Origin of the sequence: Tritonibacter scottomollicae (assembly GCF_003003215.1) — a bacterium.
Classification (GTDB): domain Bacteria; phylum Pseudomonadota; class Alphaproteobacteria; order Rhodobacterales; family Rhodobacteraceae; genus Epibacterium; species Epibacterium scottomollicae.
Genome location: NZ_PVUF01000013.1, coordinates 57,672 through 114,056, shown reverse-complemented (window position 1 = coordinate 114,056; position 56,385 = coordinate 57,672). Strand labels below are relative to the sequence as shown.

56 protein-coding genes (2 of these 56 running past the window's edge) are annotated in these 56,385 nt (G+C 60.8%); 27 read left to right on the top strand and 29 right to left on the bottom strand.

Features of this window, described 5'->3' with window-relative positions:
• The 11 genes from rpoC to secE form a co-directional block, all read right to left on the bottom strand.
• Positions 1-634: the start of a DNA-directed RNA polymerase subunit beta' gene (rpoC, locus tag CLV89_RS17505; protein WP_106164966.1), read on the bottom strand. 3,602 nt of this gene lie to the left of the window's left edge; the window shows 634 of its 4,236 coding nt (coding positions 1-634); the start codon lies at positions 632-634; its stop codon lies beyond the left edge, outside the window.
• A 53-nt stretch (positions 635-687) separates the two neighbouring features.
• Positions 688-4,827: a DNA-directed RNA polymerase subunit beta gene (gene rpoB / locus CLV89_RS17500; protein WP_106164965.1), complete on the bottom strand. Its 4,140-nt coding sequence runs from the start codon at positions 4,825-4,827 to the stop codon at positions 688-690.
• Between the two features lie 306 nt (positions 4,828-5,133).
• Entirely contained in the window at positions 5,134-5,508 is a 375-nt protein-coding gene (gene rplL / locus CLV89_RS17495) for a 50S ribosomal protein L7/L12 (protein ID WP_106164964.1), read from the bottom strand.
• Positions 5,509-5,589: 81 nt separating this feature from the next.
• A complete protein-coding gene (gene rplJ, locus CLV89_RS17490; RefSeq protein ID WP_106164963.1) occupies positions 5,590-6,108 on the bottom strand; it encodes a 50S ribosomal protein L10 in 519 nt (172 codons plus the stop codon).
• A 276-nt stretch (positions 6,109-6,384) separates the two neighbouring features.
• The gene (locus CLV89_RS17485; RefSeq protein ID WP_106164962.1) at positions 6,385-7,326 is read right to left on the bottom strand and encodes a glycosyltransferase family 2 protein; all 942 of its coding nucleotides are present in this window, start codon (positions 7,324-7,326) and stop codon (positions 6,385-6,387) included.
• A gap of 32 nt (positions 7,327-7,358) precedes the next feature.
• The gene (locus tag CLV89_RS17480; protein ID WP_243395051.1) at positions 7,359-8,279 is read right to left on the bottom strand and encodes a glycosyltransferase family 2 protein; all 921 of its coding nucleotides are present in this window, start codon (positions 8,277-8,279) and stop codon (positions 7,359-7,361) included.
• Positions 8,280-8,485: 206 nt separating this feature from the next.
• A complete protein-coding gene (gene rplA, locus CLV89_RS17475; RefSeq protein WP_106164960.1) occupies positions 8,486-9,184 on the bottom strand; it encodes a 50S ribosomal protein L1 in 699 nt (232 codons plus the stop codon).
• Between the two features lies 1 nt (position 9,185).
• Positions 9,186-9,611, bottom strand: a complete 426-nt coding sequence (rplK, locus tag CLV89_RS17470) for a 50S ribosomal protein L11 (protein ID WP_106164959.1) — start codon at positions 9,609-9,611, stop codon at positions 9,186-9,188.
• A 138-nt stretch (positions 9,612-9,749) separates the two neighbouring features.
• A complete protein-coding gene (locus CLV89_RS17465) occupies positions 9,750-11,018 on the bottom strand; it encodes a glycosyltransferase family 4 protein (RefSeq protein WP_106164976.1) in 1,269 nt (422 codons plus the stop codon).
• A 105-nt stretch (positions 11,019-11,123) separates the two neighbouring features.
• Positions 11,124-11,657 (bottom strand): transcription termination/antitermination protein NusG, encoded by a 534-nt coding sequence (nusG, locus tag CLV89_RS17460; RefSeq protein ID WP_106164958.1) that lies wholly within the window; start codon positions 11,655-11,657, stop codon positions 11,124-11,126.
• Positions 11,658-11,853: 196 nt separating this feature from the next.
• The gene (secE, locus tag CLV89_RS17455) at positions 11,854-12,051 is read right to left on the bottom strand and encodes a preprotein translocase subunit SecE (protein WP_106164957.1); all 198 of its coding nucleotides are present in this window, start codon (positions 12,049-12,051) and stop codon (positions 11,854-11,856) included.
• A gap of 214 nt (positions 12,052-12,265) precedes the next feature.
• Between secE and CLV89_RS17450 the strand changes: the two genes are divergently transcribed.
• The 5 genes from CLV89_RS17450 (at position 12,266) to CLV89_RS17430 (ending at position 18,413) form a co-directional block, all read left to right on the top strand.
• Positions 12,266-14,419 (top strand): O-linked N-acetylglucosamine transferase, SPINDLY family protein, encoded by a 2,154-nt coding sequence (locus tag CLV89_RS17450; RefSeq protein WP_243395052.1) that lies wholly within the window; start codon positions 12,266-12,268, stop codon positions 14,417-14,419.
• A 749-nt stretch (positions 14,420-15,168) separates the two neighbouring features.
• Positions 15,169-15,876, top strand: coding sequence for an ABC transporter permease (locus tag CLV89_RS17445; protein ID WP_106164955.1), 708 nt, complete (start codon positions 15,169-15,171; stop codon positions 15,874-15,876).
• Positions 15,869-16,627 (top strand): ATP-binding cassette domain-containing protein, encoded by a 759-nt coding sequence (locus CLV89_RS17440; protein ID WP_106164954.1) that lies wholly within the window; start codon positions 15,869-15,871, stop codon positions 16,625-16,627. Before CLV89_RS17445 ends, CLV89_RS17440 begins: the two co-directional genes overlap by 8 nt.
• Before the next feature lie 24 nt (positions 16,628-16,651).
• Positions 16,652-17,473: an ABC transporter substrate-binding protein gene (locus CLV89_RS17435; protein ID WP_106164953.1), complete on the top strand. Its 822-nt coding sequence runs from the start codon at positions 16,652-16,654 to the stop codon at positions 17,471-17,473.
• Positions 17,474-17,519: 46 nt separating this feature from the next.
• Complete coding sequence (locus tag CLV89_RS17430) at positions 17,520-18,413, top strand: helix-turn-helix transcriptional regulator (RefSeq protein WP_106164952.1); 894 nt, start codon at positions 17,520-17,522, stop codon at positions 18,411-18,413.
• A gap of 22 nt (positions 18,414-18,435) precedes the next feature.
• Here the strand turns inward: CLV89_RS17430 and CLV89_RS17425 are convergent, their stop codons facing one another.
• Genes CLV89_RS17425 through CLV89_RS17410 form a run of 4 tightly spaced genes read right to left on the bottom strand, consistent with a single transcriptional unit; the run spans position 18,436 to position 21,786 of the window.
• Positions 18,436-19,245, bottom strand: coding sequence for an ABC transporter permease (locus CLV89_RS17425; RefSeq protein ID WP_106164951.1), 810 nt, complete (start codon positions 19,243-19,245; stop codon positions 18,436-18,438).
• A complete protein-coding gene (locus CLV89_RS17420) occupies positions 19,238-20,005 on the bottom strand; it encodes an ABC transporter ATP-binding protein (RefSeq protein ID WP_106164950.1) in 768 nt (255 codons plus the stop codon). Before CLV89_RS17420 ends, CLV89_RS17425 begins: the two co-directional genes overlap by 8 nt.
• A 54-nt stretch (positions 20,006-20,059) precedes the next feature.
• Entirely contained in the window at positions 20,060-21,076 is a 1,017-nt protein-coding gene (locus tag CLV89_RS17415) for an ABC transporter substrate-binding protein (RefSeq protein ID WP_106164949.1), read from the bottom strand.
• A gap of 44 nt (positions 21,077-21,120) precedes the next feature.
• Positions 21,121-21,786, bottom strand: a complete 666-nt coding sequence (locus CLV89_RS17410) for a GntR family transcriptional regulator (RefSeq protein WP_106164948.1) — start codon at positions 21,784-21,786, stop codon at positions 21,121-21,123.
• Between the two features lie 268 nt (positions 21,787-22,054).
• Between CLV89_RS17410 and CLV89_RS17405 the strand changes: the two genes are divergently transcribed.
• The 12 genes from CLV89_RS17405 (at position 22,055) to CLV89_RS17350 (ending at position 32,842) form a co-directional block, all read left to right on the top strand.
• Complete coding sequence (locus tag CLV89_RS17405; RefSeq protein WP_106164947.1) at positions 22,055-24,154, top strand: TonB-dependent siderophore receptor; 2,100 nt, start codon at positions 22,055-22,057, stop codon at positions 24,152-24,154.
• A 76-nt stretch (positions 24,155-24,230) separates the two neighbouring features.
• On the top strand, positions 24,231-25,226 hold the full coding sequence (locus CLV89_RS17400; protein ID WP_106164946.1) for an ABC transporter substrate-binding protein: 996 nt from the start codon (positions 24,231-24,233) through the stop codon (positions 25,224-25,226).
• Complete coding sequence (locus CLV89_RS17395; protein ID WP_106164945.1) at positions 25,216-26,247, top strand: FecCD family ABC transporter permease; 1,032 nt, start codon at positions 25,216-25,218, stop codon at positions 26,245-26,247. Before CLV89_RS17400 ends, CLV89_RS17395 begins: the two co-directional genes overlap by 11 nt.
• On the top strand, positions 26,244-27,278 hold the full coding sequence (locus CLV89_RS17390; RefSeq protein WP_106164944.1) for a FecCD family ABC transporter permease: 1,035 nt from the start codon (positions 26,244-26,246) through the stop codon (positions 27,276-27,278). Before CLV89_RS17395 ends, CLV89_RS17390 begins: the two co-directional genes overlap by 4 nt.
• 3 nt (positions 27,279-27,281) lie before the next feature.
• Positions 27,282-28,064, top strand: a complete 783-nt coding sequence (locus CLV89_RS17385; RefSeq protein ID WP_106164943.1) for an ABC transporter ATP-binding protein — start codon at positions 27,282-27,284, stop codon at positions 28,062-28,064.
• Between the two features lie 12 nt (positions 28,065-28,076).
• Positions 28,077-29,147, top strand: coding sequence for a siderophore-interacting protein (locus CLV89_RS17380; RefSeq protein WP_106164942.1), 1,071 nt, complete (start codon positions 28,077-28,079; stop codon positions 29,145-29,147).
• Positions 29,148-29,312: 165 nt separating this feature from the next.
• Positions 29,313-30,293 carry a MotA/TolQ/ExbB proton channel family protein gene (locus tag CLV89_RS17375; RefSeq protein WP_106164941.1) on the top strand — a complete coding sequence of 327 codons (981 nt, stop codon included), beginning with the start codon at positions 29,313-29,315 and terminating at the stop codon, positions 30,291-30,293.
• 6 nt (positions 30,294-30,299) lie between these two features.
• Positions 30,300-30,677: an ExbD/TolR family protein gene (locus tag CLV89_RS17370; RefSeq protein WP_106164940.1), complete on the top strand. Its 378-nt coding sequence runs from the start codon at positions 30,300-30,302 to the stop codon at positions 30,675-30,677.
• 6 nt (positions 30,678-30,683) lie between these two features.
• Positions 30,684-31,067 carry an ExbD/TolR family protein gene (locus CLV89_RS17365; RefSeq protein ID WP_106164939.1) on the top strand — a complete coding sequence of 128 codons (384 nt, stop codon included), beginning with the start codon at positions 30,684-30,686 and terminating at the stop codon, positions 31,065-31,067.
• Positions 31,064-31,879 (top strand): energy transducer TonB, encoded by an 816-nt coding sequence (locus CLV89_RS17360; RefSeq protein ID WP_106164938.1) that lies wholly within the window; start codon positions 31,064-31,066, stop codon positions 31,877-31,879. Before CLV89_RS17365 ends, CLV89_RS17360 begins: the two co-directional genes overlap by 4 nt.
• 253 nt (positions 31,880-32,132) lie before the next feature.
• Positions 32,133-32,294, top strand: a complete 162-nt coding sequence (locus CLV89_RS17355; RefSeq protein WP_106164937.1) for a DUF1328 domain-containing protein — start codon at positions 32,133-32,135, stop codon at positions 32,292-32,294.
• 50 nt (positions 32,295-32,344) lie between these two features.
• Entirely contained in the window at positions 32,345-32,842 is a 498-nt protein-coding gene (locus CLV89_RS17350) for a Dps family protein (protein WP_106164936.1), read from the top strand.
• 152 nt (positions 32,843-32,994) lie between these two features.
• On the opposite strand, the gene CLV89_RS17345 is transcribed toward CLV89_RS17350, so the two are convergent.
• A complete protein-coding gene (locus CLV89_RS17345) occupies positions 32,995-33,816 on the bottom strand; it encodes a response regulator (RefSeq protein ID WP_106164935.1) in 822 nt (273 codons plus the stop codon).
• 116 nt (positions 33,817-33,932) lie between these two features.
• Here CLV89_RS17345 and CLV89_RS17340 point away from each other — a divergent pair, with 116 nt between their 5' ends.
• The 4 genes from CLV89_RS17340 (at position 33,933) to CLV89_RS17325 (ending at position 37,544) form a co-directional block, all read left to right on the top strand.
• The gene (locus CLV89_RS17340; protein WP_106164934.1) at positions 33,933-34,130 is read left to right on the top strand and encodes a hypothetical protein; all 198 of its coding nucleotides are present in this window, start codon (positions 33,933-33,935) and stop codon (positions 34,128-34,130) included.
• The gene (locus CLV89_RS17335; RefSeq protein WP_106164933.1) at positions 34,130-34,687 is read left to right on the top strand and encodes an RNA polymerase sigma factor; all 558 of its coding nucleotides are present in this window, start codon (positions 34,130-34,132) and stop codon (positions 34,685-34,687) included. The genes CLV89_RS17340 and CLV89_RS17335 overlap by 1 nt, the downstream gene beginning before the upstream one ends.
• Positions 34,688-34,836: 149 nt before the next feature.
• Positions 34,837-36,534, top strand: a complete 1,698-nt coding sequence (locus CLV89_RS17330; protein WP_243395049.1) for a sensor histidine kinase — start codon at positions 34,837-34,839, stop codon at positions 36,532-36,534.
• Positions 36,535-36,755: 221 nt separating this feature from the next.
• Positions 36,756-37,544, top strand: coding sequence for a PRC-barrel domain-containing protein (locus CLV89_RS17325; protein WP_106164931.1), 789 nt, complete (start codon positions 36,756-36,758; stop codon positions 37,542-37,544).
• A gap of 141 nt (positions 37,545-37,685) precedes the next feature.
• On the opposite strand, the gene CLV89_RS17320 is transcribed toward CLV89_RS17325, so the two are convergent.
• Entirely contained in the window at positions 37,686-38,273 is a 588-nt protein-coding gene (locus CLV89_RS17320; RefSeq protein ID WP_106164930.1) for an exopolysaccharide biosynthesis protein, read from the bottom strand.
• Between the two features lie 216 nt (positions 38,274-38,489).
• On the opposite strand from CLV89_RS17320, the gene CLV89_RS17315 reads away from it, so the two are divergent.
• Entirely contained in the window at positions 38,490-38,978 is a 489-nt protein-coding gene (locus CLV89_RS17315) for a hypothetical protein (RefSeq protein WP_106164929.1), read from the top strand.
• Between the two features lie 12 nt (positions 38,979-38,990).
• The gene (locus CLV89_RS17310) at positions 38,991-39,119 is read left to right on the top strand and encodes an entericidin A/B family lipoprotein (protein WP_106164928.1); all 129 of its coding nucleotides are present in this window, start codon (positions 38,991-38,993) and stop codon (positions 39,117-39,119) included.
• Between the two features lie 58 nt (positions 39,120-39,177).
• On the opposite strand, the gene CLV89_RS17305 is transcribed toward CLV89_RS17310, so the two are convergent.
• From CLV89_RS17305 to CLV89_RS17280, 6 genes are all read right to left on the bottom strand, one after another.
• Positions 39,178-40,206: an AbrB family transcriptional regulator gene (locus CLV89_RS17305; protein ID WP_106164927.1), complete on the bottom strand. Its 1,029-nt coding sequence runs from the start codon at positions 40,204-40,206 to the stop codon at positions 39,178-39,180.
• Positions 40,193-40,960, bottom strand: coding sequence for a citryl-CoA lyase (locus tag CLV89_RS17300; protein WP_106164926.1), 768 nt, complete (start codon positions 40,958-40,960; stop codon positions 40,193-40,195). The genes CLV89_RS17305 and CLV89_RS17300 overlap by 14 nt, the downstream gene beginning before the upstream one ends.
• The gene (locus CLV89_RS17295) at positions 40,957-42,144 is read right to left on the bottom strand and encodes a CaiB/BaiF CoA transferase family protein (RefSeq protein WP_106164975.1); all 1,188 of its coding nucleotides are present in this window, start codon (positions 42,142-42,144) and stop codon (positions 40,957-40,959) included. The genes CLV89_RS17300 and CLV89_RS17295 overlap by 4 nt, the downstream gene beginning before the upstream one ends.
• Positions 42,134-43,654, bottom strand: coding sequence for a tripartite tricarboxylate transporter permease (locus tag CLV89_RS17290; protein WP_106164925.1), 1,521 nt, complete (start codon positions 43,652-43,654; stop codon positions 42,134-42,136). Before CLV89_RS17290 ends, CLV89_RS17295 begins: the two co-directional genes overlap by 11 nt.
• Before the next feature lie 12 nt (positions 43,655-43,666).
• On the bottom strand, positions 43,667-44,152 hold the full coding sequence (locus tag CLV89_RS17285) for a tripartite tricarboxylate transporter TctB family protein (RefSeq protein ID WP_106164924.1): 486 nt from the start codon (positions 44,150-44,152) through the stop codon (positions 43,667-43,669).
• Positions 44,153-44,239: 87 nt separating this feature from the next.
• On the bottom strand, positions 44,240-45,220 hold the full coding sequence (locus tag CLV89_RS17280) for a tripartite tricarboxylate transporter substrate binding protein (RefSeq protein WP_106164923.1): 981 nt from the start codon (positions 45,218-45,220) through the stop codon (positions 44,240-44,242).
• Between the two features lie 102 nt (positions 45,221-45,322).
• On the opposite strand from CLV89_RS17280, the gene CLV89_RS17275 reads away from it, so the two are divergent.
• From CLV89_RS17275 to CLV89_RS17265, 3 genes are read left to right on the top strand one after another with little or no spacing between them, the layout of a single operon-like run.
• Positions 45,323-45,988, top strand: coding sequence for a response regulator transcription factor (locus CLV89_RS17275; protein WP_106164922.1), 666 nt, complete (start codon positions 45,323-45,325; stop codon positions 45,986-45,988).
• A complete protein-coding gene (locus tag CLV89_RS17270; RefSeq protein ID WP_106164921.1) occupies positions 45,985-47,370 on the top strand; it encodes a sensor histidine kinase in 1,386 nt (461 codons plus the stop codon). The genes CLV89_RS17275 and CLV89_RS17270 overlap by 4 nt, the downstream gene beginning before the upstream one ends.
• A complete protein-coding gene (locus CLV89_RS17265) occupies positions 47,340-48,362 on the top strand; it encodes an ABC transporter substrate-binding protein (protein ID WP_106164920.1) in 1,023 nt (340 codons plus the stop codon). The genes CLV89_RS17270 and CLV89_RS17265 overlap by 31 nt, the downstream gene beginning before the upstream one ends.
• An 8-nt stretch (positions 48,363-48,370) precedes the next feature.
• On the opposite strand, the gene CLV89_RS17260 is transcribed toward CLV89_RS17265, so the two are convergent.
• The gene (locus CLV89_RS17260) at positions 48,371-50,755 is read right to left on the bottom strand and encodes a transketolase (RefSeq protein WP_106164919.1); all 2,385 of its coding nucleotides are present in this window, start codon (positions 50,753-50,755) and stop codon (positions 48,371-48,373) included.
• A 9-nt stretch (positions 50,756-50,764) separates the two neighbouring features.
• On the bottom strand, positions 50,765-51,967 hold the full coding sequence (locus tag CLV89_RS17255) for a methionine gamma-lyase (RefSeq protein WP_106164918.1): 1,203 nt from the start codon (positions 51,965-51,967) through the stop codon (positions 50,765-50,767).
• A gap of 115 nt (positions 51,968-52,082) precedes the next feature.
• Here CLV89_RS17255 and CLV89_RS17250 point away from each other — a divergent pair, with 115 nt between their 5' ends.
• The gene (locus tag CLV89_RS17250; protein WP_106164974.1) at positions 52,083-52,541 is read left to right on the top strand and encodes an Lrp/AsnC family transcriptional regulator; all 459 of its coding nucleotides are present in this window, start codon (positions 52,083-52,085) and stop codon (positions 52,539-52,541) included.
• A gap of 45 nt (positions 52,542-52,586) precedes the next feature.
• Here the strand turns inward: CLV89_RS17250 and CLV89_RS17245 are convergent, their stop codons facing one another.
• The 4 genes in view from CLV89_RS17245 to CLV89_RS17230 are tightly spaced (at most 37 nt apart) and all read right to left on the bottom strand, a layout consistent with a single transcriptional unit that may run on beyond the window.
• Complete coding sequence (locus CLV89_RS17245; RefSeq protein WP_106164917.1) at positions 52,587-54,470, bottom strand: beta-N-acetylhexosaminidase; 1,884 nt, start codon at positions 54,468-54,470, stop codon at positions 52,587-52,589.
• A gap of 37 nt (positions 54,471-54,507) precedes the next feature.
• Positions 54,508-54,963: a GNAT family N-acetyltransferase gene (locus tag CLV89_RS17240; protein ID WP_106164916.1), complete on the bottom strand. Its 456-nt coding sequence runs from the start codon at positions 54,961-54,963 to the stop codon at positions 54,508-54,510.
• Entirely contained in the window at positions 54,956-55,885 is a 930-nt protein-coding gene (locus CLV89_RS17235) for an ABC transporter ATP-binding protein (RefSeq protein ID WP_106164915.1), read from the bottom strand. Before CLV89_RS17235 ends, CLV89_RS17240 begins: the two co-directional genes overlap by 8 nt.
• Positions 55,875-56,385, bottom strand: partial view of an ABC transporter ATP-binding protein gene (locus tag CLV89_RS17230; RefSeq protein ID WP_106164914.1) — the 3' portion only. 302 nt of this gene lie beyond the right edge of the window; only the last 511 of its 813 coding nucleotides appear in the window; its start codon lies beyond the right edge, outside the window; it ends in the stop codon at positions 55,875-55,877. Before CLV89_RS17230 ends, CLV89_RS17235 begins: the two co-directional genes overlap by 11 nt.

The window sequence follows — 56,385 nt, the reverse complement described above, 5'->3', positions numbered from 1 at the left end:
TGGCTTCGGCCAGCTCGGCACGCAGGTGCTCTGCTTCGGCTTCCAGATCGATCGCCGCCAGCATTTCACGGATCGCTTCAGCACCGATGTTGGCGGTGAAAGCGTCCATGCCATAGGCATCCTGAGCGTCCATGAACTCTTCTTCGGTCATCATCTGACCGTAGGTCAGATCTGTCAGACCGGGTTCGATCACAACGTAGTTTTCAAAGTAGAGAACACGTTCCAGATCACGCAGGGTCATGTCCAGCATGAGGCCGATCCGGGACGGGAGCGACTTCAGGAACCAGATATGCGCGACCGGCGAGGCCAGCTCGATGTGGCCCATACGCTCGCGACGGACCTTCTGCAGCGTGACTTCCACACCGCATTTCTCGCAGACGACGCCGCGATATTTCATGCGCTTATATTTGCCGCACAGGCATTCGTAGTCTTTGATCGGACCAAAGATACGCGCGCAGAACAGACCGTCACGCTCAGGCTTGAACGTACGGTAGTTGATGGTTTCCGGCTTTTTGATTTCGCCGTAGGACCAAGACAAAATGCGTTCCGGCGACGCCAGAGAGACCTTGATCTCGTCAAAGACCTTCTGCGGGGTCAGCGGATTGAACGGATTGTTCGTCAGTTCCTGGTTCATTTTGATACCTCAAATTTTGCGGAAGGGGGGAGTGGGGTAAGGGCGCGGGGCCCTTACTCCTCAACCTCCGCATCCAGGAGTTCCATGTTCAGGCCGAGGCCGCGGACTTCCTTGACGAGAACGTTAAAGCTCTCGGGAACGCCCGCTTCAAAGTTGTCCTCGCCCTTGACGATCGACTCATAGACCTTGGTCCGGCCGGCGACGTCATCCGATTTCACGGTGAGCATCTCCTGCAGGGTGTAGGCGGCGCCGTAGGCTTCCAGAGCCCAGACTTCCATCTCACCAAAGCGCTGACCACCGAACTGCGCCTTACCACCGAGCGGCTGCTGGGTGACCAGCGAGTACGGACCAGTGGAACGGGCGTGGATCTTGTCGTCCACCAGGTGGTGCAGCTTCAGCAGGTACTTGATGCCGACGGTAACCGGGCGTGCAAACTGCTCGCCGGTGCGGCCGTCGAACAGGATCGACTGACCGGATTTGTCAAAGCCTGCGCGGATCAGCGAGTCGTTGACGTCATCTTCCTTGGCACCGTCGAAGACCGGCGTGGCGATCGGAACACCGCGGGTCACGTTGCCCGCCGCTTCAACCAGCTGTGTCTCGTCCATGTCGGAGATGCCCTCGTCGTAGACGTCCTCACCATAGGCTTCACGCATGGCGTCACGCACAGGGGTCAGATCACCGGTCCGGCGATAGTCCTGCAGCGCATCGTCGATTTTCAGACCCAGACCGCGCGCGGCCCAACCCATGTGGGTTTCAAGAATCTGACCGACGTTCATACGCGACGGCACGCCGAGCGGGTTGAGGCAGAAGTCCACCGGAGTACCATCTGCGAGGAACGGCATGTCCTCCATCGGCACCACGCGGGAGATAACACCCTTGTTCCCGTGACGACCGGCCATCTTGTCGCCCGGCTGCAGCTTGCGCTTCACGGCGATGAAGACCTTGACCATCTTCATCACACCCGGCGGCAGATCGTCGCCACGACGGACTTTCTCGACCTTGTCCTCGAAACGGGCATCCAGAGCACGCTTTTGTGCTTCGTACTGCTCGTTCAGGGCTTCGAGGATCTGAGCGTCTTTCTCGTCCTCAAGCGCCAGCATCCACCACTGACCACGGGTCAGCTGGTTGTCCAGCAGGTCCTCGTCGATGACGGTATTGCCGCGCACGCCCTTGGGCCCCTTGACGGCAGTCTTGCCCATCAACAGATCCCGCAAACGCGCGTAGATGTTGCGGTCCAGAATGCCGAGCTCATCGTCCCGGTCACGGGCCAGACGTTCGACTTCTTCACGCTCGATCTGCAGCGCACGCTCGTCTTTTTCCACGCCATGGCGGTTGAAGACACGCACTTCGACAACAGTACCGTAGTCGCCCGGCTTCACACGCAGCGAGGTGTCGCGCACGTCAGAGGCTTTCTCGCCAAAGATGGCACGCAGAAGCTTTTCTTCCGGCGTCATCGGGCTTTCACCCTTCGGCGTGATCTTACCCACGAGGATATCGCCCGGTTCCACATCAGCACCGATGTAGACGATGCCCGCTTCGTCGAGGTTGCGCAGGGCTTCCTCACCGACGTTCGGGATATCGCGGGTGATCTCTTCCGGACCAAGCTTGGTGTCACGGGCGGCGACTTCGAATTCCTCGATGTGGATCGAGGTGAAGACGTCGTCACGGGCAATCCGCTCGGAGATCAGGATGGAGTCTTCGTAGTTATAGCCATTCCAGGGCATGAAGGCGACGACGACGTTCTTGCCGAGCGCCAGTTCACCCATGTCCGTGGACGGACCATCTGCAATCACTTCGCCTTTTGAGACCGTCTGACCCACTTTCACCAGCGGACGCTGGTTGATGCAGGTGTTCTGGTTCGAGCGCTGGAACTTGCGCATGCGGTAGATGTCCACACCCGCGTCGCCCATCTCCAGATCGGAGGTGGCGCGGATCACGATACGCTGGGCGTCGATCTGGTCGATCACGCCTGCGCGTTTCGCCATGATCGCCGCACCGGAGTCGCGCGCCACGATTTCCTCGATGCCGGTGCCGACCAGCGGCGCTTCTGCGCGCAGGAGCGGAACCGCCTGACGTTGCATGTTCGAACCCATCAGAGCGCGGTTAGCATCGTCGTTTTCAAGGAACGGAATGAGCGAGGCCGCAACCGATACCAGCTGCTTGGGCGAAACGTCGATGAGGTCAACGCTTTCGTTCGGGGCCAGCGTGTAGTCACCCGACTGACGGGTGGACACGAGGTCATTCACGAAGCGGTTGTTCTCGTCGAGGTTTGCGTTTGCCTGCGCCACGGTGTGACGCATTTCCTCGGTCGCGGACATGTAGTGAACCTCATCGGTCACCTGACCGTCGTTCACAACGCGATAAGGGGTCTCGATGAAGCCGTATTTGTTCACCCGGGCAAAGGTCGCCAGCGAGTTGATCAGACCAATGTTCGGACCTTCCGGCGTTTCAATCGGGCACATCCGACCATAGTGGGTCGGGTGAACGTCGCGCACCTCAAAGCCGGCACGCTCGCGGGTCAGACCGCCGGGGCCAAGCGCCGAGAGACGGCGTTTGTGGGTGACTTCCGACAGCGGGTTGGTCTGGTCCATGAACTGCGACAGCTGCGAAGAGCCGAAGAATTCACGCACAGCCGCAGCGGCGGGCTTGGCGTTGATCAGATCCTGCGGCATCACGGTGTCGATCTCGACCGAGGACATACGTTCCTTGATCGCGCGCTCCATGCGCAGCAGACCAACGCGGTACTGGTTTTCCATCAGCTCGCCAACCGAGCGCACACGACGGTTGCCGAGGTGGTCGATGTCGTCGATGTCACCCTTGCCGTCACGCAGCTCCACCAGCGCCTTGATACAGGCGACGATGTCTTCCTTGCGCAGGGTGCGCATGGTGTCTTCTGCATCCAGTGCCAGACGCATGTTCATCTTCACGCGCCCCACAGCGGAGAGGTCATAACGCTCGGAATCAAAGAACAGCGTGTCGAACAGCGCGGAGGCGGCTTCGACGGTGGGCGGCTCGCCCGGACGCATCACGCGGTAGATGTCCATGAGCGCGGTGTCGCGGCCCATGTTCTTGTCTGCCGCCATGGTGTTGCGCATGTAGGGACCGACATTGATGTTGTCGATGTCGAGAACCGGAATGTCGGTGACGCCCGCATCCAGCAGTTCCTTGACGGAGCCGCCAATGATGTCGCCATCTTTGTCGTATTCCAAGGTCAGCTCATCACCGGCTTCGACGTAGATCGCGCCGTTTTCTTCGTTGATGATGTCCTTGGCGACATATTTGCCGACGATATGCTCGAAGGGCACCAGCAGCTCGGTGATGTTGCCTTCGTCGATCATCTTCTTGACGGCGCGCGGGGTGACCTTCTTGCCGGCTTCGCAGATGATTTCGCCAGTGGCGGCATCCACGAGGTCATAGGTCGGACGGGTGCCGCGCACGCGCTCGGGGAAGAACGGCGCGACCCAGCCGCGCGACTTCTCAAGCTTGAAGTTCACGGTGTTGTAGTAGGCATCCATGATGCCTTCCTGGTCGAGACCCAGGGCATAGAGCAGCGTGGTCACCGGCAGCTTGCGGCGACGGTCGATGCGGGCAAAGACGATGTCTTTCGCGTCGAATTCGAAATCGAGCCAGGAGCCGCGATACGGGATGATGCGGCAGGCGAACAGCAGCTTGCCCGAGGAGTGGGTCTTGCCTTTGTCGTGGTCGAAGAACACGCCCGGCGAACGGTGCATCTGGGACACGATCACTCGCTCGGTGCCGTTGACGACAAATGTGCCGTTCGGGGTCATCAAAGGCATATCGCCCATGAAGACGTCCTGTTCCTTGATGTCCTTCACGGATTTGGCGCCGGTGTCCTCATCGACATCAAAGACGATCAAACGCAGGGTGACCTTCAGCGGAGCCGCATAGGTCATGTCACGCTGCATGCACTCGTCGACGTCGTACTTCGGACGCTCAAGCGCGTAGCTCACGAACTCCAGAACGGAGGTTTCGTTGAAATCCTTGATCGGGAAAACCGACTGGAACACGCCTTTGATGCCCTCGCCGTCGAGCGGCAGGGCTTCATCGCCGGAGCGAAGGAATAGATCGTAGGAAGATTTCTGGACCTCGATGAGGTTCGGCATGTCCAGCACTTCGCGGATCTTGCCGTAATATTTGCGAAGACGTTTCTGGCCAAGGAACGATTGAGCCATGTCAGATGTCACCTTTCAGAGTTCTCAACACACAAGGATGCCGCCGGGCCCCGGCACCTCGTCCGTCAGAGACAGCGTGGTCTGGATCAATTCATGGCCACCGTCCCGAATGGCGGCCTCCCGATCCAACGAACCTCGCCTGAAAAAAGGGCCTACCTGACGTCCGGTAGAAAGGCCCCTTTCTGAGACAGATTCAGCCGGACCCGGGTTTCCCCGGATCCAGCCAATAATTTCGAGGCCTATAGAGCAGAAGTCACCTGAAAAAATCCAGAGTGAATTCGCGCCCAAATGTCCCCGCGCGCTAGCTTAGGCCAGCTCGACTTCGGCGCCAGCTGCTTCCAGCTTGCCTTTGATCTCTTCAGCTTCGTCCTTGGACACAGCTTCTTTGATCTTGCCGCCAGCTTCAACGAGCTCTTTGGCTTCTTTGAGGCCCAGACCGGTGATGCCGCGGACTTCTTTGATCACGTTGATCTTGGACGCGCCGGCGTTCTTCAGAACGACGTCGAATTCAGTTTTCTCTTCCTCAGCAGCTGCGTCGCCGCCTGCAGGACCAGCCATCATCACGGCGCCGCCAGCTGCGGGCTCGATGTCATACTCGTCCTTGAGGATGGTTTTCAGTTCTTGTGCTTCCAGCAGGGTCAGACCAACGATGCTTTCCGCGAGTGCTTTCAGATCAGCCATTGTATCAGCTCTTTCCGTTTACAGATGTGTGTTCCAACGTGGGCAGTTTGCGCCCTACGCCAGTCATTAAGTGCCAACCGCTTACGCAGCTTCCGCCTTCTCTTCGATGGTCGAAAGAATGCTTGCGATGTTGCTTGCAGGTGCGCCAATTGCGCCGGCGATGTTGGAGGCCGGTGCGCCAATGCAGCTTGCGATCTGAGCAATGAGCTCATCACGGGACGGCATTTTCGACACGGCTTCGACGCCTGCGCGGTCAAGAGCGTTCTCACCCATTGCGCCGCCGAGGATCTCAAACTTTTTGTTATCCTTAGCGAAACCCTCGGCCACCTTGGCGGCGGACACGGGGTCTTCGGAATAGGTCAGTACGGTCATCCCTGTCAGCAGGTCAGACATGTTTTCACACGGCTTACCCTCGAGGGCGATTTTGGCGAGCCTGTTTTTGGCAACACGCACGGAGCCGCCCGCGTCACGAGCACGTGCGCGAAGGTCCTGCATCTCGGCAACTGTCAGACCGGTGTAGTGGGCTACGACCACCACGCCAGAGCTTTCGAAGATCTGGCCGAGTTCCTCGACCACTTTCTCTTTCTGGGCTCTATCCACAGTTCTCTCCAAGTTAGGGGCAAATGCCCCGGCTCATTTCTGCCGCACCCCGAGGGGTCCGGCGGTCCAGTCCGTTTTACGGGGTTTTAGCCAAAGTCGCCCGAGAGCTAGAAAACCCTCGATCTAATCTTGGTCTTTACCCGTCTCAGGAGGGAAATTAAGACCTGATCGACAGGTCACCCACCTTCTTGGACGAAAAGGAATAAAGCGCGCGACGAATCGCACGCTTTGCTCCGTGGGCCGTACATAGTCCTGCGAAGCCAGATTTCCAACCCCTTAATTGGAAAACGGCGCAGCCTCGCAAGGTTCGGAGAACCCCTCCGCAGGCCCGTCGAACAGCGGTGCATGAGTGACATCCACCTCCAGCAGGCGATCGCGCGACAAAAGCAACTTGGCCTGCCGCACATCAAGGTGATGCATGCGCTGATAGAAATCCCGAAGCCGCGCCTCATCACCCGCGTTCAGTATCTCGAGCAAGGCGTCGAGGATCTCGGTACGTCGACTGCGTGCCTGTGCCTGCACCCGATACTCAAGCTTGCGCCGCCACACGTCATAGCGATCAGCATAGAAGTGCAGGATCCCGACGCCATCTTCCGCAACGATTTTCTTATCCAAGATGCGCGCCCCATCTTCTGCCACCAGCCAATGAGGATGGAACCGCTTGGAGGCAATGCCAGTACGGACAACGCTTTTGCCGACGGTATGCCCCACCAGCCCCTTGTTGCCCTCCATGTAGCGTGAGAACTCGCCATAGACCCGGCGCGACAGACGCGGCCACATGGGGAGACGGAACTGGTCGCACGCGCCATCGGCGCGACGCCCGACATGCTCCGCCACGCCCAAAAGCAGACTGCGGACCTCGGGAGGCTGCGTGTCGAGAAGATCGGCCAATCGACCGTCACGACAATACAGCAGCTCATCACCATCAAGGTTCAAAACCCAATCGCTGGTCGCGCGCTGGTAGAGGTAGTTCATCGACATGTTTTGCCGATGGGTAAAGTGCCCGCCAGGCTTGGCGCCGCAAGACCGCCAGAAGTCCGGCGTCGCGCGGTGAATATCAAGTGCAGGATGACCTTCGAGCCGAGAAATCGACGGGTCCTCAGGATCGTCGAAAACCAGATGCAAACGCTCCGCGCCAGCCGCCAGATGCCAGGAGATGAACCGCTCCAGAACAGGCCAGGGCTCCTTCAGGATCGCGACCACGGACCATGTTGTCATTCTCCCGCCCTCACCCTTTACAGCTGCGCATTTTATGTCGCTTGCCCTTTGCCGGTAGCATCCAGGTCCGATGCTGACACCCAGAAGTACTCGCGCACCAGCCCGTCGATATCCATTGAAAGAGTCAAGAGCACGCCCTGCGCGTTCAGCGCCGCCAATCGCTCCGGTGTTGCATGGTGAAGCCGCTGATGCAAATCCCGCAAAGCCTCTTCGGGATCGCTGGAGCGTTGAGCAAGCTTCACCCGGTCGGTCAGCCCATCGGTAAACCCGCGCGCATGCGAGCGCCAAGCCAGCTTGTTGCGCCAAATCTCGTAGCTCTCACCGATCATATGCAACAGGTATGCGCCGTCCTCATTGTGCAGGACCATTTCGTCAGCGCCATCTGAGCGCAGGTATCGCGGCCAGTGCTGACGCAGGACCAGACCTTCGATACCGCAGCGCACGATAGATTTTCCATGCGCATGGCCGACCAAGCCCTGCCGACGTGGACCAAACAGCTGCGCGTCTTCGCCGTAAACCGCATGGCGGACAGCGCGCTCCATCGGCAGACGGAAATGCGTGAGCACCGCCTCATCCTGCGCCATGATCCGTTCGGCGGTCTTTACCCGAAGCGACTTCTTGTCGATGGGAACGCTCGCAAGCACGTCCGCAACGCTGCGTCCCTCAAAAAACAAGAACTCATCCGCATCGACATTCAGCAACCAACCATCAGGATACTTCTGATAGATCCATGTCAGCGCTGCATTCTGGCGGGTGACAAAGGCGTCATCAGCAGTGAGGCCCAGAGACTGCCAAAACGCGGGGGTACAGGAAATACAGCGCAAGCGAGGATGGTCGGACAAGATGTCGATCGCCGGATCATCAGGATTGTCAAAGCAGATCACCACCTCGTCGGCGCCAAGCGCAAGATACCATGCGCAGAACTTCAGCACCTCCGGCAGAGGTTCGTTCATGATGGCGCCAACCCGCCAGACCTGTGACTCAGCCTCTGCCATTTCCGCGTTTTTCCCACACCTTCGTTGACCAACCCGCGCATTTTGCCTGATCTGCGCGCCAAAGCCACCTACCTCAACGCACTCTCACATAGCGGCCAATCAAGAACAAAAAAAGGCGACACCAAAGTGCCGCCTCTCTTTTTCAGGAAGTGGAGGTGTCCGAATTACTCGGAAACAGCGCCGTCCACGTCAAGCGTCACGCCCGGGCCCATAGTGGAGGACAGAGCGATTTTCTTCATGTAGGTGCCTTTGGCGCCTGCAGGCTTCGCCTTGGACACGGCAGAGATGAAGGCACGAACGTTTTCGACCAGCTTGGCTTCGTCGAAGGACGCTTTGCCAACGCCGGCGTGCACAACGCCGCCTTTTTCCGCTTTGAACTGAACTTCACCACCTTTGGCAGCTTCCACGGCGGTTTTCACGTCCATGGTCACGGTGCCAACCTTGGGGTTCGGCATCAGGTTGCGCGGGCCAAGGATCTTACCCAGACGGCCAACGACGGGCATCATGTCCGGGGTCGCGATGCAGCGATCAAATTCGATGGTGCCGCCCTGGATGGTTTCCATCAGGTCTTCTGCGCCAACGATATCTGCGCCAGCGGCCTGAGCTTCTTCAGCTTTGGGGCCGCGTGCAAAAACAGCAACGCGCATGGTTTTGCCGGTGCCGTTGGGCAGGCCAACAACGCCGCGGACCATCTGGTCTGCGTGACGGGTGTCAACGCCCAGGTTCATCGCGATGTCGATGGTTTCGTCGAATTTGGTGGCGGCGTTTGCCTTTACCAGTGCGACGGCCTCTTCAACGGTGAGGTTCGATTTGCCTGCGAAGGCGTCGCGCGCTGCGCGGGTACGTTTACCGAGCTTTGCCATCTTACTTCACCTCAATGCCCATGGAACGGGCGGAGCCCAGGATGATCTGCATCGCGGATTCGATATCGTTCGCGTTCAGATCTTTCATCTTCGCTTCGGCGATCTCTTTCACCTGAGCAGCGGTGACGGTGCCCGCCACTTCACGGCTCGGAGCGCTCGCGCCGGATTTCAGGTTGGCGGCCTTCTTCAGGTAGTAAGACGCGGGCGGCGTCTTGATGTCCATGGTGAAGGACTTGTCCTGATAGTAGGTGATCACGGTCGGGCAAGGGGCGCCTTGCTCCATGTCTGCGGTCTTGGCGTTGAACGCCTTGCAGAATTCCATGATGTTGATGCCGCGCTGACCGAGGGCCGGGCCAACTGGCGGGGATGGGTTTGCCTGACCTGCAGGAACCTGCAGTTTCATCGAACCAACAAGCTTCTTAGCCATCTGGTTGTCTCCTAATTCAACAGCCTCAGGGCGCGCCCCTTGGCCTTATTACGTTGCGTGGTCCGACCTTCGCGTCGCGACGCCTCGGCCTCCCACAAGAATCACACCCGGTTGAGAAACCGGGCCGATTGGCGGCTGTTACGCCCTATGTTGGTCGGAATCAACCCCTGAAGGTGCATCAACGTGCCGCGCGCGCGCCTCCCGCGATCCGCCCGCGGTCCTGTCATGGGCGGCGCGTGCAGCGGCATACCAGCTGTCCGCAACCCGGCCCCACGGAAACGCCGCTTCGGCCTTGGCGCGCGCCGCTTGCGAAATACACTCTGCCAGATCCGGCTCATGCGCCAGCCTCTGCATGGCGCCCGCGAGATCACGCACCACCTGCCCTTGCGAGCCCGCATCGACAAACAAGGCCTCACCCTCCTCGGCCAACCCCAACGGCCCGCCCCAGCGCAGGGTCACCACCGGAAGACCGATGGCCATGGCTTCCTGCATGATAATCCCGTTCGCCTCGCGCAGGGTCGGGAACAACAGGCCGCGAAAGCGTCCCAGCGTGTCCGCAAGGGCATCATGTGGCAACCACCCGGCGAAGGTCACACGCGCACCGAGGTTCAATTCACGTACCAAAGCCTCCAGCTCAGCCCGTTGCGGGCCATCGCCATATAGGGTCAGTTGGCTTTGTTCCGGTGCATGAGAGAGCGCTCGGATCGCCAGCTCGGCCCCTTTGTAGGGCACCATGCGCCCGATCCAGACAAAATGCGGCGGGCTCTCTGCCGGGTGGATGCGGTGACGATCAAACAGCGCCTCACTCAGCCCCGCGTCCCAGACCTCTTCGATGCGACCCGGCGGGCAGCCCGCCCAGTCCAGCGCCTCCCGCGTGCGGTCATAGCCCGACACCAGCACCCGCTCGGCGCGCGCAAACTGTCGCGAGAACAGGCCCAGTAATTTCTGCAAGGGTCGGTATATCCGCTGCTGCAACCGCAACCCGCGCCCGGCCAGATGTCGAAATCCGGGCGGGTAGAAGATGTTGCCCGACAGCGGCCCGATCACATAGCGGTACCCCTTCGGCGGGAAGCGCTGCTCTACCGGTGAAATCGGGCAGAGATAGTGGATCACCACACCGTCCGGATCGAAGTCACGACAGATCCGTGCCACTTCCAGATGGAAGAAACTGTTGACCAGACGCGCCAGCCCCGGCGTGCGCCAGCAGGCCCTCATCATGGCACTGTCGCGCACATAGATCACCCGACCCTCGGGCAGCTGATCTGCCAGCGCCGCGCGGCAACGGTCATGGGTGATCAGGGTAACGTCACGCCCCTGCGCCAGCAGCTGTTGCACATATTGCAGTGCCTTCATCGCCTCGCCCCCCATTGTCAGGGCGGCATTGGTCGACACCACAAGCAGTTTCATAGGTGGCAGACTCCGGCTGAACAAAAGAAAATCGGCCCCATCATAGGGGCCGACTGCCATGTTCCCAACGGGAAATTCGGATCGCTGTCCTCGCGGACGGCTGGATCAGCTCTGCTTGGTCACCTGGGTGAAGTCCAGCTCCACCGGGGTTTCGCGGCCAAAGATGGACACGGTGACCTTGAGCTTCTGGTTGTCGTCGTCGACGCCTTCGACCATGCCGTCGAAGTCCTCGAAGGGGCCATCGTTGACCTTAACCCGCTCACCGATCTCGTAGGAGATAAGCGTGCGCGGCGCTTCGACACCTTCCTCGACGCGACCCAGGATGCCCTGTACCTCGGCATCGCGCATCGGCATCGGGCGGCCTTGCGGGCCCAGAAAACCGGTGACGCGGTTGATCGAGGAAATCAGGTGATAGCCCTTGTCGGACATTTCCATGTGCACAAGCACATAGCCCGGCATGAAGCGGCGTTCGGTCGAAACCTTCTTGCCGCGCCGGATTTCGATCACTTCCTCTGTGGGAACCAGAACCTCGTCAATCTCGTCCTCGAGACTCTGCTCCACGACCGCGGCGCGAATCTGCTCTGCGATTTTCTTTTCGAAGTTCGAAAGAACGCTGACCGAATACCACCGTTTCGCCATGAACCTGAGTGTCCTTGTGTTCCCGGCAGGCGAATGACCTGCCAAATATCTCCAAACAGCCTTTGGCTGCAGCCCAACAAAAAGCGGCGTGCGAATCGCCGCACGCCCCTTCCAGTATCGGCTGACCTATCCCCCTGTGCGGATAAGATCAAGGGGCTACGGCGCGGCCAGGCTTGGTGAAACGCGCAGCTGCGCCTTAACCAAACATCCCGAGAACGCCATTCAAGCCAAAGCGGATCAACAGATCCACCAATGCAAAGAATACCGCGGTCAGCGCAGCCATGATGAACACCATGACAGTGGTCAGCAGAACCTCGCGGCGGGTCGGCCAGACAACCTTGCTGACTTCGGCGCGCACCTGCTGGATGAACTGTACTGGATTGATGGTGGCCATAGGGCTCTCACACTCTCTCTTGTCGACTGGAAGGCGATGTAACCGAGCGGCATGGCGAATTCAAGGCCCGCCTCTCTGAATGGCGGCCAGAAGCAGTCAATTCAATCTTAATTCTCACGTTTCATAGTCAGTTTCACCGGTAGGCAGAAGCGCCTTCCTGCATGACCGCAGGCCAGGGCCGGGACCATAGAGCGCGAAAATGAGATTGGACTCCATGACCTTTGCACACTCTCTGCAGAATGCTGATGTGATGACCGCGGCGCAGAACAGCGCCCCACCCCGCTCTCTCGCCGATTCGGCGCCACCCCATCAGTTACACCCAAAATCCGCCAACGATCCGCTACCGTCTTCAATGCGAGAGCGTGTCTCGATTGTCTTCGCCGCAGGCCGTTACGAAGACGCCTCGACAGCCTGTGCCAAATTGCTCCAGCATTATGCTGCGTCTGCCTTCCTGTGGACGATTCAAGGTCTGTGCCACCTTAAACGCCGCGCACTCAACGATGCTCTCACCTGCTTGAACCGCGCACGCGAACTGGCCCCGAGCACTCCCGAAGCCTACGTGGGAATGGCAGATGTCTACGCGGTGCAGGGCGATATCAAGGCCGCCGAAACCCACTATCAGATGGCGCTGACCCTCGATGCGCATCACCTGCTGGCGCTGAACAATTTTGCCAACTTCCTATCCGAGATAGGACGCCCAGAAGACGCGGCCCCTTTGCTCGATGCTGCTCGAGAACTGGCGCCCGATAACGCAGTCATCCTCTACAACTTGGCAAATGCCAAACGCCAGATAGGGGACACTGCCGGCGCCAAAGAACTGTACAGGCAGGCCCTCGACCACGCTCCAAACCTATATGAGGCGCGTTCAAACTACGGGCAAATGCTCTGCTTGGACCGGGAGTTTGAAGCGGCAAATGCGCAGTTCGCGAAACTTCTTGCCATCAACCCGGATGACGACCGTATCCGCGCGAACAAACTGCATGCCATGGCAATGCTCAACGATTTCAATTGGATTGCCGACTATCAGACGCATCGTCGCCATCTTGGCCTGCGCGGCACGCCTGTCGCACCGTTCATGACCATTGGCCTAGAAGATAATCCAGACCTGCTGCGGCTGCGCACACACGCATATGCCGAATCTCATATGCCCACGACGCAAGCGGCAACAACATGCGCCGCGAGACCTGCATCGCGTCCCGACCGGCTGCGCATCGGATATTTTTCGGCCGATTTCCACAACCACGCCACCATGCACCTGATGAGTGGCCTGCTGCGCAGCCATGACAAGTCGCGCTTCGAGATTCAGCTGTTTTCCTACGGGCCTGATCGCAGCGACACCCAGCAAGATTTTGCGCGCGAGGCAGCAGACAAGTTTCACGCGGTCGGGCAGCTGTCGGATCACGGCTTGATCGCGCTGGCACAAGCGGAAGATCTGGACATCGCGGTAGACCTGAAGGGGTTCACTGGCCGCTCTCGCAGCGGAATTTTTGCCAGCCGCCTTGCCCCCGTACACATGTCATTCCTCGGCTATCCCGGCACCATGGGCACCCCGGCGATGGACTATCTGATCACCGATTCGGTGGTGAGCCCCGTCGGCAGTGAACGTCATTTCGAAGAGCATCTGATCCGCCTGCCCCACAGCTATCAGCCCAACGACGACCAGCGTCATATCGCGCCCCGACAGTTCACACGCGCAGACTGCGGCCTGCCGGAAGAGGGCTTTATCTTCTGCTGCTTCAACAACAGCTACAAGATCACCCCGCGCGAATTTGACATCTGGATGCGCCTGATGACCAAGGTCGATGGCAGTGTGCTATGGCTTCTGTCCGGTGGACCGACCTCAGAAGCCAACCTGCGCCGCGAAGCTGAGCTCAGGGGCGTTTGCGGTGATCGGTTGATCTTCGCGGGCCGCATGCAGCAGGATGAACATCTCGCGCGTCAAAAAGTAGCCGATTTGTTTCTCGATACGTTTGCCGTCAACGCGCACACGACCTGCAGCGATGCTCTATGGGCCGGGCTTCCCGTTCTCACACGTCCCGGACAGCAATTTGCCGCCCGCGTCGGGGCAAGTCTGTTGAGCGCGATGAACCTTCCGACGCTCATCGCAAAAGATGACGCCGATTACGAAGCTCGCGCGTTGCAATATGCTCAGGACCCGGATGCGTTGCTGGCGCTGCGGAGCAAACTAATGGTGAACCGCCGAAGAACGCCGCTGTTTGATACAGCTGGCTATACATGCAACCTCGAAAGTGCGTTTGATGCCGCATTCGAACGTTGGCGACTGGAACAGCCCCCTGCACATCTGACTGTCAACTCTCCGGACACTCGACCGTCGAGCAAGCCCAGCGCTTCGGTCGCAGCGGCATGAACCACGACTGATGGCTCCGAAGACGGCGGGACAGCTCTTGGCCGTACGTTCGGCGGGGCCGGGGTCTGAGCATGCAAGCCAGTTCTCCCCGAAGCGGCCTCCACCACCCGGATCGCGGCTGCCAACATTGCTCTCACGACAGCCAAGAGCCCGTGTGCCAGCACGGCTTCCAGGGCTCGATGCGCGGCAGAGGCAACTGTTGTGAAACCTCGGCAGCGTGGCCTCAAAACCATCGAAGCAGAGATGATATGGCGCAGGCTCCAGCATATGCGCCAAGAAACGGCGCTGACGTTTTCCAGCACATCAATGGCTTTCACAATCCGCGCCGATGGTACCAGAACAGGACTGAAAAAGCCTGACATCTTTTGAAAAGGACGTGCCCCAAATGCACATCTTGGGGGGCAAAAAACCTGCCTGGCCCGCACCGGATCGTCCGCTCAAAGCGAGGCCCGTCACACCCAGTCTCTCTGGCAGAGAAAATCGCCTGAATTCACCAGTGAGCCAAGCGCCACCCGTTGTGTGTGCCTCCTATAACGAAGAGTCTCCCGTCGCCGCGGGACTATCCAGGTTTGATGAAATCGCATCACCACCCAGGGTCAACTTGTCCACTTCCGTAAATTATGCAGTCCTTCAGTATCCGAAAATGTCCGAGATGTCGCCTTTTATCGCAGGATGGCGCAGACATACTTGCTCCTCCCGCGGCTTGGCATCTAACCTGAATGCGGAACAAAATGCACGGGCTGTAAATTTTGCAGAATATGGGAGAAGCCTTCTCGCTGGCGCTTCAGCTGGTAACCTCCGGCAACGCCGATCTCTATGAGATCGTCGGCCTGTCTCTGCGCGTCAGCCTCAGTGCCACGATGTTTGCCTGCCTCATCGGGTTGCCGGTCGGCGCGTGGGTGGCGATCAGCCGGTTTCGCGGTCGTGGCGCGGTCCTGGTACTGATGAATGCCCTGATGGGGCTGCCGCCCGTCGTGGTTGGCCTGTTGGTCTACCTGCATCTGTCACGATCTGGGCCGCTGGGTTTTCTGGGCCTACTTTACACCCCAAGTGCAATGATCATCGCGCAGACAATTCTGATCGCACCAATCGTCGCCGCCCTGTCCCGGCAGGTGCTGGAGGATTTGCATACGGAGTACGCGGAACAGTTCCGCTCGCTCTGTCTGAGCCGTGTGCAAACGATCACAGCACTTCTGTGGGACGCCCGATACTCGCTGCTGACCGTTGGCTTGGCCGGGTTTGGTCGCGCGGTGGCCGAAGTGGGCGCGGTCATGATCGTGGGCGGCAATATCGACCATCTGACCCGTGTGATGACCACGGCAATCGCACTGGAAACCTCCAAAGGGGATCTGGCGCTGGCGCTGGCGCTTGGGCTGGTGCTGCTGGTGATCGCACTGGGGGTCAATGCTGCAGTGCAGAGCCTACGGATGAGCGCGCGGAGGCAGGCCTATGTCTAGCATCGACACCGTTGGCTTCGCACCACAGGCACGGCTGGCCCAGCGTGAGGCCAATCTGCTGCCCTTGCGCGTGCGCGGGCTCGAACTGAGTTGTGATGGCACGCCCATCCTGCGTGGTCTCGATCTGGATCTGGCGCCCCATGGCTGCACCGCGATCATGGGGCCCAACGGGGCCGGCAAGAGCCTGCTGCTGAAAATCCTGCACGGGCTGATCGCGCCCACATCCGGACGGATTGAATGGGGCAATCAATCCCCGGCGCAAGTCACCAAACGGCAGGCCCTGGTGTTTCAGAAACCGGTTCTGCTGCGCCGGTCCGTCGCCGCCAATATTGATTTTGTCCTGAAAGCACGCGGCAAGCCTCGCCAGTCGCGCGACGCATTGCTGGACCACGTCGGCCTGCTCCACAAGGCCCGCCACCCGGCCCGACGCCTTTCCGGCGGGGAGGCCCAACGGCTTGCCTTGGCCCGTGCGCTTGCGACAGAGCCGGAGGTGCTGTTGTTGGACGAGGCGACCGCGAGCCTTGACCCTGCCTCCGCCCAGGCGATCGAGGCCATTGTGCGCGACGCCTGCGCCAGTGGCATTCGCGTGATTTGTGTCACCCATGACATCGGCCAGGCCAAGCGTCTCGCCGATGATGTGGTGTTCCTGCATGGCGGCTGCGTGGCCGAGCACAGCCCGGCGTGCGACTTCTTTCCCGAACCGCAATCCTCTGCGGCACGGGATTATTTGAACGGCAGACTTGTTTTCTGACCAACACCTTAAAGGAGATCCCATATGAAGCTGAACCAGTCCTTCGGTGCGTCCATTGTCGCGCTGACTCTCGCCACAAGCGCCATTGCCGCCAACCAGTCGATCATCGTGCAATCGACCACTTCGACCGCGAACTCGGGCCTGTACGACTATCTGCTGCCGATGTTTCAGGACAAAACTGGCATCCAGGTGAATGTCGTTGCTGTCGGTACAGGCCAGGCGATCAAGAACGCGCAGAACTGCGATGGTGACGTGCTGCTGGTCCACGCCAAGGCGTCTGAGGAGAAATTCGTCGAGGCGGGATTTGGCACCACGCGCACCGACCTGATGTACAATGATTTCGTCATCGTCGGCCCCGCCGCAGACCCGGCAAACGTCGGTGGCATGGATGATGTGCAAGGTGCATTGTCGAAGATCTCCGACTCCGAGGCGCTGTTTGCCTCGCGCGGGGACGATTCCGGCACCCACAAGAAAGAGGTCGCGCTCTGGGCTGATGCGGGGGTCGATCCGGCGACCGGATCCGGTGAGTGGTACCGCGAAACCGGCTCCGGCATGGGCGCGACGCTTAACGCGGGCATCGGCATGGGCGCCTATGTAATGACCGACCGCGCCACCTGGATCAGCTTTGGCAACAAGCAGGACTATGAGATCAAGGTCGAGGGTGACGACGATCTGTTCAACCAATATGGCGTGATCCCGGTCAATCCGGCGCAATGCCCCTCGGTCAATGTCGAGGCCGCCAAGAGCTTTGCCGATTGGCTGATCTCCGAAGATGGCCAGAGTGCCATCGCCGCTTATGAAGTCAGTGACCAGCAACTGTTCTTCCCCAACGCGCCGAAGAACTGATACAGTCTGCGGGGCGGCACATTCGCCGCCCCCAGCAGACTGCGACATGACCGATATCGATTTCCCAGACCACGAATACCTGACCGTCCCCGAACTGGCGGAGCTGCTGCGCCTGAAGGAACGCAAGATCTATGATCTGGCGGCCTCGGGCCATGTGCCCTGTTCCCGCGCCACCGGCAAGCTACTGTTTCCGGCCGCCGAAATCCGCAGCTGGATCGAGCAGGCCAAGTCCGGAGGGGCCGCGCCGCAGCCGCAAGTCGACCGTCCACAGATTCTGCTGGGCAGTCATGATCCATTGCTCGACTGGGCCGTTCGGCAGTCGCGTTCCGGCCTTGCGAGTTATTTCGACGGGTCAATGGACGGGCTGGAGCGGTTCGCCAAGGGCGACGGGATCGCAGCGGGCCTGCATCTGCGGGACAGTAAGTCCGGCGTCTGGAACATCCCTGCAGTGCAGCGTGTAGCCAAGGGCCAGACTTGCGTCCTCATCCGCTTTGCCAGCCGCCAGCGTGGCCTTGTCCATCGCGAAGACCAATCGGATCTGACCTCTCTGGTCGATATCAAAGGCCTGCGCCTCGCCCCGCGCCAGCCGGGATCGGGCACGGATCGACTTTTCCGTGATCTGGCTGCAGAGGTACACCTTGATCTTGCGGAGCTGACACTGACCGAAGTGGCCCGGTCAGAGGACGAGGCGGTGGAGAGCGTGCGCCGGGGTGCGGCGGATGTGACCTTTGGCCTTGAGGCGATGGCGCAGAGCTACGGGTTGCGGTTTACCCCGCTGGTGCAGGAGGAATTTGCCCTGCTGGTGGATCGCAAGGCTTGGTTCGAGCCCCCTTTCCAGACATTTCTGACCTTCTGCCGGACTGACACCTTTGCCCAGCGCGCAACCAGCATGGGCGGCTATGACGTCTCGGACTTGGGCGCGGTGCTTTGGAACGCCTGACACCGCGCCTGGCAACGGCCCGTCAGGACCGCCAGTCCAGCACCCGCCGCTCGATCATGCCGATGGCGCCGGAGGTCAACACCCCCAGCAGCGACAGGATCACCACGCCGGCAAACAGCCGCTCCAGATCATAGAGCGAGCCCGCTTCGAGGATATAGGCGCCGATGCCGTATTGCGCGCCCAGCATCTCTGCCGCGACCAGCAGGATGATGGCGATGGCGAGGCTGATCCGCAGACCGGAGAGGATGCCGGGCATCGCCCCGGGCAACACGATCTTGCGAACGATCGACAGCCACGACAGGCCGAAGCTCTGCCCCATGCGGATCAGCGAGCGATCCACATTGTCCACCGCGCCATAGGTTGCAACCACAGTGGGCGTGAAGGTGCCGAAGGCGATCAGTGCGTATTTCGACCCTTCGTCGATGCCGAACCAGATCACGAACAGCGGCAGCAGCGCGATTTTCGGGATTGGGAAAATCGCAGCTGTCAGCGGCACCAGCCCGGCGCGCACAAAGGAGAACAGCCCGATCAGAATGCCAACGCCCACGCCGACACTGGCGCCCAGCGCGGCCCCCACGGCAAGACGGCTCAGCGACGGCACCATATGTTTGACGAACAGGCCCGATTGCCACAGCTCTACCAGCGTGGCGAGCACATCGGAGGGTTTGGGCAGGGTCAGGGCCGAGATGAAGCCGACCCGCGTGCCCCATTCGACAAAGCCGATGATCACGGCAAAGACGGCAAGGCCAACCCAGCGATGCGCCTTGGGGGCAAACCCGCCGCCGCGAAAACGGACCTCAAGCGGTTGGCGCGTAATGGATGTGTCAGACATTCAAGAGCTCCTCATCCGCCGCGCGGGCCTCGTCTCGCATTAGGTTCCAGAGGTGTTTCTGCACCTGCTCCAACTCCGCATCCGCATATCCGCGCTCTGACAGCGGTTTTGCAATCTCAACCACCTCGCGGATCTGCCCGGGCCGGCGCGACAGTACAACGATCTTGTGGCCCAGCCGCACGGCCTCGGCGAGGTTGTGGGTGACATAGACGGCGGTGAACGGCTGGCGCTCCCAAAGGGCGATCAGATCATCCATCAGCAATTCGCGCGTCTGACTGTCGAGCGCGGAGAGCGGCTCGTCCATCAGCATCACCGCAGGCTTCACCGCCAGCGCGCGGGCAATCGCCACCCGTTGCTTCATGCCGCCGGACAATTGCTTGGGCAGCGCCTTGGCAAAATCGGTCAGCTTGGTGCGCGCGAGCACATCCGCGATGATCTCATCCGCCTTGGCGCCGCGGATACCGTGATCCTCCAGCACCAGCGAAATATTCCCACGCACGCTGCGCCAGGGCAGCAGGGCAAAGTCCTGAAACACATAGGTCAGCGGGTTGAGACAGCCCTCGGGCGGGGTGCCCAGTTGCAGCACCCGCCCGGCCGAGGGCCGCTCAAGCCCACCCAGAAAGCGCAGCAACGTAGACTTGCCGCAGCCCGACGGCCCCACGAGGCAGACGATCTGCCCCGAGGCCACATCAAGCGATATGTCCCGCAGGACCTCGGTCTCGCCATAGGCATGGCTGATCCCGTCCAGTCGAATATCCATGAGAATATGCCTTGTCTTGGGAGCGGCGCCGGAGCCGCTCCCGGAAGTTCCGGTTCAGGCGCCGATGGTCTCGACGTAGCTGGTATCAAGGAAGGTCTCCAGCGTGATGCCGCTGTCCACCAGACCCTGCGCCTGCATCCAGGCCAGCTGATCCGCAACCGATGTCACATTGATCGCCGCGTCCTTGTTCAGGCGCATGGAGCCGTTGATGATCGAGGGGGCGGCCTTTTCGCGCGGGCGGTCGGTATAGACGTATTTGTGGATCAGATCGACCATCTCGCTGATGGCCTCGTCGCCGTTTTCCTTGTCGACCATAGTGGCATTGTAGTCCGCGACACCCATGCCAAAGCCCTTGAGGAAGCTTTCGGTCAGACCACGTTCATCGCTGGCATTCTTGGCAGAGGTGAAAACCGTGGTGACCTGATAGTTCGGCAGGTAATCCGCCACATCCCCAATGATGTGCACCGCGCCGGAGCCCGCCAGCGGTTTGGCAATATGCGGCACGATGGACCAGGCGTCGATCTGACCCGACTTCAAGGCGCCGATGATGGCACCGACCTTTTGCAATGGCACAAACTGGGGCGTGCCGCCTTCTGCGCCCGCGATCTTGGACCCCATGTAGTGGAACGAGGATCCCGCCGTGGTCATGCCAAAGCGCCGACCGTCGAGACCCGCGGGCGAGGTCAGCCCGGCCTGATACGCCGCATCGGAAACGAGGATCTTCTGCCCGTCGATACCCGGCTCTTCGGAGAGAGCGCCACCGATCACCTTGATCGCGCCCTTGTCCGCGAGGCTCAGCAGACCGCCGGAAATCGCGGTGACGCCAAAGTCGACATCGCCGGAGGCAATCGCCACGGTCATCGGCTGTGCGGCCTGAAAGAACTTCAGCTCCACGTCGAGGCCAGCCTCCTTGAAGTAGCCGCGCTCAAGCGCAATGTAGCTGCCGGAGTGGCTGGTCAGGCTCAGCGCGCCAACGACCGGCTTCTTGCCCGATGCAATGGCGGGTGCCGCAAGCCCAGAAGCGGCAGCCGCCCCCATGAGCGCAAGTGTCTGTCGTCTATTAAAAGTCATCCTGTTGTCCTCCCATTGGAATTTAGTCTTTGGCTCTGGTTCCGTCAGCCGCGCAGATCTGCCCGGATGTCCTCCTCCAGAAGCGCCAGAGCCCTTTGTGTGTCGCGGTCCATGATGGCTGTCTTGAGTGTTTCGTGCCGGGTGCGACGGGCCTTGAACGCGATCCGCCCCTCGCGCAGACGTGCCAGCCGGAAACGGCGCGACTGGTCATAGAACCGCCCGGCCATGTCGATCAGGCGCGGCGAGTTGCAGGCCGCAATCAGAGACAACATATGTGTCCGGCAGGCCTCATCCCATTCCAGCGCGGAGACGTCGTTGGGATCCTGGCGCACCTGATCCTCTGCCCGCATCATCTGGTGATGCGAGGCCACGACGGAGGCCTCCCAATCGACACCGCCCTGAACCATGGCGCGTGTCAGGGCCAGCTTTTCAACCTCGAGCCGCATCAGCAGGATATCGGCAAGATCATCCTCCGTTGCAGAGGTCACTCTGAACCCGCGTTGATTTGTGGCTTCGACCATGCCCTCGGACACCAGCATCCGCAGAGTTTCCCGCATCGAATGGTTGGAGCCGCCATAGCGTTGGCGCAGGGCTTCGATCTTGAGCTTCTCATCCGGGCGCAGCGTGCCAAAGGAAATGTCGCGCCGGATCGCAGAGGCGAGCATGGCGACAACCGTGTCGTCTTCGGTCGGGCGGCGAGAGAACAGCATTTCGTCCCTGAAATTCAAAAATGTTGGATATTTAGGACTCTGCGTCACCAAACTGTCAACCCACTCTCAACCGCCACGATCACCAGCGTTGAAGAGCTGCACATACTGTTGCTCATTGGAGATGCATCGCGTTCCTGCCGTTGGGTACAGCAGGGCGCGCCACGCAATAATACTTGACTCTTTTATATGGGTTTTATAGCCGCAGCCGTACCAAGCTTTTCCGCCAGGTAGACATGAGACCAACACGACTACGAGCGGAAGTGGCACAATGGCACGTCGGACAACAGCTGTATCTTTTCTGGCCTTGATGGCGGCTCTGCCCGCTTCGGCAGAAGTAATCGAACTCGAACCAATTCTGGTAAAGGCCAACCGCGCCGAGGTGTTCTTTGGCGAGAGCGTGGCGCTCGACAGCGGGACAGTGGCCAAGACCGGCGATCCGATCCTTGAGACCCCTCGGGCAATCCATGTTGTCACCGCCCAGCAGATCGCGGAACGGGGTGCCACCAACGTGGAACAGGCGCTGCAATACGCCTCCGGCATCACGGCGGGGCAATGGGGGCTCGACAACCGTTCCGATTGGTCGCTCGTGCGCGGTTTTGCCCCCTCCACGCTGCACGATGGCCTCAACGCCCGCTACGGCTATTACAATGATACCAAACCAGAACCCTTCCTGCTGAACAGCGTCGAGGTTCTGAAGGGCCCGTCGTCAGGGCTGTATGGCAGCGGGTCCGTGGGCGGCGTGGTCAACACCACCTCAAAAACCGCCGCACAAGACAGCGACAACCTCTGGCAACTCTCCGTCGGGTCCAACCAGCGCGCGCAGATCGCGGCTGACGTCAGCGGCGACCTCAATGCGTCCGGCACATTGCGCTACCGCATCGTTGGATTGCTGCGCAATGCGGACACCCCGGTCGATTTCTCTCAGGATGACTCGCTGGCGCTGGCACCGTCGATCACCTGGCGCCCGAACGATGACACCGAGCTGACTCTGCTCGCCAATTACCAAAAGAGCGACGGCAGCCCGCTTTTGCAGTTTGCCTCGCTTTACGGCACGCTTGAGCCGGCCACCGGCTTTGGCAATGGCACCTATTTTGACGATACATTGTTCGTCGGCGAGCCCGGCTTTGATGTCTTCAACAGTGAACAGCGCGGCGTCACCGCCATGGTGAGCCATAGGTTCAACGAGGTCTGGAGCCTTGATGCCAGCGCACGGTATCTGGAGGGCGAAGCGCTCTATCAGCATGCCTGGTGGGCCTTTGATAACACCGCCAACGGACGCTACAATCCCGATGGCACCATCAACCGCACGTTCTACCGTGCCGAGAACGAGATGAAGTCTGCCGCACTCGATGCTTATGCCACCGCGAATTACGCGCTGGGTGGGGTAGAGATGCGCAGCATCATCGGGGCCAGCTATTCGCGCGGTTACTACGACAGTGACACCGCGTATGGCGCACAAATCGCCCCGATTGATCCCTTCAACCCGACGTACACGGGCTATCCCAGCATCACCGTGACAGACAGCCCCGGCACCTCCATTACCGAATGGGGGGCCTATCTGCAGAACCGGGCGGTCGTGGACGATCGGCTGTTCATCGATTTTGGCCTGCGCTACGGCAGCATCAAGACCGGGGCGAGCACCGGTAGTTTTGGCGCGACCTCCGTCGCCGCAGACGACAGTGCCTGGACCGGGAACTTTGCCGCGCTTTACCGGTTCGACAATGGCGTTGCCCCCTACTTCAGCTATGCCGAAAGCTTCCGTCAGGACGAGGTCGGGCGTGACGTCAACGGCACGCCGTTTGAACCGACGGAGGGCACCCAATATGAAATCGGGGTGAAATATCAGCCCGCTGGAACCGATACGCTCTTTGTGGCGTCGGTGTTTGATCTGACCAAATCCAACATGACCGTAAGCGACCCGGCAAACCCGGGTTTCTCAATCCAGACCGGGGAAGCCACCGCCAGAGGGCTGGAACTGGAACTGTTCCACCGGATCGGCGACGTCAGCTTTGATGCCGCCTATACCTACCTCGACACCGAAAACTCCAGCGGTGCGCAAATCGGCCAGGTGCCCGAGAATGCGGCGTCGCTCTGGGTCAACTACGCGCCAACGGTCGGAACACTGCAGGGCTGGAAGCTCGGCGCCGGGGTGCGATACACCGGGGCCGCGTGGGGCGGCAGCGACACCTATGAGACGCCTGCCTACACGCTCTACGACGCGGCCGTGACCTATTCCCGTGACAACTGGCAGGTGGCGCTGAACATCCAGAACCTCCTAGACGAGAATTACGTTGCCACCTGCCAATCCGGTGCCTGCTACATCGGCGAGGGTCGCAATGTGTCCCTGACGCTCACGTCGAAATTCTAACCAAAACTGCGCCTCCGGACCTGCCATCAGGTCTGGGGGCGTTCCGACTTCAGCCCGAACCTGAAAAGGGCGCCCCATGCGTCAATTGTTCATTCTGGTGATCCTTGCTTTGCTGCCACACAGAAGTGCGGCCGACGCGTTTCCGGTGGAAATCGACCACATCTATGGCAGCGCACGTATCGAGGCTCAACCTACGCGCGTGGTCTCGCTCAGCTTTATCGGGCATGATTTCCTGCTGTCGCTCGGCGTGGTGCCCTATGCGCTCCGCAAGTGGTACGGCCCGTTCGAATTTGGCGTCTGGCCGTGGGGCCAAGAGGCGCTTGGCGAAGAGACACCTGTTGTGATGCAGGGCGAAATCGACATCGAGGCCATCGCCGCGATGAAACCCGACCTGATCGTCGGACAATGGTCCGGCATGACCAGACGGGAATATGATCTGCTGTCGCAAATTGCCCCCACCGTCGCCTCGGCCCCCGGAACTGGCGACTACGGCATGACATGGCAGAATATGCTGCTGCGGCTGGGCCAGGCCACAGGGCGGTCAGACAAGGCAGAAGCAGTGGTTGACCGCATCAATCAGCGCATCACCCGTGTACGCGTCGATCATCCCGAATGGCAGGGCGCAACTGGCATCATGGTCTGGGCTGGCACCACAGGCGCCTATACGGAATATGACATCCGCGGCAAATTCCTCTCCGAACTTGGCTTTGTCACACCTCAGGCGATCCGGTCTCAGAGCAATTTGAACCATGCATATGTAAAGGTGCCGGACGAGGACCTCTCTCCGATTGATGCCGATGTGCTGATCTGGCTCGACAGCGGGGCCTCGGTGCACCGTCTGAAACGCCTGCCCCTGCGCCGGTTCATGCGGGCCTACTCGGAGGGACGGGAGATCTACTCCGACCTGATGCTGTCCTCCGCCCTGTCACATTCAAGCCCGCTCAGTCTCGACTATGCGCTCGACACGCTGGTGCCGCTGCTGGAGCAGGCAATGGACGGTGATCCTGCGACCGAAGTCACCTCCTCGCGGGCCGCGGGCATTCTTGCAGGAGGTCCCGCTGATGACAGCTGAGGTCACGCCCCGCGCCCTGCCCCGGCACATCACGCCGCATCGGTTGACCTGGCTGGCAGCCGGGTTGTTCGTACTGGTTCTGAGCGTCTTGCTGGCATTGCGGATGGGCGCGCGCCCGGTCAGTTGGGGCGATATCTGGCAGTCACTGGTGGCTTATGACCCCGATGCGCCGGATCAATTTGTCATCTGGCAGATCCGCCTGCCGCGCGTAGTGGGCGCGCTGCTCTGCGGCGGCAGCCTGGGCGTGGCAGGCACCCTGATGCAGGCGCTCACCCGAAATCCGCTGGCCGATCCCGGCCTTTTGGGAGTGAACGCCGGTGCCGCGCTTGGCGTGGTGCTCTGCACCATTGCGCTGGGGATCTCCGATCCTGCTCAGTTCATCTGGGCCGCTCTTGGAGGGGCCGCGCTGGCCTCGGGTCTTGTATTCACGCTGGGCGGCAACGCCCCGTCACGTACCGGACGCCTGATCCTCGCCGGGGCCGCAGTGAGCGCCCTGTTCTACGCCTTGATCCGCGGCCTGCTGCTGGTCAGCCGATCCTCGCTGGAGGTCTATCGCGTCTGGGTTCTGGGCGGTTTCGACAACGTCACGCTGGACATGGTTTCGACCCTGCTGCCGTTCCTGATTGTGGGGCTACTGCTGGCATTTGTCGCCGGGTTCAGCCTCAACGCGCTGCAACTTGGCGAAAGCACGGCCCAGGGCCTCGGCGTTCGGGTCGGCCTGCTGCAACTGCTCACCGGAGCGGCCATCGTGATCTTGTGCGGCACAACCGTCGCGATGGCCGGTCCCATTGCGTTCGTCGGCTTGATCGTGCCGCATCTTGCACGAGCAACCGCCCCGGCCGATATACGCTGGCTGTCGCTCTATAGCGCGGTCTATGGGGCACTTCTGATGGGCCTGGCCGATATTCTTGCCCGCTCGGCTCTGTTCTCCGGACATATGCAGGCGGGGGTGATGTCCGCGATCCTCGGCGGGCCGGTCCTGATCTGGTTGGTCCGCAGCAAGGGAGTGCGCGCGCTATGACCTATACCCTTCGCCTCGGCACACTGTCGCTGCAACTGGCGCGGCGCAACCTGTTGGTCGGGCTCGGCCTGATGCTATTGGTTCTGACCGGCGGTCTTGCGGCCCTGCACATGGGCAGCTTTCCGGTTGGCGCAGCGGACCTGTGGACCGCGCTGCGCGGCGACATGGAAGACATCACCCGGATGATCCTGCTCGATCATCGCCTGCCGCGCGTGCTGGTCGCCGTTGGGGCGGGGGCAGCATTTGGCCTGTCCGGTGCGATCTTCCAGTCCATGCTGCGCAATCCGATGGCCTCGCCGGATGTGATCGGGTTCAACGCCGGTGCCAGCTGCGGCGCGGTGCTGGCGATCCTGCTGTTCGGTTCAGTCCGCTTTGTGCTGCCCTGGGCGTTGGCGGGAGGGCTGCTGACGGCGGCATTGGTGCTGGTGCTGGCCTGGGACAGGCGGCGCGGCACGGGTCTCGATCCCTATCGGCTGATCCTTGTGGGGATCGGTGCCAGCCTGACCTTGGGCGCCACCAGCGACCTGTTGATGAGCATGACGGACGAACAGCGTGCCGCCGATATGGCGCAATGGCTGACTGGTACGCTCAACGCGCGCAATCTGACAGATGCCGCGCTGATCTGGGGCGGTCTGCTACTGTTGACCCCCGTGCTTCTCTGGCTGCAATTCCCCCTCAGCCGTCTGACCATGAACGACGATATCGTGCAGGGGTTCGGCCTACGTCTGGCCGGCCTGCGGTTGGTCATCACCTGTATTGGCGTGCTCCTTGCCGCGCTTGCGGTCAGCGTCGCCGGACCACTGCCCTTTGTCGCCTTTGTTGCGGGGCCCGTGGCACGTCGCCTGCTTGGCACCGGCGCACCGGTTCTCGCGGCCGCGGCACTTGTGGGCGCCTTGGTCACCCTCGGCGCGGATACCGCCGCCCGTCTCGTACCCGTGGTGCAACTGCCTGCCGGCGTCTTCACCGCCGTGATCGGTGCGCCGGTTCTCATGTGGCTTCTGGTCGCCCAATTTCGCAAAGGAGCCCTCTAGATCATGAGCGCCCAACCTCGCCTCGCCGCCCGGGACCTGAGCGTCCGCTTTGCCCACAACACGGTTCTCGACCAGCTTTCTGTCGATCTGCCCGACGGCGCAGTGACCGCCATCGTCGGTCCAAACGCCTGCGGCAAGTCGACCCTGCTGCGCAGCCTCGCCCGCCTGCAGAAGACGGGCACCGGGCAAGTCATCCTCGATGGGCAGTGCATCGCCAGCCAGAACAGCAAATCCGTTGCACGGCGTCTTGCCATCCTGTCGCAGTCACCTGTCGCTCCGGAGGGGCTGACAATCCGCGATCTGGTGCTGCGCGGTCGCACCCCGCATCAATCGGCCTGGCGCCAGCATTCGGTCGAGGACGCTGCCGCCGTGGCCGCTGCCCTGACGGCGACGGGATTGGACGGCATGGAACACCGGTCGCTCGATACCCTGTCGGGTGGTCAGCGTCAGCGCGCCTGGATCGCCATGGCCCTGGCGCAGGACACACAGTTGCTGCTGCTGGACGAACCCACAACATTCCTTGATCTGCCGCATCAGATCGAACTTCTGGAACTGGTGCGAAGGCTGAACCATCAGACCGAGCGCACGGTTGCCATGGTCCTGCACGACATCAACCTCGCGGCGCGCTACTGCGATCACATCATCGCGCTGCGCGGTGGTCACGTGCACAGTCAGGGCAGCCCCAAAGACGTCATCACAGAGACCATGATGCAGGAGGTCTTTGCCCTGCCCTGCACCATCATCGCCGATCCGAACCACGCCACCCCCCACGTCATTCCAACCTGAGAAGGCTCTACCATGTCCATGCAAGAGAGATTTTCCTTCGAAGCGCAGACCCTGTTGCCCGGCCTGTCCTTTCCCGCCATCCGCAGCGTGATTCAGCAGCGCGCGCAAGAGTTTGACCTGCCGGTGGTGATCGACAGCGACGACGAGGTGCAGATCGAGACCACATATGGCAACTACAGCCTTCAGCGCCGTGACGCGCATTCCCTGGCTAGGATCGGCGCCCCTCGTGCGGATTGGCTCTACGTGCTGAAGGAAAGCCTCAGCGATACGATCGAGCACCTCGCTCCGGAGATCGCCGCAGAAATCTGCTGGTCCGATGCACAGGAGAGCGCCGGCCGCCGGCCACCGAATTTCCAGTTCATCACCGTCGAACACGTCGAGAGGATTCCCGGCTCATTTCTCCGCGTCACCGCGCAGGCAGAGGATCTGACCCATTTCACGACGGATGCAATTCACTTCCGCCTGGCCCTGCCGAACCCGGCTCTGGACACGCCGCAATGGCCCTATCTGTCGGAGACCGGCCAAACGATCTGGCCCAAGGGAGACGCCACGCTGCACCGCCCAGTCTATACGGTCCGCGCGCTGGATGTCACAACCGGACGCCTGGTCTTTGACATTTTTGAACATGACGGCGGACGGGCCACCGAATGGGCGCGCAGCGTCAGCCCCGGTTGCCGTGTTGGCCTGACCGGCCCCGGCGGCGGCGGCATCCCGGAGATCGAGACGATCATGATCTATGCCGACGAAACCGGATTTCCTGCCGTCGCACGTATTCTCGACGCCCTCAGCCCCAAGGCCTCCGGCCGCGTGGTGCTGGAGCTGACCACCCCCGAAAGCGCAGACTACCCCATGCCGTATCACCCCGGAATACGCATCGAACATCACGGTTCGAACGCCGGGGATCTCGGGGATCTCGCCATTGCGACGCTTGCGAATACGCCGGGCCATATGATCTGGCTGGCCGCAGAAAAGAGCGCAGCCCAGAAAGTCCGGGCGCATTTGAAATCTGCCGGCCTCAACGCCAAGGATCACTATATTGCCGCCTATTGGACCCGACAGGCGGAGTCTGATGCACAGCCTTAACTTGACAAAAACGCTATGCTAAATTAGGCGCCAATCGTGGGGCCATTGCCTCTTTCTAGCCAATCACGGATCGCATGACCGCGCGCATCGTGTAGCCAAGCCATTCTGCCAGCACCCCGCTTACTGAGCGAGATCAGTGCCAGGCCTTGCTAGACGGAGCCGACAATGAAAAAGTCCCTCGTTCTTACGACATTCCTGCTGCTGCCGGTGCTCGCCACGGCACAGACTGCGGCTCCGGACACTCCCGCGACGCAAGCTCCTGTTCCTGAGGTTGCCATCGACATGATGGCCCCTGCGGCACCGACCTCCCCGGACACGCCGGATACGCCAATCACTGCAGAGACTGCCCCGGTGACGACAAGCGAGAGCCCTGCCACCGATGGGGCTTCCGCAACTCCCTCGACGTCAGAAGCCCTGCCGGTCGCGCGCACCAACGCGGACGATGTGTCACCTGCGGCATCCGAACCGGCGTCTGCTCAGGATCTGCCGTCAATGGCGCGAGGCGCCTTCGACGAGGCCAAGACATTCCTGCGTGACGGTGGCCCCTCGATCTGGGCCATTGCCGCCCTGTCGGTCATTACGTTGGCGCTGATATTGTGGAAAATCTGGCGCCTGGCGCTGATCGGAGCCTGGTCGAAAGGCAAGGCCCGTCAAGCGGTCGCCGCCTATGAGGCAGGCGATGCGGACCGGGCGCTGACGCTGGTTCAGGGTCGCCGTGGCGTCCGGTCCAAGGTGGTTGCCGCGGCCCTGTCCGCGATAAAGTCGATGCCTGATGCACATGCCCGCGAGGAAACGGCCCGCGTCGCAAAACGCGAACTCGGCTCGGCCCGCAGTGGCCTTGGCGCGCTGGAACTGATCTCCACCATCGCGCCGCTGCTGGGTCTCCTTGGAACCGTTATGGGAATGATTGCGGCCTTTCAGGCGCTGCAGGCCGCCGGATCGAAGGCCGATCCCTCGATGCTGGCCGGTGGTATCTGGGAGGCGCTGCTGACCACCGCTGCCGGTATGGCGGTTGCCATTCCTGCCTCTGCGGCGCTGACGTGGTTCGAGTCGGTCATCGACCGCATTCGCCGCGATGTCGAAGACGGCGCAACCCGTCTGTTTGTCACCGAGAAACCGCAAACCATCCGACTTGCGGCGGAATGATCCGCAATGCTGTTCGACACCCCTGCCCGCCCCCGGCGCAAGCCGAGCCTCACGCCGATGATCGACGTGGTGTTCCTTTTGCTGGTGTTTTTCATGCTGGCGTCACGCTTTGGCATCGACGCGGCCTTGCCATTGCCGCTTGCGGCGGGTGGCGGTGAGTACACCGGCCCACCCCGCCTGATCGATGTCGCGCCGACCGAGGTCTATGTGAACGGCAGACCAGTGGCGGAAACCGAACTGGCGGTCGCACTGACGCCGTTGGTCGAGGACAAGGCCGACGTGCTGATCCTGCGCGGCAAGGACGGCGCGAGCCTGCAACGCATCGTGACCCTCACCGAAGTGCTGCGCGGCGAAGGGTTCACCTCCGTCGTGTTGGTGGAGTAGTCGTTGATGGACCTGACAGACGCCCCCCGCCGCCCACGCGCGGAATCGATAGTTCCAATGATCAACGTGGTCTTTCTGCTGTTGATCTTCTTTCTGATGACGTCCCGCCTGGCCCAACCCGATCCCTTTGAGGTGAACCCACCCGAAGCAGATTTGGAGACACCACTGGACGCCGACGCAACGCTCTATGTCGACAAAGCTGGCAGGTTGTCGTTTGACGGGCAGGATGGCGATGCGGCATTGGCCCGCCTGGCAGAGATCTCGTCAGCTGACGCCGTGCTGCAATTGCGGGCCGATGCAGAGCTTGAAGCGGCCACCGCCGCCGGATTGCTGAGAGATCTGTCGGCTGCCGGGTTTGCCCGCGTCGAACTGGTGGTGAGCCCGAAATGAAACACTGGATAGAAGGTAGCCTGTTTGCCGCGCTGGCGATCGCGGCGCATGTGGCAATTTTTGCAAACATCCCCGCCGATGGCAGCGAAGATGCTGGGGCGGGCGGTGAAGCCCTCATCTCTCTTGCCGGGGCCGCACCCACGGTCCGTGAGATGGTGCAAAAGTGGGAACGACCGCCGGAAACACCCCCGGTTCTGGAAGAAACCCTCGACACACCCGATATGGATACTGCCCCGCCAGAGCTGCCGCAGGTCGAAAGCGCGCCTGCGCCGCGAGCCGAGGTCCGGCTGGCCATGAGCGAACCGGAAGACACTGCGACACCGGAAATCGACACGACTCCTCCGCCGGAACCAAAGCCTGAGCCGGAACCAGAGCCAGAGCCAGAGCCAGAAGACATTCCCGAAACGGCACAGAAAGCCGACACCACCAGCACAGGTCGGGCCGAGCAACGTGCAGCCGGTTCCGGTGGCGGCAGTCAGGCCGGCGCGTCCGCCGAGACACGGACGAGCACCGCCAGCAAAGGCCGACAAGCCAAGCTCAGGGCGGTATGGGGTGCAAAGATCCGCGCCAGTATCGCACGCCGTCAGCGCTACCCCTCCGGCGGGCGTGGCGACGCTGCCGTCGTGGTCACCCTGACGGTCAGCCGGGATGGCCAACTCTTGAACTACGGAGTTGCCCGGTCTTCCGGCTCTGCTGCCTTTGATCAAGCTGCCCTACGTGCGATTGCAAGCGCCCGCCGCTTCCGCAAAGCGCCGCGCGACCTTCCGGGATCGCAGTTTTCTTTCTCGCTCAAACTGGTCTTTAACCGCTGAAATAACCGCGGACATACGCGGACTGAACTGTCGGTTTTTCGCAAAAACTGTCATCAAGAGCGGCGCACTGAAACCAGCGCGCGCATGGACAGGCGAACCCGTCATTTCTGGCCCATGGCCCGGACCGTCGCACCCCTGCCACGGAACTAAACCCAAGTTTCCCTGAACGTGAGCGGAACAAAAGCACGTTGTTCCCGTTGTATTATCGAAGCTCGCAACGGGCGAGCAACGTAACACGGCAAAGGAGACTCCCATGCTTGGTTGGGCACTGACATTCCTGGTGATCGCGCTGATCGCGGCCGTCTTTGGCTTTGGCGGTATCGCCAGCGCCTCGGCCGGGATCGCACAGATCCTCTTCTTCATCTTTCTGGTGCTGTTCGTCGCCGCGATCATCTTTCGCGCTGTACGCCGCTAACAGGCAGCCGCTGACGAACCCCAAGATTTCCTCGCTCGAAAGGATATGACATGACAGCTGCACTAAACGTGAAACCGCAAATCGCCCCAGTGGAAACCGGTGTTCGGGATACGACGCCAATTGCCGAAGGGCTGAGCGACGTGCTGGCGGATACGTACCGTCTCACTCTGAAGACCCATATTTATCACTGGAACGTCGAGGGGCCGTTGTTCTTCTCGCTGCACAATCTCACCGAGGCCCAATACCAGGATATGTTCGCCGCCGCAGATGAGCTGGCTGAGCGCATCCGGGCCCTTGGGCACCTGACGTCGGGCAAGATCAGCGGCGTGCTTTCGGACAGCGCAATCGACGATCTGGGCCAGATGCCGAGTGCTGGTGAGATGTGCAAGGATCTCGAACGTGACCACATGCGCCTGGCACACCGCCTGCACGCGCTCATTGAACTGGCGGAAGCGCGCAAGGATATGGTCACAGGCGATCTGGCGACCGAACGCGCGGCCTTTCACGAAAAAGCCGCATGGATGCTGAGGGCAATGTCCGCCTCGTAAAATCGCGGCGCATCCACGAAAAACGCCCTGCGGACTGAAACGTGCGCAGGGCGTTTTCATATCTGCTCGCCCCGCACTCGACCGGAGCTGCAGACATGAAAAAACCCCGGACATCTCTACCCAGGGTTCTCAGCTTTCATCAAAGGCTGCGATCAGCTCGTCAGCGTATCGGTCGATGAAAAGAACATCGCCTGGCTGATGGCAGAGATCACCTGATCGGGCACATAAGGCTTGGCAATCATAAACGCAGGCTCGTGGCGTTCGCCAGTCAACAGGCGCTCGGGGAAGGCCGTGATGAAGATGACCGGAACATCGCCCAATTCTTCCAGCAGATCGGCCACGGCATCAATGCCGCTCGAATTATCGGCCAGCTGGATATCCGCAAGGATCAGATCCGGCTTCTCTTCCATGCCCAGCTTGACGGCAGCCTTGCGCGTCCGTGCGATCCCGGTCACCTCATGCCCCATCATGGAGGCAATGCCTTCGAGATCCATCGCAATGATCGCCTCATCCTCGATGATCATGATCTTTCCGGTCACAGCCTGCTGCATCTCGTCGCGGGCCAGCTGGATCAGTCGTGCTGCCTCATCTGCCTCGATTTCCATGACCTCAGCGACTTCACTGACGGAAAATGCTTCGACCGTGTTCAGCAAAAGCGCTTCGCGGGTGTTGGGCGTGAGAGATGCCAGATGCTGCAAAGCCCGCGCGCGCGGGCCCTCATCAAATTCGGCAACGGGCTGGCCAGAGCTGCCCCAGAGTTTGTGGAACACTTTGAAGAGGGCGACTTTGCCTCCGACTTCTTCCGCATCAAAACAGGAAGGATCAGTCAGGATCGCCTCCAGAGTGGAAGCCGCATAGGTGTCGCCAGAGGACTGAGCCCCGGTCAGCGCACGTGCATAGCGGCGCAAATAGGGCAGATGCGGTGCGATGAGGTCCGACAGAGTCAGGGCTTGTCCTGTTGTAGAGGTCGACAATTTTTTTTCTCCTGTCACCAAAAATTCTATGGAACAAACGCACGGTCTTCGCGTTTGTTCCATAGAAATGTAATTTAACTTACGCCTGAAGGTAAAAGGTGTTGCGGGAGAAACGAATGGCAAACAGGCCTCAGAATCAGCCATGGGACACTCTGATCGACGAAAACCTGAAGAAGGTTTTTGTCGAGGATGCAAACGCGGATTTACCGCCGCATCTGATGGAGCTGCTTGATCGTCTGGACAAGATCCCGGTTGCGAATGGGGCGGGTCAGGCAGCTGGCATGCCCTCCCACTCGCAGGAGGAGGCCGAATAATGGACCGACAGGATGCCAAGGCTGAACTGACCAGCCATATGAAGGTGCTGCGCGCCTTCGCCATGAGTTTGACCCGAAATGACGCCGCTGCCGATGACTTGGTACAGGACACCGTGTTGAAAGCATGGACAAACCTGGAAAAGTTCCAGGAAGGCACCAATATGCGGGCCTGGCTGTTTACCATCCTGCGCAACACCTTCTATTCGAACCGCCGCAAAGCGGTGCGCGAGGTCGAAGATTCCAGCGGGGCGATTACCGAGAGCATCTCGGTCAAACCGGCACATGATGGACGGTTGCAGCTTGCCGAGTTCCGCCGCGCCCTTGGCGAACTGCCGGTCGAGCAGCGCGAGATCCTGACGCTGATCGGCGTGCTGCAATATTCCTACGAAGAGGCGGCCGACGTCTGCGGCGTAAAGGTCGGCACCGTCAAGAGCCGCCTTAACCGTGGGCGCGAGGCACTCACTCTCAAGATGCAGATGAACTCTGATGATCGCATGGAGTTGACGGATGCAGCCACCCACGCCGTTGTCGCAGCAAGTGGTGGAACCGCCGCGTGAACAGAATGAACTTCCCGTCCCTGGCCATCATGCGTGGCCGGGGTGACCCCAAAAACGACTCTCTCCCCCATGATACAAACGACGCATCCAGGCCCTTCGCCTGGGCGCGCGGGCTGTCTGTTCGCCTCGCCGTCTTGCTTTCTGTTGCGATGGTGCCCCTCGGCCTGATCGCGGTAGACCAGACCGTGCGCCTGCAACAAGAGGTCGCAGAATCCAATAATCTGAGCCTGCAGGCCCTTACGGCGGAGTTTGCGCAGGAAGAGCGCGAGATCATCAAATCCGCTTTCGCTGCTGCGGAAACGCTCGCGCTGTCTGTGCCGGATTTGGCGACCGATGTCGAACGGTGCAAGTCGCTGATGGGGCGGTTCATCGAAGCAACTGAAGACCGCTACAGCTTTGCCGGTTTCCTGCCGAGAGACGGCGTCATGAGCTGCGCGTCCAGCAATCTCACCATTGATTACTCGGCCAATCCGAATTTCCCGGACTGGATGCGCCGCCCCGAGCGCGAGGTGCGGGTAAATTCCTTTGGTCCTGTCGCCGGTAGCTCCGTTCTGATCGTGTCGGAACCTGTGTTTGACGACAGTGATGCCTTTATCGGCAACCAGATCATTCACGTTCCGCACGACCGCATAGACAAGCAGTTCCAGGCCAAGTTGGGGGAACGCCCCATCGACCTCGTCACGTTGAGCGCCGAAGGAGAAATCCTCAGCGCTTCAGGGGCGCGGGAAACTGCCTTGGAGCGGTTGCCAGCCGGCATGAGCATCAAGGAACTTATCGCGCTCAACCCCCGACACATCGAAACAGAGAACGCCGCAGGTCAGACCCGGCTTTTCTCCATTGTCCCGGTGCTGAGCGATGGGTTTTATGTGATTGGAAGTTGGGACCCGGACGGAAAACACACACCGTCAGAAACCGGCGTCCTGAAAAGCCTGCTGCTGACGCCTGCGCTGTTTCCGATGCTGATGTGGCTGGTCAGCCTATTCCTGATTTATATCGCACTGGACCGTCAGGTCGTCCGGTATCTGCGGCTGATTGGCCTGCAGATGCGTCAGTTCGCACGCGCCCGCGTATTGCCGGAAAAACCAGACGGCACCTACATGCCACATGAATTGGAAGTGATCGAAAACCAGTTCACTCAGGTAGCGGAGAAATTGCTGCACGACGAGGCCCAGCTCTTTGACGCAATGCACGACAAGGATGTGCTGCTGAAAGAGCTTCATCATCGGGTGAAGAACAACCTGCAGCTCATTTCCTCGATTATCTCCATGCAGATCCGGCGCACTACGAACAAGACCACCGCCGCCGCGCTACAGACCGTCAATCGCCGCGTGACCAGCATGGCAACTGTGCACCAGACGCTCTACCAGGCCTCCGAGCTGGGTCGGGTCCAAGCCAGTGATCTGCTGCGGGATGTGGTTAAGCCGCTGACCGAGTTGGCCCCGACCAGCGCACCGGTGCCCAAGATCGATATTTCGCTCGACTCTGTCGTGCTGTATCCGGATCAGGCAGTGCCACTGTCCCTGCTCACCGTCGAAGCTGCGACCAATGCGTTGAAGTACCTGGGCGTCGACAAGAATGGCGAACGCTGGGTGAAAGTGTCGCTCGAGGTACTGGATGACCTGCAAGTGTGCCTGACGATCACGAATTCCATATCGGACGACAGCACTGAATTTGAGGATGAAAGCACCGGCCTCGGCAGCCAACTGATCCGCGGGTTCGCCCGACAGCTGGAGTGCAGCCCTCAGATTACCGAAGGTGAAGACAGCTATGAGGTGAGCATCACGTTCGAGACACTTCCCTTCGAGGCGGAAGATCGGGCATTGTCCGGGGTCTACGACGAAGGCTGATCCCGGCACGCGCCGCGAAATATCTTGCCGGCCGTCCCGCATCGGGGCGGCCTTTTTTTTTCGTTCAGCTCCCTGCCGTTTTCCCGGTTGCAAACAGATGTGCGCCAGTTCTCGCCCATGGCGCACAATATGCCGCACGCAAGGGAACCATGCTCGCATCGCCACGTTGTCTGACTGAAGCACGAGCCCGCATATGAAGTCACGAAATAGGAGCTAAAGCCATGAAAAACCTTCTTATATCCACGTCCCTTGTCCTCACGATGGGTTTGCCTGCTGTGGCTACCGAGACCAGCGACATGTTTCGCAGCGAAGCAGGCCCGGCCGAATTCCATGCCTCATCTTTCGTCGGAAAACGTATCTATCAGACCGAAAACGATGCCCTGAAGGATGTCATGGACGGCGTGCAGGATGGCTGGGCTGATATTGGCGAAGTCAACGATGTCATCCTGAGCCGTGACGGCACCGCAGAGGCTATTCTGGTCGACATCGGAGGCTTCCTCGGCATCGGCGAGAACCAGATCGCCGTCGATATGGATGCGCTGCAATTTGTGCGAAACGGTAATTCCGATGGCGGCGCAGACGGCTACTTCCTGGTGTTGAACGCACCGGCGGAAGCGCTGAAAACAGCTCCCGCCTATGAGATGTCTGGCGCGGGCGGCGACACCTCCGGCCTGAGCGGCGAAGACACTAGCCCGACCGAGAGCGTAGAAGCATCCACAACGGCGAACCCGTCCAACACTAGTGCACCAATGAGTGCCGACGCGCTGACCGGGGCCACAACCTTTGACGCCAACGATGAGATGATCGGCGAGATCGCTGACATCGTGATGGACAGTGAGGGTGACATTAACGCGGTCGTCGTCGATGTCGGTGGTTTTCTCGGCATTGGTGCCAAGCCCGTCAAACTGGAGCTTGATGATATGACTGTCGAAACTAAGGAAGGCCGCGTGCGCGTCTATACGATGATGACCAGAGAGCAGATGCAGGCGCTGCCTGAATATCAGGGCTGACCCTGAGAGCATTCACACGCGTAAACTATGAGAATTCCGGCCGGGCCCTGATGGGTTCCGGCCGTTTTATACGCGGACTAGGTGAATTGCCTATCCGATCTGGGCCAGGCGCAAGGGCGAGACCAGTAGAGCGGCCGCCTATCACATGAACTGAGACGCCAGCCCGCCCAAACCAAGCAACAGCAGCATCACGGTTGCCAGTGCAATCAGCCCGTCACCAGTCAGCATAGCGACCGCGAGCAGCGCAACGACCCCTCCCAAGATCGAGGATGTGAATGGCAGGATCTCCAAGAAAGGCATGATCAGGCCGCAAAGCAGGCAGACGAGCTGAATGATCCGCAGAAAAGGCGGTGTCAAAAGCCACTGCAGTCGTTTCTTGAACCGGCGGTCCATCCAAGCAGCCACCTTGCGCAAGGCTCCGGTCGCCTTCTGGGTGTTCTTTGCCGAAAGCGAACGCTTTGACAGGAACGAGGGCAGCCACAGGTGATTGCGCCCCATAAGCATCTGGCCAGAGATCAACGCGATGGTCATCCCGCAGGCCGAGGAAAACAGGGGAATGCCGCTTAGCGGTGACACCAGCGCAAGAGAGGGCGCCACCAGCACCGCCGCGATTGATTTGACCCCCAGCTCATCCATCAATTCGGAGACCGTCAGACAGTCCTTGCCCTCACTCAGCAATTCATCGGTCTTGTCCAATACGTCTTCGACTGGGTGAGCGGTCTGTGTCATAGGGTCCGTTTCTAATAGTAGGTCAGCTTCGAATAAAACGCCTTCGACGCAGCTATGTTCCCGCGCAACATATTCGTTCCATCCATTGGGCGAGAAGCCACCGAAACACTTTCAGCGCTCCTCTCGCAGAAAAAAATCAGGAACATTCTGCGCGGCAGCTCGTTGTCGTGTCAGATCCCACCGGGACAGAGATAAGTGATTTCAAGGAGCTAGAAGATGACACATCTGATCCGCACCACCGCCCTCGTAACGGCTATGGCCACCGCCGCGGGCGCAGCGACGATGGTTCAGGAAATCGACGTAAACGCAGACGTCAGCGCATTGGACAACTCCGAGGCAGTGGCTGTCTGGACCGATCTGGAAGCCGATCTTGAAACGGCGCTGGCCGCAAAGCTGGTGAATCAGATCGCCGAAAAAGAAATGGAAGATGCTGCTGAAATCGACATCGACGTCGATACCGTCGCTCTGGCCTCCAGCTTTGAAACCGAGATGGGGATCGCAAACTCGGTGCTGGAGGGCGTCGTCTCCGTCGACCTGCCCGGCAGCCAGTATGACCAACGCTACACCCTGACCGTGACTGCTGAGCAGGCCAACATCTACTACCCCGAGGGCACTGATGTGACGACGCTGAATGTGGGCAGCGATGTGTTTTATACCGCGATGGTTGACGCCTTCGCGACTCATGTGGCCGAAAAACTGAAATAACGGAGATATACGATGCGAATGATCTATCTTTCCATGGTTGCCGTGATCGGCTTGGCAGCCTGTGAAACCACCGAAGGTCTGGGGCGCGACGTCTCCAACCTCGGCAATGAGATTGAGACGGAAGCGCAAGAGGCGCAATAACCCTTGAAGTCTCACCCCAAACACCCCGGTGCCAATACGCACCGGGGTGTTTTTGTGCCTAGGCGCGTTTCACGCTGCTCAGCATCAATGGCATCAATATCGTCAGGATCATAAGGCGCATGACGTGATGGGCTGCGACAAAGGCCGGGTCGAGGCCAAGCGTCACAGCGATCGCCGCCATTGCCTCCACCCCACCGGGCGCAAATGCGACGATCAGCAAAGCCGGTGACATGCCCATTACCTGCATGCTGACCGCGATCGCCACCAGCGTGATCAGCACATTGGTGCCCGTCACCCAGAGCCCGGCCAGCAGATCCAGCCGCAACTGCGACATCTTCTGCCCGACGAAACGCGACCCGATCAGCGTTCCCATGACCAGAAATGCGACAAAGGTCGCTTCCTCCGGAGGACGGCCCGGCGTCACTGCAAAGATGTGACCCAAAGCGCTGCACAGGATCCCGGCGAGGAGATAGGCCGCTGGTACTTTCAGCCAGCTGAACAGGACCCCGACCCCCAGGGTCACCCCTACCAAAAGCGCCAGTTGCCACAGGCTCAGCACGTGATCCGGCATCAATTCCACCCCGGTCGCGCCAAAGACAGACGCGACGAACACCGGAACACAGAGTGTCAGGAACAGCACGCGGATGCTTTGAACGATGGCGATACGCGAGGTCTGCCCATTATCGCTCAGCGACAACGCCAGCACATAGCTCAGATGTCCCGGCGCCGCAGCCAATATCGCATCCCGCGGGCTGAACCCCATCCAACGCCGCAATCCGAACCGGCAGATTTGCATAGAGACAAACAGGCTCACAGCGAGGATGGCGATGGTCACCGGCCAAGCCAGCGCGGTGGCCAGCATTTCACGGGTCACGCTGCTGCCGATGTTTATGCCCAGCAGCACAAAGGCGGTGGTCCGAAGCCAGACCGGCATAAAAATCGGCAACCCAAAGAGTGCGGCTATGGAGACAGCGGCCGCTGATCCGGTCAATGGGGCGGATGGGAAGCCGATGATTTCAAATATCAGGGTGCCCAGCATCGCCACAACAAGCGCGGCGGCCAGGCCAAATGCGTCACGAGCCGTCATATGTCCATCTGTATTTCAGTGGCGTTGGTCCCTTGTTCCGCCCGCCTTGTTGTTGTTGCTCCCAGGCATGGGAGAGAATGCCCACCGACCGGGACAGGCAGAACAGCCCTCGCGCCAAGGGCGGAGCAAAGCCCAGTTCTGCATAGATCACGGCGGTGGCGCCGTCGATATTCATCGGCAGGGCAATGCCTTTTTCAGCCGATATCTGCGCCTCGATCGCTTGTCCGATGTGCTGAAAACGGCCCGAAACGGCACCTGCTTCCGCCGCCTCGGCAACCAATGCCATCAGGCGCGGCGCACGCGGATCGGTGGGTTTGTGGAACCGGTGACCAAAACCGGGGATAATCTTGCCATGTTCCGCACGCCAGTCGTCCAGCGCGGTGGCCAGATCCCCCGCGTGGGCGTCGACGTGGTGATACAACTCCACCGCCTGCTCTCCCGCCCCGCCATGCACATCGCCCAGCATATTGACCGCCGTGGCCATCGCATTGTTCAAGGGCAAGCCGCATGTCACCGCCATACGCGCCGCCGCGATCGACGGGGCCTGTGGGCCGTGATCCACAGCCGAGACCAAGGCTGCCTCGAACAGATGCGCCTGCGCGGGTGTCGGCCGGTCGCCCCGTACCATCAGCCAGATCATCTCGGCAAAGCTGACGTTGCCGATCAGATCCTGCACGGGAGTTCCGCGCAGGTCTATACGGCCCGGCTCCATGTCGATGATGGACGTGCGCCACCAGTCACTCACATCGCTCATATCACGCGCTCCCGCCTCAGGGTTTCGATCTCATCCGCGCTCACGCCGATGTCCTGCCAGATGCTGTCATTATCTGCGCCCAAGGCAGGGGGCGCTTGATCCGGAACCGGTCGATGGGTGCCAAACCGCACCGGCGCGCCTGCCAGCGCCAGCGGCGCATCTTCGGCCTCGACCTCCGCGATGAGACCGCGATCTTTGATCTGCGGCTCCTCCAGTATCTGCGGCACCGTCAGCACCGGCCCCGATGGCACGCCAAGCGCATTCAGTTCCGCCACCCACTCCGCAGCGGGCCGGGTCCGAAGGACGCTTTCCAGCTCTGCCCGCAGCATGTGACGGTTGCGCTTTCGATCCTCTCGGGTGGCATAGTCCGCATGCGCCAGCAAATCGTCGCGCCCCAGATGCTGCGCCATGGAGTGCCACTGCTCATCCCGGTTTGCGGCCACATTGATCGGCCCATCCGCGCAGGCAAAGGTGCCCGAGGGCGCAGATGTTGTGTTCTCATTACCATGCGCACCCGGGGTCTGCCCCGCGATCAGGTGGTTGGAGACCACCCATCCCATGGTGGAAATCACCGCCTCGGTCATGGAAATATCCAGAAACGCGCCGCGCTCCGGATCATTCAGTGCCGCCGAGATTGCAAAGGCTGCGGTCATGCCACCCACGGTATCTGCCAGCGGGTAGCCCACACGCAACGGCGCGCTATCGCCATCGCCGGTGATCGACATCACGCCGCTGATACCCTGCACGATCTGGTCATAGGCGGGGTTGTCCTTCCACGGGCCGTCCTGTCCAAAGCCGCTGATGGCGCAGTAGATGAGGTTGGGGTTTTCCGCCTTCAGCACCTCATACCCGAGGCCAAGGCGGTCCATCACGCCGGGGCGGAAGTTCTCAACCAAAACATCAGATGTGCGAACAAGGCGCTTTAGCAGCGCCTTGCCCTGTTCGTGTTTCATGTCGAGGGTGACAGATTTCTTCTGCGCGTTCTGCGCCAGAAAGCTCACCCCCATCAGGGACTTATTCCGCTCCGGATCCGCCCCGAGTTGTCGGGCCAAATCCCCGGTTCCCGGGCGCTCGACCTTGATGACCTCCGCCCCCAGCAGGGCCAGCTGATAACAGCAATACGGCCCCGCGAGCACATTGGTCAGGTCGAGGACCCGGACCCCGGAGAGCGGTTTAATCCCCATCGGCCACCCCGGCAGCACGGGCACGGGCGCGGCGGGCACGGTAGCTTGGCACGATCACCAACAGTGCAGCCAGTACCAGCAGGCCCAGCGTCATCGGACGGTCAAGGATGAAGGAAATCCCGTCATACAGTTGCATCGAACGGGCGAAGTTATCCTCCAGCATCCGCCCCAAAATGAAGCCGATGAGCAGCGGTGCCAGCGGATAGTCCGCAAAGCGCAGCACCGTCGCACAGATGCCAAAGCCCACGAGGATCAACAGCTCTGTCGCGTTGTTCTGCCCGATATAGGACCCCATCAGGGTGAAGAACAAAATGAACGGGATCAGGTAGTTGCGCGGTATCGACAGAACCTTCGCGATATAGGGAATAAGCGGCAGGTTCAGCACCAGCAGCACAAGATTGCCGATATACATAGAGATGATAACCGCCCAGAAGATATGCGGGCTGTCGATCATCAGGCGCGGTCCCGGTGTGACGTTGAGCGCGATCAATGCACCCAGCAGGATCGCCGTGGTGCCGGACCCCGGAATACCCAGCGTCAAGAGTGGCACAAACGACCCGGTACAGGCGGCGTTATTGGCGGTCTCGGGTGCGGCAAGTCCCTTGATAGAGCCTTTGCCGAACTCTTTTTGCTCTTCTTCCGTGGCGATGTTGCGCTCCACCGCATAACCAAGGAACGATGCAATGGTTGCGCCCGCTCCCGGCAGCACACCGATAAAGAACCCCTGAATGGACTGACGTCCGATCACCGGCGCAATCTTGCGCGCCTCTTGTCCGGTGATGCGCAGGCCGGTGATCTTGCCACCGTTCTCACCACCCTGAGCCGAACGGCCCGGGTTCATCACCAGAAAGATTGCTTCGGGCAGGGCAAACATCGCCATCGCCAGCGTAATGAAGCTGAGGCCGGATTGCAGATCCATCAGACCCATCGTGAAACGCGGCATGTTGAACAATGCGCCCTCACCTACCGTGGCCATCATCAGGCCCAGAAGCGTCATCATCAACGCCTTGGCCACATTGCCAGTGCCCGCAAAGGCCGCGATCGCCGACAGCCCCACGACCATCAGCGCGAAATACTCGGCCGAGTGGAACAGCAATGCCACCGTCGACAACATCGGCGCAAAGACCATCAAGAGGATCGCACCGACAGTGCCCCCCATGAAGGACGAGATCGCCGCGATGGTCAGCGCCTTGCCGGCCATGCCGGCGCGCGCCATCGGGTAGCCGTCGAAACTGGAGGCCACGGTGCCCGCGACCCCCGGCGCGTTGAGCAAGATCGATGAGGTCGATCCCCCGAAGATCGCACCGTAGTACACCCCAGCCAACAGGATCAGCGCGGCAGAGGGGTCACCCAGCGTAATCGCGACCGGGATCATGATCGCGATGATGGACATGGGGCCAAGCCCCGGCAGCATCCCGATGAACGTCCCGATCAGACAACCGCCGATCACCATCAGGATATTTGTAACTGAGAAGGCCGTAGAGAGGCCGATCATCAAACCTTCGAGCATCTGAGCCTCCGATTATCCGAGAAAGAACGGCAAGGGCCGCAAGAAGATGCCGAGCACGCCCTCAACAAGATACCAGACAATGCCGGTAGCGAGGGCGGCGACGGGGATCAGGATCCACAGCTTGCGCTCGCCGAGGATCATCGCACCGACGGTCAGGAACCCTGCAGTCGACAGCAGGAACCCCGCCGGACGCAGCAGCAGCGCATAGGCCACCATCAACCCCAGCAGCAATGCAGCCTGGCCGATATTGTAATCCCCGAGGCGCCGATAATCGATGTCGGGTGTTTTCGCCTCGCTACTGGGTTTTTCAAGGCCCAAGAGGATAACCAGAGACGTCAGGATCGACAGAACTGCCAGAACCTTCGGGAATGTGCTCGGCCAGATCGGGTTTCGCTGCATAAACGGCGGCAAAAGCTGATCCATGGTGAAAAAAGCCGCATAGCCATAGGCCAGGGCGATGCCGAGAATGATCAACGCGATCCAACGGTCGAGCGCCATGATCTCCTCCTGTGTTGAGTGGGGGGGGTATGGGAAAGGGTCCGGCACCTGACTGTGGTGCCGGACCGGATCGTGTGTGTCGCGCGCTTAGAGGAAGCCCAGCTGCTTCATCAGATCGCCGATGGTCTTTTCCTGACCTTCAAGGAAGCTGCGGAAGTCATCACCGGAATTGTGGATGTTGACCCAGCCATTTCGAGCGCGAACATCTTCCCACGCATCGGTGTCATACATCTTGGCCAGCGCGTCCTGATAGGCGGCCACTTTATCCTCTGACAGACCCGGTGCGCCGAAGAAGCCGCGCCAGTTCACAAAGGTGGTGTCGAGGCCTTGCTCGCTCATGGTCGGCGCGGTGTCATAGGCGGGCACGCGTTCGTCTGCGGTCACACCGAGGATCTTGACTTCGCCCGCGTCGGCCAAAGCGATGGCTTCGGAGAAACCAGTGGACAGCGCCTTGATCTCGCCAGACAGCAGCGCAGCCATTGCCTTTCCGCCCGCGTCATAAGGGATGTATTTCAGCGCAGTCGGATCTTCGCCCGCCGATTGCATCACCATGGCCGCTACCAAGTGGTCCATGCCGCCTGGAACGGAGCCACCACCCACAGCCGTGCCGCGCGGATCTTCGCGGTAGGCTTCAAGGAACTCTTCCATATTGTTGATCGGGCTGTCCTTGGCCACAACCATCGCCGCATAGTCCCCGATCGTGCCGGCAACCAGGGTCAGATCACGGAAGTTGTGCGGGAACACACCCGTCAGCGAGCGGATCACGATGGGTGTGGAATTCACCATCAGCGTGTCATCCAGGCTCTCGGCGTTCTCGATCATATAGCCGATCGCCTTGCCGCCGCCGCCGCCAGACATGTTTTCATAAGATGCGGTGCCGACAAGGCCGCCTTTGGTCAGGGCCTCACCAGTGCCGCGCGCGGTGCCATCCCAACCGCCACCGGCGCCGCCGGGGATCAGGAAATGGACTTTGTCGAGAACTTGCTCGGCACTCGCCGGAGTCCCGAATGTCAGGGCTGCCGCAGCAGCAGCCATCAGGGCGCGACGGCCCAGCGCAAAAGATGTCATAATGTTCCTCCCATTTGACAAACACGCAATAGCGCGCTCATGAAGAATGGTATCCCGGCCCAAGCTGACACAAACCTGACACGGAGCAGATGTTTCACCCCCATGCGGTACTTACTCGTTGAAGATAACGATCAGCTTGCAAACGCGGTGCTGGATCGACTGACGCTTGACGGTCATGTTGTGGATCGGGCAGCGGACCTTGGTACGGCCGATGATTTCATCGCAACAACCGAGTACGACTTGATTCTTCTCGACATCATGCTGCCCGATGGGGATGGGCGACAATTCCTGCAATCCCATCGCGCCGCCCAGCGCGACACGCCGGTGATCGTTCTGACGGCACGCTCGGAGGTCTCTGACCGGGTCAGCGTTCTGGACCTGGGCGCCGATGACTATATCGTCAAACCCTTCGATTTTTCCGAGTTGGAGGCCCGCTGTCGGGCCGTTCTCCGGCGACGCAGCGGCGGGGCAAGCAACATTCAGAGTTTTGGAGATGTGGTTTTTGATCCGCTGGCCTGCACGCTGACCGTTGATGGTCAAAAAATCCGACTTCGCAATCGTGAGTTGCGCCTGTTCGAGATCTTCATCGGTGCACCGGATCAGGTCTTTTCAAAGTCAAAACTGGTGGACCGGCTGTTTTCCTACGATGTAGACGCCTCTGAAAACGCGATTGAAGTCTACGTAGGGCGCCTGCGCAAACACCTTGAGGGCGCACAGACGCAAATCGTCACCGTGCGGGGGCTCGGCTATCGGTTGAGCACATCATGAACACGCGAATCCTGCTGCGCGGCTCCATTCGACGACGCCTGATTATCCAGTTGCTGACCGGCGCGGCGCTGCTGGCGAGCCTGATGTTTCTGGTCGTGCAGAACTACGCCCGCGACCTCGCCGGGCAAAGTCAGGACGAGATCCTCTCCGCCTCGATGACGGCCATTCTTGATTCTGCATCGGTGCGCAATGGCGATCTGACCGTGGACATTCCCTATTTCGCCTTCTCGATGCTCGGCAATATCAGCGAAGATCGCGTATTTTATGCCATCACCCGCAATGGCGCCTTCCTCACCGGTTATCCTGACCTGCCCAAACCCGTTGCAAGCAGCGGTATCGCGCCGCGGTTCCAGACCGCGCGCTATGATGGCGAGGAAATCCGCATGGCCACCGCCACCCGGCGCCTGTCGGTCAGCGGCACGCCGGATTTCGTCGAAGTGACGGTCGCGCAAACACGCTACGGGTTGCGTCAGCAACTGGCCGGCATTTCACAGACGGTGGCCGGGTTTGGCATCGGCTTTTTTGTGATTGCAGCGGTATTTGGCATTCTTGCAGCACAATCCGCGATCCAACCTCTGCGCCAGCTGGCAGGCTCTGTTTCGCGAAGGGGGCTTTCCGACCTGCGGCCCGTCTCAGCGCCGGTTCCGGCGGAAATGGAATCCCTAGTAGGCGCGCTCAATGGCTTCATGAGCCGTCTCAAAACATCGCTTTCGCGCTCTGAAGATCTTATCGCTGAGGCGGCGCATCGGGTGCGCACGCCGCTGACCACCGTGCGCACTCAGGCCGAGATCACCCTGCGTCGCGTCGACAAGCCGGAGAATCGCCAGGCCGTGCGCGAGATGATCCGCGCCATCGACGAAAGCAGCCGCGCCGCCGGGCAGCTGCTGGATCACGCCATGGTGTCCTTTCGATCTGACCACCTGGAGCTTGAAGATATTGAACTCACCCGATTGGCGCAGGATGCCGTGTCCCGGCTGCGCCCGATGGCGGAGCTGCGCGACATAGATCTGGAAATCCATGTGCCGAACACCGCAATGACGGTGAAAGGTGACCCCATCCTGATGCAGAGCGCCCTGTTGAACCTGCTCGACAACGCCATCAAATACTCTCCGCCAGACAGCTGTGTACACGTTGTTGTGCGTCTCAAAACAGACGAAGGCGAAATTACGGTCCGCGACGAGGGCGCAGGTTTTCCCAAGGCCGACATGGGCCGCCTCACGCGGCGCTTTGTGCGCGGCGGCAATACGGACGCAGTGGTCGGATCGGGTCTCGGTCTGACCATCGCAAACGAGGTCGCCCGCGCCCATGGCGGACGCCTTTTCCTGACCAACCACAGCGATAAAGGTGGCGCATGCGCAAGCTTGTCTTTTCCATTGGCCTGATCTTTCTCGCACTCGTGCCCCCGGCCCGTGCATTTGAAGTCGAGAACCACATTAGTGTCGGCCCTGCCGATGCCCGCCGCGTGCTGCGTGTCATTTCTACGGGTGATGCCGAGTTTTTTGAGCCGACCCTGCGGGACTTCCTGCACGACCTTCCCGACGTTCGGATTGAATACACCGTGGCCAGTTCCGGCGAGATGATGAAAGCGCTCGACGAGGAAGGCGTCGACATGGATCTGGCGATCTCCATCGCCACAGACCTTCAGACCAAGTTGGTGAACGACGGCGAGGCGCAGCGTTACAGCTCTCCGACCACGGAGCGGTTGCCCGCGTGGGCACGCTGGCGCGAACACCTCTTTGCCTTCACGCAGGAACCTGCGGCGGTGGTGCTGTCACGCAAAGCACTGGCTGGTTTGCCACTGCCTGAAAACCGTCAGGACCTGATCGCATTGATCCGCGACAATCCCGAGAGATTTCAAAACAAGGTCGGCACCTATGACATCCGCACCTCTGGCCTTGGCTATCTCTATGCCACGCAGGATGCGCGGACCTCGGAAACCTATTGGCGCCTGAGCGAGGTGATGGGATCGGTCGGCGTACGCCTCTACTGTTGCTCCAGCCAGATGATCGACGATGTCGCCTCGGGCGAATTGGCGATGGTTTACAACGTCTTGGGCAGCTATGCGCGCGAGAAGAGCAACACCGATGATGTGATTGTGCTGCTGCCGCAGGACTACACCGTCGTCGCCTTGCGCACGGCCTTCATTCCGCGCGACAGCAAATCGCCCGAGTTGGCGGGACTGATGATTGACCACCTGATTTCACGCGGATGGCAGGCGGCGCCCGGTGCGTTTTCAGTCCTGGAAACAGACTCCTGGAGTGACGACACCCAGGCCCTGCGTCGTATCCGCATGGGGCCTGGGCTTTTGGTCTATCTGGACGCGTTCAAGAAAATCGCATTCCTGCGCGAATGGAGCAGCGCCGTCTTGCAGTAGGCCGCACCTCAGCCCGCCTGACCACCGGGAATGCGGCGCGCGCCCACCGTCAGCTCACCCACCGAGCGCGCCAGACTGTGGCGGTCGAGGCCAAAGTGGCGGTAGAGATCGCCGATGGTACCCGTCTGGCCGAAGTGTTCGACGCCATGCGACACCACCCGATGCCCGGCAACCGATCCCAGCCACGACAATGTCGCGGGATGGCCATCAATCGCGGTGATCAGCGTGCAATGGCCCGGGAGGTCCCCGAGTAGATGCTCCACATGCGACACGGCCATTGAGTTGCCGCGCGCCCGTTCACGCTGCGCCGCCGTCCAGCCCGCATTGAGGCGATCCGCCGATGTGACCGCAAGCACTGCAACATCACGGCGATGCTCGCCGACCAGACCCGCCGCTGCGATCGCCTCATCCGCGACCGCGCCCTGATAGGCGATCACCACCGAGCAATTCGGTCCCGGCTTGCGCAACCAATAGGCCCCATCAATCGCCCCTTGGCGGAAAGCATCATCGACGCGCTGCCCCGGCTGCTCCAGGGGTTTGGTGGTCAGCCGCAGATAGACCGACCCGCCGGTCTCATCCCGCAGCCAAGTGCGTTCGTCCGGGTCGCCGTCGCCATCGCGCTGCATGTAGTCAAAGGCCCATTCCATGATCACCGCAAGCTCATCGGCAAACGCAGGCTCAAAACTCGCCAACCCGTCCTGCGCCATCCCGGTCAGCGGCGTGCCGACAGATTGGTGCGCGCCGCCTTCCGGCGCCAGCGTCACACCCGAGGGCGTGCCAACGATCATGAACCGCGCATCCTGATAGCAGGCGTAGTTCAGCGCGTCCAAACCCCGGTGAACGAAGGGATCATAGACTGTCCCGATCGGGATCACCCGCTTGCCCCAGAGGCTATGCGACAGGCCCGCCGCGCCCAGAAGCAGGAACAGGTTCATCTCGGCGATGCCAAGTTCGACATGCTGGCCTTGCGGGTCAAAGTTCCACTTGGCGGTCGAGGGAATACGATGCTCGATAAACGCATCCTTCTGCGCCTTGCGGGCAAAGAGCTTGCGCCTGTTCACCCATGGCCCCAGCCCCGTGGTGCCGGTCACATCCGGCGATGTGGTCATGATCCGCGCCGCCAGATCGCTGTCGCCGCGCGCCAGATCGTCGAGGATCTTGCCAAAAGCCATCTGCGTTGAAATCTCGCGGCTGCTGTCCACAGCCACCGCAGGCACCGAAAGCCGCGCGTCCGAGTAGCGCCGCGCCCCCTTGGCAAAAAACGGCACCTGATCGAGGTAGGCCTGCAAGCCCTTTGTGTCAGAAACGGTTGCCATGGGCTCCCACTCCTGCCCCTCGGCGACGCCCATATGGGCCTGCCACTCCGCCATTTGCGCCTTGGTCATCAGGCCGCCGTGGTTGTCCTTGTGGCCCGCAATCGGCGTGCCCCAGCCCTTGATCGTATACGCAAGGAAACAGATCGGGCGGTCGTGGTCGATGGCGGCGAATGTGTCCGCCATGGTCTCCACGCAATTGCCGCCGAGGTTCTCCATCAACGCCGCCAGTTCCGCATCGCTGCGCTTGTCGATCAGCGCCGAGACCGCGCCCTGATCGCCCAGATCCTCCATCAGCCGTTTGCGCCAATTGGCCCCGCCCATATAGGTCAGCGCAGAGTATTCCACGTTTGGGCAGTCATCGATCCAGTCGCGCAGGGCCGCGCCGCCGGGTTCTTCAAATGCGGCCCGTTGCAGCGCGCCGTATTTGACGCGCACCACATCCCAGCCGAAGGCCTCAAAGATCTTCTCGACCCGGCCAAACAGACCTTCGCGCACGATGCCATCAAGGCTCTGACGGTTGTAATCGATGATCCACCAGGTGTTGCGCAGGTCGTTCTTCCAACCCTCCTGCAACACCTCGTAGATGTTGCCCTCGTCCAGCTCGGCATCGCCCACCAGCGCCACCATGCGGCCCAGAGGCACATCCGCCCCCCAGTCCTTGGCCGTGATAAAATCCTGCACCATGGACGCCAGCGCGGTGATCCCCACGCCAAGGCCTACAGAGCCGGTGGAGAAATCCACATCGTCGATGTCCTTGGTCCGGCTCGGGTAGCTCTGCACACCGCCAAAGCCGCGGAAATTCTCCATCTTCTCGCGGGTCTGGTGACCCATCAGGTATTGCATGGCGTGGAAGATGGGCGAGGCATGCGGTTTTACAGCCACCCGGTCCTCGGGTCTGAGGGCCGAGAAATAGAGCGCGGTCATGATCGACACCATCGACGCCGAGGACGCCTGATGGCCGCCGATCTTGATGCCGTCTTCCTTGGCGCGCAGGTGGTTGGCGTTGTGGATCATCCAGTGGGACAGCCACAACAGCCGCTGCTCCACCGTTTGCAGGTGCTGGATCTGGTCGGACATCTCGCCCCCTTACTCTGCCGCTTGCCGCATCTCGGGCGACAGCGCCTGATGAAGGTCGTCGAGGATATCCGCGACCTCTTCCAGCCCCACTGACAAGCGTACCAAACCGTCGCTGATGCCATGCTCGGCGCGTTCTTCGGGCGTATAGGTGGAGTGCGTCATCGAGGCCGGATGCTGGATCAGCGTCTCTGCATCGCCCAGCGACACCGCGCGCTGGATCATCTCCAGCCGGTTCATCAGGCTGATGCCCGCTTCCATGCCACCCTCAAGTTCAAAGGCGATCATGCCACCCGGTTTTGCCATCTGATCCTTGGCGATCGCGTGCTGCTCAAAGCTCTTGAGACCGGGGAAATGCACCTTGGCCACTCCTGGCTGCGCTTCCAGCCATTCTGCGACAGTTTGGGCAGAGGCACAGTGACGGTCCATCCGCAGCGCCAGCGTTTTCATGCCGCGCATGACCAGCATCGCGTTGAACGGCGCCATCACCGCGCCGGTCATGTCCTTCATGCCGACCAGGCGGATTTCGGCGATCTGCTCGGCGCGGCCTGCGACCAGACCCGCAACCACATCGCCATGCCCGCCGAGGTATTTGGTCGCCGAATGCAGCACCAGATCCGCACCCAGCTCGATCGGGCGGGTCAGATAAGGCGTGGCATAGGTGTTGTCGACCACCACCTGCGCATCGACGCTATGGGCAATCTCGGCAGCCTGTTTGATGTCCACCAGCCGCATATTGGGGTTGGCGGGCGTCTCAAAATAGACCACGCGGGTCTTGTCGCTGACGGCGGCGCGCAGGGCGTCCGCATCGGTCATGTCCACATGGGTGATGGTGACACCCCATTTCGACAGACCATGGCGCATATAGGCAAAGGTGCAGCCATAGAGCGTCTTGTCGACGATGACCTCGTCACCGGGGCTCAAGAGCGTCCAGAGGATCGCCGTCACAGCTCCCATGCCACTTGCCAGCGCCAGGCCGGCCTCTGCCCCTTCCAGCGTTGCGATGCGCTTTTCCAGCAGGGCGCAGGTTGGGTTTGAGATGCGGCTGTAGACATGCCCTTCACGTTCGCCCGCGAACATCTCGCCCCCGGCTTCAGCGTTTTCAAACACGAAGGTCGAGGTGAGATGCATCGGCGGCGTCAGCGCGCCCTCGTTTTGCATCGGGTCATACGCGTGGTGAATGGCGCGGGTGGCAAAGCCTTTGGTGTCGGACATGTGGGGGTCTCCTTCCTCATTTGTCCGCCATGGTGCGCCCCCGCGTGAGGCGTTAGATTGCAAAACATACCAACATCACCGATCATGTTAGCAGATTCTGCCAATGGACAGCAAAATGGACTCAAAAGATCGCCAGATTATCCGCGTGCTTCAAGCCAATGGTCGGATGACCAATCAGGACCTTGCTGAGGCGGTGAGCCTTTCGCCCTCGCCCTGCCTGCGCCGGGTCAGGAACCTTGAGGCCGCCGGTGTCATCCGGGGGTATAGCGCCGATGTGGACGCGCGGGCCTATGGGCTGCCGATCACGGTGTTTGTCCGCGTCAAGCTGGAACGCCACAATGAGGAGGACGTGAAGAATTTTGAGCGCCGCGTCCATATGATCGACGAGGTGCTGGAGTGTCACATCCTGACAGGGGCCACGGATTACCAACTGCGGGTGGTGGTGGCAGATCTGGACGCCTACGAGGATTTCATCCGCAACCGCATCCACCCCATCGGGGGCATTGCCTCGATTGACACCAGCTTTGTCTACAGCACGGTCAAGAACACCTCGGTCTTTCCAAGGCTGGGATAAAAACGGCCCCGGAGTATCCCCGAGGCCGCTGATCCGCTTGGTGGCTCAGAGGCGCGGCATCAGACCCGCGAGCGCTGTAAACCGGTCGTAGTCCTTGTTTTCCGCTGCGCTCCACCCGGCCTCGGCAATGGCGCTGAGACGTGGGAAGATCATGTGGTTGCGGCGCGCCATCGTGGTCAGATGTTCGCTCCAGACGCAGGCCTGAACACCCTTCAAACGCCCATTTAGAGCCGCATCCCCATTGTCGGCCTCAAACGCATAGGTCTTGTCGAGCGGGGTGAAACCGGCCCAGCTGGCCCCCGGCGCATACCACGCATCCGACAGCGCCATATCAAGGTAATAGGCCTGTCCCGGCGTGCTGACCACGTCATAGCCGTCTTTCGCCAGCTCAGCGGTTTTCTCGATCGTGGTCCAGGCAAACAGCAGACTGTGCTCTGGATCGAGACCACCGCCATGGGCGACCTCTTCCCAACCGCCGAGCTTGCGCCCAAGTCCGATCAGGAAGTTCTGGATATGCCGCAGGAAATAGGCTTGCAATTCCGGCGTGTCCTTCAAGCCGGTTTCGCGCATCATCGCCTGTGCCTTGGGCGATTGCATCCATGCACCCTCAGCCACCTCGTCCCCGCCCACATGCACGACCTCAAACGGGAAGATTTCGCAGACCTCAGCCAGCACGGTTTCGGCAAAGGTATATGACCCCTCGATGGCCGGGTTCAGCGCGTTGTTGCCAAAGCCCTGCACCGACCAGTAGCTCTCGGGTTCTTCTTGATCGACGAGGTCCGGCAAGGCCCCCAGCACACAGGCGCAGTGCCCCGGCACATCGATTTCCGGCATGACCTCGACGCCGAAGCGGGCGGCATGTTTCACCACCTGTCGCGCCTCGTCCTGTGTGTAGTACCCACCCTGCCCGGTCATGTCGGGGCCAAGCTGCGGCAGCACCGGCAGGTCCATCCCGGTATGTGCGGCGGTCTCGGTGAGCTGCGGATAGGCCTTGATCTCCAGCCGCCAGCCTTCGTCATCGGTCAGATGCCAATGAAAGCGGTTCATCTTGTGCCACGCCAGAATGTCCACATAGCGCAGCACCTGATCGAGCGGGTAGAACTGGCGCGAGACATCCAGATGCGCGCCGCGCCATCCGTGGCGGGGGGCATCCTCGATCTTACCACTGCGGGGAACACCATAACGCGCAGGCTCCGCATGGGCATTGGTCAGCACCTGCGCCAGCGTAATCAGGCCGTAAAACAGCCCCTGCCCTGCGCCATGATGCAGGGTGGTTTTTCCGTCTTGCCACGCGATCCGGTAGGCGTCCTCGCCCAGCGTCTGGTCCGGCTCAACGGTCAGCTTCGGGACGTCGTCCTTGGCGATCAGCACGAACGGTACGGGGGCCATTGGATGCAGGCGCCGGGTCAGCTCCGCCACCTGTGACACCGACTGCATCACTGCGATATCATCGGACTGAAGAACCAGATGCACGGGCGCCGTGGCGCACCACTCAGCGATGGAAACCTGTTGAGGTTTAGGCAGAATTCCACAAGTTAGAGCCGCATTCTGTGATGCATTTGTATCTGCAACCGCCGCTGAGGCCTGCAGGTCACCCGCGAAAGCCGGGACAAGGGTTCCGTCCTCCAGCAGGACACCGCCAGATTTTGGTCCCTCATTGGAATGCAACGCCGGGCGGGTAAGGTTGAACTCGGTGAACCGCCATGTCTCACCCGGCTGCAGGACAAAGCCCGCGTCAGAGGCATACTCGTGAAAGTTCGCCTGCCGCCGTATCAGTCGCGCACCCGTGCAGCGCGAGGGGCGCAGGCAGCGCGTCAGGGTGGCGTAGACAAGGCGCGGATTTGCAACCGGAGTGTCGCCACAATTGGTCAGCGCGAACTCCATCGCGCCCTCTTCGGCGTGCCACAGGCTGTCGAGGTGGAAATGCATTTGAGATGATCCTGTTGGTTGTATGTGTCAGAGGATTTTAGACAAGGGCGCGCGCAAAGACGCCCTCATCAGAGGCCGGGATCGCCACCGCGCCGCAGACCTGTTGATAAAACTCGACCGGCCCGGCCTGACCAATGATGCCATAGGCAAATCCGTCGTCACGAAGGCGGTGCAGTGCAGCCAGCAGGAGCGCCTTTCCAAGACCCTTGCCACGGGCCTCCGGGTCAACGCCGGTGGGGCCAAAGAAACCGCGGCAGGTGACGTCATAGCAGGCAAAACCCAAGAGGCGTTTGCCTTCGGTCGCGATCAAGACCCGCGCGGGGCGCGCCGCCAATGCGACCGTGCATTCATCCACCCATTTGGGGCTGAAGTGACGCGCCACGAACTCCAGCAGGATATGCGATTCAAACGGCAGCGCGGGGCGAATTGCTATGCCTTCGGGCAGGCTTGGGACAGGGGGCAACCGATAAAGTGGCACCAGCATATCAGGCATGAGCGGCCTCCGCGTGTTCTGCTATGACATGGCCGGGAGTGATTTCCCGCAAGGCACGGACCGGGTGGGCGCTTTCTTCGCGCACCCGCCGTGCCAAGGAGGCAAATCCCGCATCACTGCCCGTGAGCCGCAGTGTCGGGTCGGGAACCGCCGCGCGCAGGAGCTTGGTATAGTCGTGCTGGGGCGTACCAACGACCTGCGCGGTTGGACCTTTCTCGACCACCTGACCGCGAAACATCACCGCCGTGTCCTCGGCCAGATACTCTGCCGTGGCGATATCATGCGTGATGTAGAGGATCGAAAGCCCGCGATCATCCTTCAGCCGCTGCATCAACCCAAGGATGGACTTACGGATCGACACATCCAGCATCGAGGTCGGCTCATCCGCCACGATCAGGCGTGCCTTGACCGCCAATGCGCGGGCGAAATTCACCCGCTGGCGCTGCCCGCCCGAAAGCTCATGCGGGAACTTCGACGGCGTCGAGACCGGGTCCAGCTCCACATCCTCGAGAATCATGCGCAGGGCGGTTTCGGGATCAGCTTCGGGCTGATGCAGCGACAGGGCGCGCAGCAGATGATGGCGAATGGTATGCGCGGGGTTAAGCGCCGAGAACGGGTCCTGAAACACCATCTGCACCGCCTGACGATAGCGCATCTGATCGGCGCGCGCGGTCAGCTCCGCGATATCCCGTCCTTCGAACAGAATACGTCCCGAGGTCGGTGTGTGGTGACCCACGATCGTCCGGCCCACGGTGCTCTTGCCCGACCCGCTTTCCCCCACCAGTGCCAGTGCGCGACCCGGCATTAGGTCAAGCGAGACATTGCGCAGCGCCTTTACTTCGGTCGCACGACCAAAGACCGGGCGCAGGGTGAAGGTCTTGCTGAGCGCATCGAGGCTCAGGATTGGGGTATCAGACAGCATGGGCGACTCCTTCCGGGCGCTTTGCGAGGAGCGGCATCGCGTCCCAAAGGCTGCGGGTATAGTCATGACTGGGGTTCGTGACGATTTGCGCAGCGGTTCCGATTTCCACAATCTCACCCGCGCGCATGATGCCGATCCGATTGGAGATCTGCGCCATCAGCGCGATGTCGTGGGTGATGAACAGCACCGAGAAGCCAAGCTTATATTTGAGCCGCAGCACCTCCTGCAGGATTTCGCGCTGCACCACCACGTCGAGCGCCGTTGTCGGCTCGTCCATGATGATCAGCTTGGGCTGCAAAGTCAGCGCCAGCGCCAAGGCCACCCGCTGCCGCATCCCGCCAGAGAGCTGATGCGGATGGGCATGCATGCGATCGGCGGGGATGCCGACCATCTCCAGCATTTCAGCGGTGCGATCCATCGCATCTGCCTTGGTGATCGGCCCGTGCGCCCTGAGCATGTCATAGAACTGACGGAAGATCGTCATAACCGGGCTTAGGGAA

Excerpts from the sequence above, each read along its gene's own strand:
- CLV89_RS17375 (WP_106164941.1), top strand. The coding sequence starts at position 29,313 with ATGAAAAAGTCCCTCGTTCTTACGACATTCCTGCTGCTGCCGGTGCTC.
- CLV89_RS17290 (WP_106164925.1), bottom strand. The coding sequence starts at position 43,654 with ATGCTCGAAGGTTTGATGATCGGCCTCTCTACGGCCTTCTCAGTTACA.
- CLV89_RS17320 (WP_106164930.1), bottom strand. The coding sequence starts at position 38,273 with ATGACACAGACCGCTCACCCAGTCGAAGACGTATTGGACAAGACCGAT.
- CLV89_RS17405 (WP_106164947.1), top strand. The coding sequence starts at position 22,055 with ATGGCACGTCGGACAACAGCTGTATCTTTTCTGGCCTTGATGGCGGCT.
- CLV89_RS17395 (WP_106164945.1), top strand. The coding sequence starts at position 25,216 with ATGACAGCTGAGGTCACGCCCCGCGCCCTGCCCCGGCACATCACGCCG.
- CLV89_RS17280 (WP_106164923.1), bottom strand. The coding sequence starts at position 45,220 with ATGACATCTTTTGCGCTGGGCCGTCGCGCCCTGATGGCTGCTGCTGCG.
- CLV89_RS17260 (WP_106164919.1), bottom strand. The coding sequence starts at position 50,755 with ATGTCCGACCAGATCCAGCACCTGCAAACGGTGGAGCAGCGGCTGTTG.
- secE (WP_106164957.1), bottom strand. The coding sequence starts at position 12,051 with ATGGCCACCATCAATCCAGTACAGTTCATCCAGCAGGTGCGCGCCGAA.
- CLV89_RS17360 (WP_106164938.1), top strand. The coding sequence starts at position 31,064 with ATGAAACACTGGATAGAAGGTAGCCTGTTTGCCGCGCTGGCGATCGCG.
- CLV89_RS17435 (WP_106164953.1), top strand. The coding sequence starts at position 16,652 with ATGAAGCTGAACCAGTCCTTCGGTGCGTCCATTGTCGCGCTGACTCTC.
- CLV89_RS17285 (WP_106164924.1), bottom strand. The coding sequence starts at position 44,152 with ATGGCGCTCGACCGTTGGATCGCGTTGATCATTCTCGGCATCGCCCTG.
- CLV89_RS17275 (WP_106164922.1), top strand. The coding sequence starts at position 45,323 with ATGCGGTACTTACTCGTTGAAGATAACGATCAGCTTGCAAACGCGGTG.
- CLV89_RS17245 (WP_106164917.1), bottom strand. The coding sequence starts at position 54,470 with ATGCATTTCCACCTCGACAGCCTGTGGCACGCCGAAGAGGGCGCGATG.
- CLV89_RS17480 (WP_243395051.1), bottom strand. The coding sequence starts at position 8,279 with ATGAACGAACCTCTGCCGGAGGTGCTGAAGTTCTGCGCATGGTATCTT.
- nusG (WP_106164958.1), bottom strand. The coding sequence starts at position 11,657 with ATGGCGAAACGGTGGTATTCGGTCAGCGTTCTTTCGAACTTCGAAAAG.
- CLV89_RS17355 (WP_106164937.1), top strand. The coding sequence starts at position 32,133 with ATGCTTGGTTGGGCACTGACATTCCTGGTGATCGCGCTGATCGCGGCC.
- CLV89_RS17335 (WP_106164933.1), top strand. The coding sequence starts at position 34,130 with ATGGACCGACAGGATGCCAAGGCTGAACTGACCAGCCATATGAAGGTG.
- CLV89_RS17365 (WP_106164939.1), top strand. The coding sequence starts at position 30,684 with ATGGACCTGACAGACGCCCCCCGCCGCCCACGCGCGGAATCGATAGTT.
- CLV89_RS17390 (WP_106164944.1), top strand. The coding sequence starts at position 26,244 with ATGACCTATACCCTTCGCCTCGGCACACTGTCGCTGCAACTGGCGCGG.
- CLV89_RS17325 (WP_106164931.1), top strand. The coding sequence starts at position 36,756 with ATGAAAAACCTTCTTATATCCACGTCCCTTGTCCTCACGATGGGTTTG.
- CLV89_RS17270 (WP_106164921.1), top strand. The coding sequence starts at position 45,985 with ATGAACACGCGAATCCTGCTGCGCGGCTCCATTCGACGACGCCTGATT.
- CLV89_RS17465 (WP_106164976.1), bottom strand. The coding sequence starts at position 11,018 with ATGAAACTGCTTGTGGTGTCGACCAATGCCGCCCTGACAATGGGGGGC.
- rplL (WP_106164964.1), bottom strand. The coding sequence starts at position 5,508 with ATGGCTGATCTGAAAGCACTCGCGGAAAGCATCGTTGGTCTGACCCTG.
- CLV89_RS17410 (WP_106164948.1), bottom strand. The coding sequence starts at position 21,786 with ATGCTGTTCTCTCGCCGCCCGACCGAAGACGACACGGTTGTCGCCATG.
- CLV89_RS17305 (WP_106164927.1), bottom strand. The coding sequence starts at position 40,206 with ATGACGGCTCGTGACGCATTTGGCCTGGCCGCCGCGCTTGTTGTGGCG.
- CLV89_RS17425 (WP_106164951.1), bottom strand. The coding sequence starts at position 19,245 with ATGTCTGACACATCCATTACGCGCCAACCGCTTGAGGTCCGTTTTCGC.
- CLV89_RS17250 (WP_106164974.1), top strand. The coding sequence starts at position 52,083 with ATGGACTCAAAAGATCGCCAGATTATCCGCGTGCTTCAAGCCAATGGT.
- CLV89_RS17235 (WP_106164915.1), bottom strand. The coding sequence starts at position 55,885 with ATGCTGTCTGATACCCCAATCCTGAGCCTCGATGCGCTCAGCAAGACC.
- CLV89_RS17265 (WP_106164920.1), top strand. The coding sequence starts at position 47,340 with ATGCGCAAGCTTGTCTTTTCCATTGGCCTGATCTTTCTCGCACTCGTG.
- CLV89_RS17400 (WP_106164946.1), top strand. The coding sequence starts at position 24,231 with ATGCGTCAATTGTTCATTCTGGTGATCCTTGCTTTGCTGCCACACAGA.
- rplK (WP_106164959.1), bottom strand. The coding sequence starts at position 9,611 with ATGGCTAAGAAGCTTGTTGGTTCGATGAAACTGCAGGTTCCTGCAGGT.
- CLV89_RS17340 (WP_106164934.1), top strand. The coding sequence starts at position 33,933 with ATGGCAAACAGGCCTCAGAATCAGCCATGGGACACTCTGATCGACGAA.
- CLV89_RS17370 (WP_106164940.1), top strand. The coding sequence starts at position 30,300 with ATGCTGTTCGACACCCCTGCCCGCCCCCGGCGCAAGCCGAGCCTCACG.
- CLV89_RS17385 (WP_106164943.1), top strand. The coding sequence starts at position 27,282 with ATGAGCGCCCAACCTCGCCTCGCCGCCCGGGACCTGAGCGTCCGCTTT.
- CLV89_RS17440 (WP_106164954.1), top strand. The coding sequence starts at position 15,869 with ATGTCTAGCATCGACACCGTTGGCTTCGCACCACAGGCACGGCTGGCC.
- CLV89_RS17380 (WP_106164942.1), top strand. The coding sequence starts at position 28,077 with ATGTCCATGCAAGAGAGATTTTCCTTCGAAGCGCAGACCCTGTTGCCC.
- CLV89_RS17240 (WP_106164916.1), bottom strand. The coding sequence starts at position 54,963 with ATGCCTGATATGCTGGTGCCACTTTATCGGTTGCCCCCTGTCCCAAGC.
- rplA (WP_106164960.1), bottom strand. The coding sequence starts at position 9,184 with ATGGCAAAGCTCGGTAAACGTACCCGCGCAGCGCGCGACGCCTTCGCA.
- CLV89_RS17315 (WP_106164929.1), top strand. The coding sequence starts at position 38,490 with ATGACACATCTGATCCGCACCACCGCCCTCGTAACGGCTATGGCCACC.
- CLV89_RS17255 (WP_106164918.1), bottom strand. The coding sequence starts at position 51,967 with ATGTCCGACACCAAAGGCTTTGCCACCCGCGCCATTCACCACGCGTAT.
- CLV89_RS17350 (WP_106164936.1), top strand. The coding sequence starts at position 32,345 with ATGACAGCTGCACTAAACGTGAAACCGCAAATCGCCCCAGTGGAAACC.
- CLV89_RS17330 (WP_243395049.1), top strand. The coding sequence starts at position 34,837 with ATGGTGCCCCTCGGCCTGATCGCGGTAGACCAGACCGTGCGCCTGCAA.
- CLV89_RS17430 (WP_106164952.1), top strand. The coding sequence starts at position 17,520 with ATGACCGATATCGATTTCCCAGACCACGAATACCTGACCGTCCCCGAA.
- CLV89_RS17295 (WP_106164975.1), bottom strand. The coding sequence starts at position 42,144 with ATGGGGATTAAACCGCTCTCCGGGGTCCGGGTCCTCGACCTGACCAAT.
- CLV89_RS17420 (WP_106164950.1), bottom strand. The coding sequence starts at position 20,005 with ATGGATATTCGACTGGACGGGATCAGCCATGCCTATGGCGAGACCGAG.
- CLV89_RS17450 (WP_243395052.1), top strand. The coding sequence starts at position 12,266 with ATGACCTTTGCACACTCTCTGCAGAATGCTGATGTGATGACCGCGGCG.
- rpoB (WP_106164965.1), bottom strand. The coding sequence starts at position 4,827 with ATGGCTCAATCGTTCCTTGGCCAGAAACGTCTTCGCAAATATTACGGC.
- CLV89_RS17300 (WP_106164926.1), bottom strand. The coding sequence starts at position 40,960 with ATGAGCGATGTGAGTGACTGGTGGCGCACGTCCATCATCGACATGGAG.
- CLV89_RS17415 (WP_106164949.1), bottom strand. The coding sequence starts at position 21,076 with ATGACTTTTAATAGACGACAGACACTTGCGCTCATGGGGGCGGCTGCC.
- CLV89_RS17485 (WP_106164962.1), bottom strand. The coding sequence starts at position 7,326 with ATGACAACATGGTCCGTGGTCGCGATCCTGAAGGAGCCCTGGCCTGTT.
- CLV89_RS17310 (WP_106164928.1), top strand. The coding sequence starts at position 38,991 with ATGCGAATGATCTATCTTTCCATGGTTGCCGTGATCGGCTTGGCAGCC.